Here is a 44,255-nt window from a genome sequence, read left to right as displayed (position 1 = left end):
CGCACACGGCGAACCCCATAATCAGGACACTTTCCGTATTTTCAACGCTCAACGAGCCACAGTTCTCATCTGAAATACACGCACCCTGTGGCCCATAAAGCCCAGCACCACCAAGCAAGCAAACGCTCCAAGCCACGCGCTCCGGGCCTCACAGGAGTCCCTCGATGTCGATCCTGGAATTTAGCTCCCTGGAAACCTCCTAGTAGCAAATCTGTCGCACAGCTCATCGGGGTTATGCCGAGATAAGGCAAAAATTAGGACATTCGTTCTGCAAGATATTGAACTAAAAGGAAATTTATTGAGTTCTTGATTGCTGGTCATCCCCCGCCTGACTAGCCGTCTATGCTGATGTTTTGCCTTACTTGGGGGATGAACTCAATGGCTTCGGTGGAAAGGACAGCCTACCCGCTCTTGCCCAGTCAGTTGCCAGCTAAGGAGCTGCATCGATGCTATTCCCTGTCTGATTCAGAGATCGAATGGGTCAATAACACCGCTAAGAGTCCAGCGCTATCGATTGGGCTGGCAATCCAACTAAAGGTGTTTCAGCAGCTACACTATTTTGTTCCGTTCGAGGAGCTTCCTCAGGAGCTCATCAGTCATGTCCGACAATGCCTTCGCTACGGCGCACGAATAGCTCCGCGCTACAGCAACCCCCGCACCCTTTACCGACACCAAGCGGCGGTTCGGCAGTACCTGCAGGTTACACCCTTCTATAGCAGCGACGGGCTAGCGATCACTGAGGAAATCGCACGTGACTGCGCTGTAGTGCTTGAGCAGCGAGTCGATCTCATTAATGCCATGCTTGATGAGCTGATTCAGCGTGGCTATGAGCTTCCGGCTTATTCGACGCTCAACAACATCGCAGAAACCGCTTTGGCGAGTGCTCAGGAAGTTACCTTCAACCTGATCGTGCTCCGAGCGCCAATCGAGGTGATCTACAAGCTAAAGGAGCTGCTCGACACGGATTTCGGGCGTCGGCAGAGTGACTTCAACGCACTCAAGCAGGCACCCAAGAAGCCTTCCCGCAAGCACCTGGAGGTGTTGATCGACCACCTGGCGTGGTTAGAGAGCTTCGGAGATCTGGATGCCATTCTTGAGGGGGTCGTCGATGCTAAGATCCGCCACTTCGCCACCCAAGCCGCCGCGTCGGACGTCGCCGAGCTGAAGGACTGCTCGCTGCCGAAACGCTACACACTGATGCTGGCCTTGATCTATCGGATGCGGGTGCGAACTCGGGATCACCTGGCCGAGATGTTCATCCGACGGATTTCGACGATCCACAAACGCGCCAAGGAGGAGTTGGAGCAAATCCAGGCGCGGCAACGCCAGAAGCTGGAGCAACTGGCGGCCACCCTGGATGGCGTGGTGCAGATTCTTGTTCAGGAACCGGATGACCAGGAGGCTGGCAGTCTGATCCGGGAATTCCTCTCTCCCGATGGCAACCTGGATCGGTTGCGCGAGACTTGCGCCGAAGTCCAGGCTACGGGCGGTAACAACTACCTGCCGCTGATCTGGAAGCACTTCAAGTCCCATCGCTCGCTGTTGTTCCGTCTGAGCCACCTTCTTCAACTGGAACCCACGACTCAGGATCGCTCACTTATCCAGGCGCTTCAGCTCATCCAGGACAGCGAAAATCTACACCGCGAGTGGATCGACGAGCATGTCGACTTGTCGTTTGCGTCGGAGCGCTGGGTTAAGGTCGTGCGTCGTCCTGCCAGTGAAGGGCCACCTACCAACCGGCGCTATCTGGAAGTCTGCGTGTTCTCTTACCTGGCCAGTGAGCTGCGCTCGGGTGATATGTGCGTGCTGGGGTCGGAATCTTTCGCCGACTACCGTAAGCAGTTGCTGCCCTGGGAAGAATGTTTCCATCGTCTACCGGCCTACTGCGAAAAGGTGGGGCTGCCTGGCACGGCGAAGGAGTTTGTCGCCTCCCTCAAGATTCAGCTGGAGGAAACCGCGCAGCATCTGGATGAAAAATTCCCTTCTTGCCGAGGTGACGTATCGATCAATGAAGCCGGCGAACCGGTGCTACGCCGAGTGATAGCGCGGGACATCCCGCCTTCGGCCATCTCGCTACAGACGGCGCTTATGCAGCGCATGCCGGCCAGGCACGTGCTCGACATCATGGCCAACATTGAGCATTGGATTCAGTTCACTCGGCATTTCGGGCCGATGTCCGGCAACGAGCCAAAGCTCAAAGAACCGGCCGAGCGCTACCTGATGACGATCTTCGCCATGGGCTGCAACCTTGGCCCCAACCAGGCCGCACGGCATCTGGCCGGTAATGTCACGCCGCACATGCTGTCCTATACGAATCGCCGCCATCTCTCGCTTGAGAAGTTAGACAAGGCTAACCGCGAGCTGGTGGAACTCTATCTGCAACTTGACCTGCCCAAGCTCTGGGGCGATGGCAAGGCGGTGGCCGCGGACGGTACGCAGTTCGACTTCTATGACGACAATCTGCTGGCCGGCTACCACTTCCGCTATCGCAAGATGGGGGCCGTGGCGTACCGACACGTGGCCAATAACTACATCGCGGTGTTCCAGCACTTCATCCCGCCTGGTATCTGGGAGGCAATCTATGTGATTGAGGGGTTGCTCAAGGTCGACCTCAGCGTCGAACCCGATACGGTGTACTCTGACACCCAGGGCCAGTCGGCCACGGTGTTCGCCTTCACTCATCTGCTGGGCATCAATCTGATGCCGCGTATCCGCAACTGGCGCGACCTGGTGATGTGCCGGCCAGATCGCGGCGTTTCGTATAAACACATCAACCGTCTGTTCACCGACACCGCCGACTGGCACCTGATCGAAACCCACTGGCAGGATCTGATGCAGGTCGCGTTGTCAATCCAGGCCGGCAAGATTTCCTCACCTATGCTGCTGCGCAAACTTGGCTCCTACAGTCGGCGCAACAAGCTCTATCATGCCGCGCAAGCGCTGGGCAGTGTGATCCGGACGATCTTCCTACTCAACTGGATCGGCAGCCGCGAGTTGCGCCAGGAAGTCACCGCCAACACCAATAAGATCGAGTCCTACAACGGCTTCTCTAAGTGGCTGTCCTTTGGCGGTGACGTGATCGCCGAAAACGATCCGGACGAGCAACAGAAACGCCTGCGCTACAACGACATGGTGGCCTCGTCGGTGATCCTGCAGAACACCGTGGACATGATGCGCATCCTGCAGAAGCTCGCCCGTGATGGCTGGCAGTTCACTGACGACGACGTATCGTTTCTCAGCCCCTACCTAACCAGCAATGTCAAACGTTTTGGGGAGTTCAACCTGAAACTCAAACGCCCACCGGAACCCTGGATCAAGGATTCCATTTTCCAGCAGGCTGCGGGATCAATGCGTGCGAAACAGATGTCTGACAGCAACGTTGAGGTGACGAACTGATGCATATCCCGCCAGCTTCGTTCCGCGTGACACCTTATGGGGACGTCGATACCAAGGTACTCGACTCTCTGCGTGCAAGCTACGACACCGCTCAGTTGCTCAACTTGGTCGACCGGCTGGATGCCTGCCTTGCTGAAATCGGAGGGGTCGGCAGCATTCGAGAAGACTTCCTACGCCTGCATGGCATGGCCATGACGGTACTGGAAGGTTTCCCCCTCACTGTGGCTACCAGTGATGTCGACAGTATTTGGGCGCAGGCGATGGCCCTTCAAGAGGATATTTCTGCTTTATGTTCATGCTTGCAGGCGGGTTCTAAACACGTTGCTCCTTTGGCAGCGCTTGCTCCTGACTATCAGGACTAGACTATTCGTGCAAATGGGCTGCCGGCAGACTGAATACAATGGAGGTGCAGAGTAAAACTGATGCTGCAGGACTGACGAGTAACTCTATAGCATCGCTGTACTGTGGGGTGAATTTGACTCTGGGTAGCCGGTTTTGACGCCCTGTAGGCACGCTGCCATCCTCCCGGGCATCGGCCTAGATAAAACTACTGACGAAGCCTTCGGGCTTACATTAGCCACGAGCGGACTTGCATTAAATCTCAATGGACTCACGCTTTCTAAAAAAAACCAGAGCCACTTTCCAGAGGCAAAGATTAGTCGTCGTGACGGGTACTGACCTCTGGTGTGCAGGGGTGATTGTAGTGGTCAACTAATCCCGGACACGACGTTAAGTTTTTTCTCGGCCTGAGCCGGCGTTAGCCCGCCATTAAATTGATGAGGCCGTATCCAGTTGTAGCGATGCATCAAATAATGACTGATGTCTCGTTGTGCCTGCTGAACCGACATATAACCCACTGAAGGTATCCACTCGGTTTTCAAGCTGCGAAATACTCGCTCCATCGGCGAGTTGTCGTAGCAATTGCCCCGGCGACTCATGCTCTGGCTGATGCGGTACCGCCACAGACGCTGACGGAAGTGGCGACTTCCATATTGCGATCCCTGATCCGAATGAAACAGCAGCCCTTGAGGCTTCCCGCGTTGCTCATAGGCCATATCCAGTGCTTTGGTGACCAAGTCAGCATCCGGGTTTCCTGATAACGCCCAGCCCACTATCCGGCGAGCATAGAGATCCATAACCACGGCCAGGTAGTGCCATTTCCCTTGCGCCCAGATGTAGGTGATGTCACCGCACCAAACCTTGTTTGGCTCGGGAACATCGAATTTACGATTCAGTGTATTTGGAATGTCAGGCCGCTCGACCGTTGCTTTTTTGTAGGCATGCGAGCCAGGCTGCTTGCTGATCAACCCCAGTTCCCGCATCAAGCCTCGCACCTTGAAACGCCCGATCTGCTCGCCATCATCCTGCATCATCGACACGATACTTCGGCTGCCAGCAGCGTTTCGGCTCTGGGTGAACAGTTCGTTGACTCGACTGCGTAATCGAATTCTCTCAACGCCCGGAGAACGCCGCCTGAGGTGATGGGCGTAGTAAGTCGAACGGGTGATTTCGAACACCTCGCACAAGCAGTCAACAGGTTCATGGGCGCTTAGCTGATGGATCAGTGCGAACGCTCGAGATCTTCCGACATCAAGAGCGCGGTAGCCTTTTTTAATATCGATTTCTCTCGTTCAAGACGGGCGATTCGGGCTTCCAGTTCCTGGATCTTTTGCTGCTCTGGGGTGAGCGCCTTGCTCTGCGGGGTGACGCCTGTGCGTTCCTGCAGAAGCTGACTGACCCAACGGCGCAGGGCCGACTCGCCAATGCCGAGTGAACGACTGGCTTCGATGCAGCTGTAATTTTGTTTGAGTACGAGGTCAGCAGCCTCGCGTTTGAATTCAGCGGAAAAGACACGACGTTGCTTGGTCATCTGACACCTCGATATGGCGAGCATTCTCGCCTAAATGAGTGTCCGGTTTCATTAGACCACTACAGATCAGGCTCGGATGCCGCTCTCTTATCCGCGCGCGATATGAAGCGCTGATAGCATTCAAGGCCACAGAAGTGCACGACGTACTCGGTACCTTCCGGCGTCAGTGCGGCGTCAAGGGAAATTTCCTTGCAACATTCGCAGCAACTGATAGTGGGGGTGTCGTTTGCGTTCATGATGGGGTTTCTCCATCGTCCAAGAAAACCTAGTAACTCTTCCACACCTGCGATCGAACCTGCGCGCAGATCGACCTGCGGCTGGCAGTGCAGCAACAATTCCCAACGCTCCCAAGCCTGCCGCAACTCGGCAGCGGAGACCGCGCCGTGCTCCGAGCGGGTCACGCCCGCTTCCGAAAGGCCCGTAGAGCCGCTCTCAGGAAGAGGACGAAGAGAACCGTCAGCACGAGCGTCGCGAGGCTCCAATGCTCGCTGACGAAGGCCCCGGCCGCAGTCCCCGAGAGCAGTAATGCCAGCACCGGCAGATGGCAGGGGCAAGTGAGCGCGGCGAGCACACCCCACGTGTAGGCGTGCCAGCGGGGCATCTTGATTGATTCGGATTGGTTGGTATTACGCATGGGTGTGACCTTCGATGGCACGATGAGTCAGCCCGGCCAACTCCGTTTTCACTGCGTCTAAAGCTGCCAGCCGGGTCGCGATTTGCCCAAGCAAGCGGTCGATACACCCGATCACATCGGTACTATCGTCTGCATCGAGCGCTCGACAGAGCCGCGCCAATTCGTCGAGCCCGATACCGGACTCAAAGGCGGCACGTACGAAGCACAGCCGCGCCAGGGACCGCTCATCGAAAATGCCGTAACCGCTTTCCGTGCGCCGCGCGGGGTGCAGCAAGCCGCGCAGCATATAATCTCGGACTATATGGACACTGACGCCCGCGTCCTCGGCCAATCTGGATATGGAGTAGGCATTCATCGCCGACACTCCCGACCTTCACCGCAAACTGGGGCGCTCAGATATTTCCTTCCGGCTAGGCGCTCAGGTAGCCAGATGAGCAACGGTGCAGCTCCCAGAGCCAGTAGCAGCCACAACCTGGAGAGATGCTCGCCGTTTTGGTCAAACACATAAGCCAATAGCGCACCAACTGCGAGCAACAGGAAGTGAGGCCCCGTTATGTAGCAGTGAAGGCGGCGACAACGCGTGGCGTTGACCAGGCAGGCGCCGCCCATCACGGCCAGCGCGGCGCCTGCTGCCAGGAACAACGCGGGGCGTCGATTAGACAGAACAATCGCTATCGTCGCCACGACGGCAGGCAGGCCCCAGAAGCTGACCAACTGCCATGTCTTGCGTAGGCTGTCGCACCTACCGAGATCGTCTGCCGTGTTGCTCATGTTTCAACCTCCCTCTCTCATTACCCTGCGCAGCAGGACAATTGTTTGACGTCTTTGTTAAAGGTCTGTGCGGCGAGTTTCAGTCCCTCGACCATCGTCAGGTAGGGGAACAACTGGTCAGCCAATTCCTGCACGGTCATACGGTTGCGGATGGCGAGTACCGCCGTCTGGATCAGTTCTCCTGCTTCCGGGGCCACAGCCTGCACTCCCAGCAGTCGGCCGGAGCCCGCTTCGGCAACCAACTTGATGAAACCCCGCGTGTCGAAGTTGGCCAACGCGCGCGGCACGTTGTCCAGGGTCAAGGTGCGGCTGTCGGTTTCGATCCCGGCGTGCTGCGCTTCGGCTTCGCTGTAGCCGACGGTGGCCACTTGCGGATCGGTGAACACCACGGCCGGCATGACGTCGAGATTGAGCTTGGCCTCGCCGCCGGTCATGTTGATTGCCGCGCGGGTGCCAGCCGCTGCCGCGACGTAGACGAACTGCGGTTGGTCGGTGCAGTCGCCGGCCGCATAGATATCCGCTGCGCTGGTGCGCATGCGCTCGTCGATCTGGATGCCGCCGCGCTCGTCCAGCTGCACGTCGGCCGCTTCCAGGTTCAGGCCCTGGGTATTGGGCGTGCGGCCGGTGGCGACGAGCAGTTGGTCGGCACGTAACTCACCATGGTTGGTGGCCAGTACGAACTCGCCGTTGGCGTGGGACACCTGGCTGGCTTGCGTTTGCTCCAGCACTTCGATGCCCTCCATACGGAAGGCCTCCGTCACCGCCGCGCCGATGGCCGGGTCTTCGTGGAAGAACATCGCACTGCGTGCCAGGATCGTGACCTCGCTACCCAGCCGGGCGAAGGCCTGCGCCAGTTCCACTGCCACTACGGAGGCGCCGATCACGGCGAGCCGCTTAGGGATTGTATCGCTCGCCAGTGCCTGGTCTGAGGTCCAGTACGGCGTGTCTTTCAGTCCTGGAATCGGTGGAACGGCCGCGCTTGCGCCGGTGGCGACCAGGCAGCGGTCGAAGGCTACGATGTGCTCGCCACCCTCGGCCAGTTTCACGCTGAGCGTGTGGCCGTCCTGGAAACGGGCGGTGCCGCGCAGCACGCTGATCGCCGGCGTGCTCTCCAGGATGCTTTCGTACTTGGCGTGGCGCAGTTCGGCGACACGGTCTTGTTGCTGCGCGAGCAGACGTTCGCGTAGGACGGTCGGCGTCATGGCGGAAAGCCCGGCGTCGAACGGGCTCTCGCGGCGCAGATGGGCCACATGCGCGGCACGAATCATGATCTTGGAGGGCACGCAGCCCACGTTGACGCAGGTGCCGCCGATGATGCCGCGCTCGATCAGGGTGACGCGGGCACCGCCTTCCACCGCCTTGAGCGCGGCCGCCATGGCGGCGCCACCACTGCCGATGACCGCGACGTGGAGCTTGTCGCCCTCTTTCCCGGCGTCAGTGCTGCTCAACCAACCCCGTGCCTTATCGAGCAGGCCAGGACGGGCTTGTACCATGGCGTCTTCGAACGCCGCTCGATACCCCAGGGCCTCGACAGCGGCCTGCATCTGCTCACGGCTTGCGCCCTCGTCGACCTTCAGTTCGGCCTTCCCGCTGGCGTAGGAAACATCCGCCCGATGCACGCCCGGAATCTTCTCCAAGGCCTCTTTCACATGCACGACACAGGAGGCGCAGGTCATACCAATGATTTTCAGTTCGGTCATTTCGTTACTCATTAGATCGTCTCTTGTCAGGTTCACTGGTTTGGCGGCGTCGGACAGGCATCCGGCCCACAACGGCGATGAGCGGGCGACACGAGATCCCATATCGACACCCCAAACATGAGGGCCAGGCCGATATAGAGCAGCCAACCGCTCCGCCAGCCATAAGCCCGCATAAAAAATACCGCTGCCAGTACCAGGGTAGGACCGATCAGGCCGAGCGCAGTCCGTCGCCACTGCCGATGATTGAGCCAGCCGAGGGCATTGACGAGCAGAGCCAGTCCAGCAAACAGAGGCAGCAGCGTGGTGATGAACAGGCCTTCCCACTGGCTCAAAAAGCCCAGACCGAACGCGGCCCCCAGACTAGCAAGGGCGGGAAAGCACATGGCGCAGCCTATGGCAGAAATCAGCACGCCGACGGAGCCGGCTTTGTCACCGATCCGCGTGAACAGATTGAGAGGATTTGCCATCGGAAGTCCCTCCTATTGCTTGACGCTGGACGGATAGCCAGCGTCCTCGGTCGCCTTAGTCAGCGCCAGGGCATTGGTCTTGGTATCGTCGAAGGTGACGATGGCCTCGCGGTTCTCGAAACTCACCTCAGCCTTGGTCACGCCATCGACCTTGGTCAACGCCGTCTTCACCGTAATCGGGCAGGCGGCGCAGGTCATGCCCGGCACCGCCAGGGTGACGGTCTGCGTGGCCGCCCAGACGGGTGTGGCGACCAGGCTGGCGAGGGCTAAGGATGCGAGCAGTTTTCTCATGGTGAACTCCTGATCAGTAGAACAAGGGAAGGATGTAGGGGAAGCCGAGCGCGACCAGCACCAAGGCCGCCACCAGCCAGTACAGCAGCTTGTAGGAGGTACGTACCTGAGGGATGGCGCAGACCTCGCCCGGTGCGCAGGCTTGAGCGGGGCGGAAAATGCGCCGGTAGGCGAAGAACAGCGCCACCAGTGCCGCGCCGATGAAGAGCGGGCGGTACGGTTCCAGCACGGTCAGGTTACCGATCCAGGCCCCGCTGAATCCCAGTGCGATCAGAATCAGCGGCCCGAGACAGCAAGCCGAGGCGAGAATCGCCGCAAGCCCCCCGGCGACAAGAGGGGCGCGCCCGTTTGATGGTTCAGACATGCATTTCTCCTTTCGAGCATTTGATCGATGGTTTAAGGTTAGTCCCGTAGTCATGTACGGAATCAAGCGGTATGAAAAACAATTTGGAAAGCCTGACCATTGGCGCTTTCGCCAAGGCGGCCGGGGTCAACGTGGAAACCATCCGGTTCTATCAACGCAAGGCGCTGTTACCCGAACCGGACAAGCCCTACGGCAGCATTCGCCGTTACGGTGAGGCGGATGTCGCCCGGGTGAAATTCGTTAAATCCGCGCAACGGCTGGGCTTTAGCCTCGATGAAGTGGCCGGGCTGTTGAGGCTGGATGACGGTGCTCACTGCGATGAAGCGCGTGTGCTCGCCGAGCAGAAGCTTGGGGATGTGCGTGGCAAGCTCGCGGATCTGCGACGGATCGAGTCAGTTTTGGAGCAACTGGTTCACGACTGTTGTGCGAGCCACGGGACTGTTTCCTGTCCGCTGATCGTTTCGCTGCATGGGGACAACTCGGGCGTTAACGGGGTTTGAGAGCCAATGGAACGAAAACGTACGCTAAGAAGTTAATTCATTGTTTAAATTGAAATTTAGTTCTCTCAGTTCCCCCTTCAAAATATCCTCCGGTAGCGTAAACGTATAATGCCCCAGCATATTGATATGCCCGTGCATCAGTGGGGACAACCGGGCGATATCTTCAACCCCGATTTCTTCTCCATTACTGCGTATCCAGCTCAGGGCTTCCTGCATATAAAGTGTGTTCCACAGTACCACTGCGTTAGTGACCAGGCCCAGTGCCCCCAGCTGATCTTCCTGACCTTCACGATAGCGCTTTCTGATCTCACCGCGCTGCCCGTAGCAGATCGCCCTCGCCACAGCATGGCGGCCTTCCCCCCGGTTTAGCTGCGTCAGGATCCGCCGACGATAATCCTCATCATCAATATAATTAAGAAGGTACAGCGTCTTGTTGACGCGCCCCACTTCCATGATCGCCTGTGCCAGCCCTGATGGGCGCGAGCTTTTCAGCAAAGAGCGAATGAGTTCTGAAGCATGAATGGTGCCCAGTTTCAGCGAACCGGCGGTTCGCATCATCTCATCCCACTGATCCTCGGCTTTCGACAGATCGGCACAACCACGTGCCAGTTCGTCCAGTGCACCGTAATTTGCCGATTTATCCACTCGCCAGAATACCGCTTCACCGGCATCGGCAAGCCGGGGGGAAAACTGGTATCCCAGCAGCCAGAAGAGGCCAAAAATAATGTCGCTGGTACCGGCTGTGTCTGTCATGATCTCAACCGGATTCAGCCCTGTCTGCTGCTCCAGAAGGCCTTCCAGCACAAAAATGGAATCTCGTAATGTGCCGGGGACAACGATGCCGTGGAATCCAGAGTACTGATCAGAGACGAAGTTGTACCAGGTGATGCCACGTCCGGAACCAAAATATTTTCTGTTAGGTCCTGAATTGACGGTTTTCACCGGCGTGACAAAGCGCATGCCATCAGCTGAAGCCACTTCGCCACCACCCCAGCGGCCAGCAAGCTCCAGTGTGGACTGAAAATCAACCAGGCGGGCATTGGCGCTGACCAGCGTTTCTGCCCGGAGGTAATTCTGTTTTACCCAGCTAAGCCGGTGGCGCGTCAGCGCCGGTATATTGTGCTTTATCAGCGGTTCCAGCCCGATATTGCAGGCCTCTGCCATCAGGACCGCGCACAGGCTGATGTGCAGATCCTGTGCCCGGGCCCCGGATTCACTGACATGCGTAAACTCACGTGTAAATCCCGTTCTGGCATCTATTTCAAGCAACAGTTCCGTCAAATCTACTGGCGGGAGTAGCAGCCTTACCCGACTGTTGAGACGATGCAACGATGTTGGCTCCTCCAGTTTCTCCAGGCTGCTGATAGTCAGGGAAGGATGTTTACCGTCATGGCAAATATGAACCTCCGCATTTCCTTCAAAGCGGGATGCGACGGTTTTCCAGGTTTCATCTAGCTGGACCGCCAACTGTTGCACGCCTTTATGTCCATCAGTGGGATGTCCCAGCGCCCGGCAAACGGGGACCCGCTGAGCCTGCCATTCTTCCCCCTGCAACAGCTTCTCGCGGGGATTTCCCCAGCGATCGCTGTTTTCGAGCCAGATGTCCCTTCGACGTAGTGCATCCTGAAGGCGCTCCAGCAGACAAAGCGAGTAACCGGCACGCTGTATCCGGCCCTCCGCATCGTATACCAGGCGTTTCCAGGGGCCGGTAATAATATGTTCAGGCGCATTGTCCAGGATGCGCTTTTTCGAGCAGTTCAGTTCGGTCAGATAATGAATGGCGGACAACGTATGTTCTCCGGCTGGCGCTGCCTGGAAATGCAGGTCGCGCAATACCGCCGGAAGAAAGCGCTTTACCCGCCCGTACTGCTCCACCATTTCGTCATGGAAATTGTTGTTCTGAGGCCGGGCCAGCTCATTTACCTTGCAGACGGATTCTGCCAGCCTGCTTTTCGGTATGCTGTTGAATATGGTCTCCCTCAGTTCAGCATCGTCAGCCTGTTCATCCAGCAACAATGAACATGCCCGCGCCAATATTAGCGCAGCACGATCAAGATCTTTAAGCGTCCTGAGCCGTTTTTTCTGCCCCGTTTTCTTCGCCGCACGAGTGATATCCAGTATCAGCATATCGAGCACATCAACGGCCTCATCCAGCGCCGCAGTCTCCTGCGCTTTAACGAATGCTGTGAGTACGGCCAGTTTTCTCTGCTGTGGCATTCGCGCGATATATTTTACCGACGCCATGCCTGCGTAACGGGCCAAATTACGCAGTTGTATAGCAGGCAGACCGGTAAAATTCAGTCGGGAAAATTCCAGGTTTCGCAGCCGGATATACCGCTCCAGCGCTTCGGTAAATGCCGGGCCGCTGACGGTGACCGGTCCCTTTTTCAGTTGCTCCAGCGGTGAAGTACGCTGCCCCTCAGGAATGTCCAGAAGCTCCGTCACGCGGGCGGTCTGCCAGCTGTCCGGCAACGCGGCCAGTTTCTTCCACAGCCGCTGATTTGCCCGTTCGCGTATTTCACTGACGAGACGTACAAGTGTGGTTGCTCCGGGCAGCAGGACCTTATTCTGAAGCAGCCACGCGGTGGCAAAATCAAACATAAGGCCGGGTCGCTCATTACTGAGCCATGCGCGGGTGTACAGCAGGCGCTTCAGGCGGAAAGACCAGGGGAAATCGCCAAATTCATGGTAACCGTAATATTCCTTAATCAGCGCAGTATGCTCTCTGAGGGTGGTAACCCGTTCTGCGTAGCGGGTAAGGACTTCTGGACGGCGAATATTAAGCTGCACCGCGACAAATTGCTGAACACCTGGCAGAACCCGGGTTAAGTCTGTCAGAAAGGTGCCCAGAAAACGGGCGGTGGTGAGCTGAAGCGCAATTCCCAGCCGGTTATGCCTTCCCCGCCGCTGGTTAATGAAGGCAAGATCCCGCTCATCAAGATGAAAATAGCGCGCCAGCTGCACGTCATTGGGTTCTGCAACATAGCGACCATAATTCAGTTCCTGCTCAGTGGTCAGAAAATCGACGGGCATACCGGCCTCCCTGCCTGATGGTCATGAATTAACAATTTCGCAACCGTCCGAAATATTATAAATTATCGGACATCGTAAAACTGTTACATTAATATGTCTATTAAATCGTAAATTTGTAATAATAGACATGAGTTGTCCGATATTCGATTTAAGGTACATTTTTATGCGACTTTTTGGTTACGCTCGGGTCTCAACCAGTCAGCAGTCTCTTGATCTTCAGGTCAGAGCACTCAAAGACGCAGGTGTGAAAGCAAACCGTATATTTACCGATAAGGCATCCGGCAGTTCAACAGACCGGGAAGGGCTGGATTTGCTGAGGATGAAGGTGGAGGAAGGTGATGTCATTCTGGTTAAGAAGCTCGACCGTCTTGGCCGCGACACTGCCGATATGATCCAACTGATAAAGGAATTTGACGCTCAGGGCGTGGCAGTCCGGTTCATTGATGACGGGATCAGTACCGACGGTGATATGGGGCAAATGGTGGTCACCATCCTGTCGGCTGTGGCACAGGCTGAACGCCGGAGGATCCTAGAACGCACGAATGAGGGCCGACAGGAAGCAAAGCTGAAAGGAATCAAATTTGGCCGCAGGCGTACCGTGGACAGGAACGTCGTGCTGACGCTTCATCAGAAGGGCACTGGTGCAACGGAAATTGCTCATCAGCTCAGTATTGCCCGCTCCACGGTTTATAAAATTCTTGAAGACGAAAGGGCCTCGTGATACGCTTATTTTTATAGGTTAATGTCATGATAATAATGGTTTCTTAGACGTCAGGTGGCACTTTTCGGGGAAATGTGCGCGGAACCCCTATTTGTTTATTTTTCTAAATACATTCAAATATGTATCCGCTCATGAGACAATAACCCTGGTAAATGCTTCAATAATATTGAAAAAGGAAGAGTATGAGTATTCAACATTTTCGTGTCGCCCTTATTCCCTTTTTTGCGGCATTTTGCCTTCCTGTTTTTGCTCACCCAGAAACGCTGGTGAAAGTAAAAGATGCTGAAGATCAGTTGGGTGCACGAGTGGGTTACATCGAACTGGATCTCAACAGCGGTAAGATCCTTGAGAGTTTTCGCCCCGAAGAACGTTTTCCAATGATGAGCACTTTTAAAGTTCTGCTATGTGGTGCGGTATTATCCCGTGTTGACGCCGGGCAAGAGCAACTCGGTCGCCGCATACACTATTCTCAGAATGACTTGGTTGAGTACTCACCAGTCACAGAAAAGCATCTTACGGATGGCATGACAGTAAGAGAATTATGCAGTGCTGCCATAACCATGAGTGATAACACTGCTGCCAACTTACTTCTGACAACGATCGGAGGACCGAAGGAGCTAACCGCTTTTTTGCACAACATGGGGGATCATGTAACTCGCCTTGATCGTTGGGAACCGGAGCTGAATGAAGCCATACCAAACGACGAGCGTGACACCACGATGCCTGCAGCAATGGCAACAACGTTGCGCAAACTATTAACTGGCGAACTACTTACTCTAGCTTCCCGGCAACAATTAATAGACTGGATGGAGGCGGATAAAGTTGCAGGACCACTTCTGCGCTCGGCCCTTCCGGCTGGCTGGTTTATTGCTGATAAATCTGGAGCCGGTGAGCGTGGGTCTCGCGGTATCATTGCAGCACTGGGGCCAGATGGTAAGCCCTCCCGTATCGTAGTTATCTACACGACGGGGAGTCAGGCAACTATGGATGAACGAAATAGACAGATCGCTGAGATAGGTGCCTCACTGATTAAGCATTGGTAACTGTCAGACCAAGTTTACTCATATATACTTTAGATTGATTTAAAACTTCATTTTTAATTTAAAAGGATCTAGGTGAAGATCCTTTTTGATAATCTCATGACCAAAATCCCTTAACGTGAGTTTTCGTTCCACTGAGCGTCAGACCCCTAATCCGGGCAGCGTAGCGGAACGTTCATCAGAGAAAAAATGGAATCAATAAAGCCCTGCGCAGCGCGCAGGGTCAGCCTGAATACGCGTTTAATGACCAGCACAGTCGTGATGGCAAGGTCAGAATAGCGCTGAGGTCTGCCTCGTGAAGAAGGTGTTGCTGACTCATACCAGGCCTGAATAGCTTCATCATCCAGCCAGAAAGTTATGGAGCCACGGTTGATGAGGGCTTTATTGTAGGTGGGCCAGTTGGTGATTTTGAACTTTTGCTTTGCCACGGAACGGTCTGCGTTGTCGGGAAGATGCGTGATCTGATCCTTCAACTCAGCAAAAGTTCGATTTATTCAACAAAGCCCGTTGTGTCTCAAAATCTCTGATGTTACATTGAACAAGATAAAAGTATATCATCATGAACAATAAAACTGTCTGCTTACATAAACAGTAATACAAGGAGCGTTATGAGCCATATTCAACGGGAGACGTCTTGCTCGAGGCCGCGATTAAATTCCAACCTGGATGCTGATTTATATGGGTATAGATGGGCTCGCGATAATGTCGGGCAATCAGGTGCGACAATCTATCGATTGTATGGGAAGCCCGATGCGCCAGAGTTGTTTCTGAAACATGGCAAAGGTAGCGTTGCCAATGATGTTACAGATGAGATGGTCAGACTAAACTGGCTGACGGCATTTATGCCTCTTCCGACCATCAAGCATTTTATCCGTACTCCTGATGATGCATGGTTACTCACCACTGCGATCCCCGGGAAAACAGCATTCCAGGTATTAGAAGAATATCCTGATTCAGGTGAAAATATTGTTGATGCGCTGGCAGCGTTCCTGCGCCGGTTGCATTCGATTCCTGTTTGTAATTGTCCTTTTAACAGCGATCGCGTATTTCGTCTCACTCAGGCGCAATCACGAATGAATAACGGTTTGGTTGATGCGAGTGATTTTGATGACGAGCGTAATGGCTGGCCTGTTGAACAAGTCTGGAAAGAAATGCATAAGCTTTTGCCATTCTCACCGGATTCAGTCGTCACTCATGGTGATTTCTCACTTGATAACCTTATTTTTGACGAGGGGAAATTAATAGGTTGTATTGATGTTGGACGAGTCGGAATCGCAGACCGATACCAGGATCTTGCCATCCTATGGAACTGCCTCGGTGAATTTTCACCTTCATTACAGAAACGGTTTTTTTATAAATATGGCATTGATAATCCTGATATGAATAAATTGCAGTTTCATTTGATGCTCGATGAGTTTTTCTGATAGCTAGTCTTTGGTTTCCCTGTCAACAACAACACCAAAATGAGAAACGGCGATGGCCCGAATCGTATAGAGACGCAAACCTGAATATTCCGGACACCGCGCTTCAGGACATCGCTCAAGACGCCGATATCTGGCAGTATCCGGACGGTACTATCGAACGCCGGGCCAACGGTACGGCACTGTTGCAAATAGTCGGTGGTGATAAACTTATCATCCCCTTTTGCTGATGGAGCTGCACATGAACCCATTCAAAGGCCGGCATTTTCAGCGTGACATCATTCTGTGGGCCGTACGCTGGTACTGCAAATACGGCATCAGTTACCGTGAGCTGCAGGAGATGCTGGCTGAACGCGGAGTGAATGTCGATCACTCCACGATTTACCGCTGGGTTCAGCGTTATGCGCCTGAAATGGAAAAACGGCTGCGCTGGTACTGGCGTAACCCTTCCGATCTTTGCCCGTGGCACATGGATGAAACCTACGTGAAGGTCAATGGCCGCTGGGCGTATCTGTACCGGGCCGTCGACAGCCGGGGCCGCACTGTCGATTTTTATCTCTCCTCCCGTCGTAACAGCAAAGCTGCATACCGGTTTCTGGGTAAAATCCTCAACAACGTGAAGAAGTGGCAGATCCCGCGATTCATCAACACGGATAAAGCGCCCGCCTATGGTCGCGCGCTTGCTCTGCTCAAACGCGAAGGCCGGTGCCCGTCTGACGTTGAACACCGACAGATTAAGTACCGGAACAACGTGATTGAATGCGATCATGGCAAACTGAAACGGATAATCGGCGCCACGCTGGGATTTAAATCCATGAAGACGGCTTACGCCACCATCAAAGGTATTGAGGTGATGCGTGCACTACGCAAAGGCCAGGCCTCAGCATTTTATTATGGTGATCCCCTGGGCGAAATGCGCCTGGTAAGCAGAGTTTTTGAAATGTAAGGCCTTTGAATAAGACAAAAGGCTGCCTCATCGCTAACTTTGCAACAGTGCCGCCCAAAGTCCTTTATCTGCCAGCACGTTCAACACACCGGAGAGGTATTCTGTTAGTCCGGCATTACGCAGACCATAGACCACCAGATACATTCCCAGAGAGAATATGACGATCTGCCATGGCGCACCGCGAAGCACTTTGCCAGTGTTAATGGCATGGCCTCGCTTCGCCACCGCAAACAGAATGACAGCCCCTACAGCAGCAATCGCACTGACCGGGATACCCAACGGCTCAAGGACGAAAAAGCCAACCAGAAGAAGGATCAACACTATCCAGCCGGTTCTGAAGGTTGCCAGATCTTTAATCGCTTTTGCCGGTGCTTTCAGGAGAGCCAGGTCGTAAGTTGGCGGAATATCTTTGCGGAAGAACAGATGCAGCATCACCAGCGTGGCGATAATGGCTGCGATATCCACCGGCACCATTACCGACGCATACTCAGTGAAACCCAGCCCAAAGAAGTCTGCAGAAACGATGTTAACCAGGTTGGACACGATAAGCGGCAGACTGGCCGTATCGGCAATAAACCCGGCGGCCATGACAAATGCCAGCGTAGTGCCTTTGCTGAAACCTAATGCAAGCAGCATGGCGATAACAATTGGCGTCAGAATCAATGCCGCACCATCGTTGGCAAACAGTGCCGCCACCGCTGCGCCGAGCAAAACGATATAGGTAAACAGCAAACGCCCGCGACCGTTACCCCAACGTGAAACGTGCAGCGCCGCCCATTCGAAAAAGCCCGATTCATCGAGCAGAAGGCTGATAATAATCACGGCAATAAAGGTCGCCGTCGCATTCCAGACAATATTCCACACTACAGGGATATCACCAAAATGGACTACGCCAGAGATCAGCGCCAGTACCGCGCCCAGCGTCGCACTCCAGCCGATCCCTAATCCCTTCGGTTGCCAGATAACCAAAACGATGGTCAGGACAAAAATAGCGCCTGCCAGTAACATAAATCCTCCAGACAGGACGGCTTTGCCGCCCTGTATATACAAAAAAAATTAAACAACCAGCTCTCTGAGTTTCTCGATGCCAGTGGGCTCTGCAGCCATTACCGGTACTAACGCTATGCGGCTTGCATGCTGGTTTTTCACAACCTCGATTTGAGGACGCTCTTGTAGGGCGCGCTGGCAAAGCAGCGGCGATTGCGTCTGTGCAATCGAAAGGCTGTTATTGATAATCCAGCCCCAGGGATGAATCCCCGCACGTTCAAGATCGGACTGCAGGTTTGCCGCTTCCAGTACAGGTGTGGTTTCAGGCAGAGTGACCAGCAAAACTTTGGTACGTTCCTGGTCCTGAAGCTGCATCATCGGAGTGGTAAAATGACCTTTATCCCCCATCTTCCTGGCAATCTCACGGTGATAAGCCCCGGTAGCATCAAGCAGTAATAGCGTATGCCCGGTAGGTGCCGTATCCATGACCACAAACCGTTTGCCAGCTTCACGAATTACGCGTGAAAACGCCTGGAACACCGCAATCTCTTCTGTGCAAGGAGAACGTAAATCCTCTTCGAGCAGCCGTTTCCCAGCCTCATCCAGATCCCTGCCTTTCGTCTCAAGAACATGCTGACGATAGCGTTCAGTTTCATCGTGAGGGTTGATTCGGCTGACCTGCAGATTTTTGAGGCTGCCATTGAGCGTTGTACTGAGATGTGCAGCAGGATCTGAGGTGGTGAGATGCACATCAAAACCCTTATCCGCCAGACTGACGGCGATAGCCGCAGCCATTGTGGTTTTGCCCACACCACCTTTGCCCATCAGCATAATCAAACCGTGTTCACTGCGGGCGATATCATCAACCAGGACAGACAACGACATATTCTCTGGCTTGTTCTGTGGGCTTTGTTCAGGAAGCGATGTTATCTCAGCGTGTTCGTTGAGCAGGCCTTTCAATGCGGATACACCAACCATGTTCAGCGGCTGCAGGTATAAGTTGTCTGTCGGCAAATCAGATAACCCGGCAGGAAGATTTGCCAGCGCCTCTTGCTCCCGTTGCCATATTGCAGCGGCCAGTGCATCACGTTCTGCTTCGCTCGCAGGCAGGACACCGTTAATGACTAAATACTGATTTTTAAGGCCAATAGCTGATAATTCGTCATGAGTACGAGCGACTTCCTGCAGTGTTGATTTTTGCAATCGCGCGACCAGCACAAGGCGAGTTCGTTCAGGATCGGATAATGCCTCAACCGCATGAGCATATTGCTCGCGTTGTTTTTCCAGCCCAGCCATTGGACCAAGACAGGAAGCACCATCCGGGTTACTTTCGATGAAGCTGCTCCAGGCTCCGGGAAGCTGAAGAAGGCGAATAGTGTGGCCAGTTGGGGCAGTATCAAAAATGATGTGATCAAAGCGGGTCAGCAGAGAAGCGTCAGTCAGTAAGCCAGTAAACTCGTCGAATGCAGCGATCTCTGTCGTACAAGCTCCTGAAAGCTGTTCACTGATGCTGTTAACAACGTCATCAGGCAAAAGACCTTTAATAGGGTCAACGATTCTGGCGCGGTATTGCTGGGCGGCGTCCTGCGGGTCAATCTCCAGAGCCGAAAGACCAGACACAGCAGTCACGGGCTGGATAGTGTTACCGATAGTCTGATCGAATACCTGACCGACATTGGAAGCCGGGTCGGTACTGACAAGCAGAACACGCTTTCCCAGTTCAGCCAGACGTATAGCCGTTGCGCAGGAAATCGAAGTTTTGCCTACACCTCCCTTACCGGTGAAAAACAGGTAAGACGGGATATTCTCTAAGAATTTCATATGTCCTCCTGACATACTCAACAACAGGAAGTTTTACCACCACAGCAACTGGTGGAAGCTAAACCCACCTTTTCCAGCGGTATACCAAACCAGCGAGCCAGTTCAGCGCGTTTTGGGTATCGCCCGGCCATCACCGTTTCACCATCAAGCAACAGCAGCGGAAGCCCTTCAGCTCCAGAAGCCTCAAGGAATGCTTTCGCTTTTTCGTTCTCAACGAAGCTCATAGGCTGCTGCGCCAGGTTATAACGTTCGATCTGAACCCCACGCCCTTTCAGCCATTGCACATCAGCAGAAAAATTGACCAAAACCTGATCGACATCTGAACCACAAACGCCGGTACTGCAGCACATCGCCGGATCAAACACCGTTAACATTTTCATCTTTAACACCTCATATTCGTAAAAACATATATGTACAGGCAAAATTTTTAGATACAAACAGCCTTACCGCTGCCAGAGCAGTTGGCCGATGCCAGCTTACGGGCGATGGCCTGTACGTCGTCCTGTTGACTTAACCAGGCCTGCTCAATCACCAGGGCAGCCCAGGAAGGAATATGCGGGGATAAGCGATAATGAACCCATTTCCCCTGCTTGCGATCCAGCAACAGGCCACTTTCCCGAAGCATCGCCAGATGGCGGGAGGTCTTGGGTTGTGATTGTTCCAGCGCTGTGCAGAGATCGCATACGCACAGCTCCCCCATCTCCCTGAGCAGTAGCACGATACCCAGGCGGGTTTCATCAGATAGTATTTTGAAAAGTTGTAGGGATGCAATTTCTGGCATTATGTACTCCTGCTATGAATGGGTATTGTCTCTCCACCAAAACAAGAAGTCAAAATCATATGTGTTTTCTCGCATGTGAGTGCAGGTGTCACTATGCGGTTGAAAAACGACCTGATGTGCGATCGTTACGTTAGTTGGGTAGGTAAAAAAGTCATTTGAGGCTAAAACATTGCTTAGTGCGGGCTTTCAGTTCATAGAGAAGAATGAATAATATCAATTATAACAATTGGTTATTTCCTTAGCGTACGTTTTCGTTCCATTGGCCCTCAGACCCCTTAACCGAGGATTTCCCGTTGCGTAAGGCGCCCCTGTTGGTCGGCTTGCGCTTAGAAAAAAGCGGCGCTCAATGAGCGCCGCTGAATGGCCAAAGGAGCACTTGCAAAGGGCACAGTTTGGTATTGCTATTTGCCCTCGCGCCTCAGCAGAGTGGGCTCACGTTGCATCTGGTCGAGTAGCACAGGCTCTACTTTGCAGGCGGACAGGCGGGCTGCGCTTCGCTACGGCCTGCCGCCGTGGGGCCCAGTTGCTTAATCTCCTTGACGGTTTCCGCCACCAGGGTCGCTTCAGCCCTCTCGCGTGCAGCAATTCGCTCAATCGCTCGGTCGCTCCCGCCCTCGGCCCATACGGTGGATGACAGCAGAGTCGCACCCACTACCAGCAGCAGTCTTAGGTGTTTCATAACGGCGATCTCCTCTCGGGTTTTCGATCCACGATTCAACTCTACCTCCGTAGTTAAGTACGGAATCAAGGAGAGAGGAGATGAAGGTCCTGGATTATGGCGCTGAGAGGAAATGGCAGGGCTCCGCCATGAAGACGGCGATTGCTTCAGGGCCGTCTAGGGCTGCTGCTGGGTCGTAGTCGTAAATTTTTTCGCTCATTCTGACCTCCACTCGCTGGCGAGTTTTTTAGCCGCTTCAATATCACGGCTTTGGCTGCTTTTGTCGCCGCCGCACAACAGCAAAACGAATTCATCACCTCGCTGCTGGAAATAGGGGTTGGGGGAGCAACGGAACAGAAAGTGCACTTAAGCTCAGTCGCTGCCCCGCAAACCCTTGCAACGTCTGGATAGTTTCGAAAAACGACCGTTTTATGAAACCGTTTCCGCTATCGCGAGGAAAGGTCACCAACACCCGAAAATCAGTGCAATAAACCTTTCTCACGAATCAAAGTTCGTTAATTCGCAGTCGCTGACGAGTAAAACGAACTCTAATTCGGCTTACGTTGGTTTTCAGTTCCATTGCTCCCCAACCCCCGATGTCGCCCGGGTGAAATTCGTAAAGTCCGCGCAACGGCTGGGCTTTAGCCTCGAAGAAGTGGCCGGGCTGTTGAGGCTCGATGACGGCGCTCACTGTGATGAAGCGCGCGTGCTCGCCGAGCAGAAGCTTGGGGATGTGCGTGGCAAGCTCGCGGATCTGCGACGGATCGAGTCTGTTTTGGTGCAACTGGTTCACGACTGTTGTGCGAGCCACGGGACCGTTTCCTGTCCGCTAATCGTTTCGCTGCATGGATAAAACGCTCTGCGTTGGCCAGTGGTTGTGAAGGGAACCAGCGGACAAGGTCTACGGCTGCCGCGGCTGTGAAGCCGCACCGGTCACCGCCGACAAACCGGCTCAACTGATCGAAAAGAGCATGGCCAGTCCTAGCGTCCTGGCGATGCTGTTGATCACCAAATACGTCGATGGTCTGCCGCTGCACCGCTTCAAAAAAATCCTCGGTCGTCACGGCGTCGATATCCCCCGCCAAACCCTGGCGCGCTGGGTGATCCAGTGCGGCGAGCACCTGCAACCGCTGCTGAATCTGTCTACGAAAACAGCCCGGCGTGCCGCGTCGGCACGAAGGCCGTATTGCGGTGCAAACCAGCGATACGCGTTGGTGCTCGGACGGCTTTGAGTTCCGCTGCGAGGACGGAGCCAAATTGAGCGTAACCTTCGCCCTGGACTGCTGTGATCGCGAGGCCATCGGCTAGGTCGCGAGCCCGACCGGGTACAGCGGCGATGATATCCGCGACTTGATGCTGGAAAGCGTGGAGAGGCGCTTCGGTGATCAACTGCCCGCCACGCCGGTGCAATGGCTAAGCGATAACGGCTCGGCGTACACCGCCGACCAGACGTGCCTGTTTGCTCGACAGATCGGCTTGCAGCCGGTGACCCCCCAGTTCGCAGCCCGCAGAGCAACGGCATGGCCGAGAGCTTCGTGAAGACGATCAAGCGTGATTACGTGGCGCACATACCTAAGCCGGATCGAGAAACGGCACTACGTAACTTGGCCAATCCCTGTGATCCTGCGTGGTCGTCTTACTTTGCCCAACGTCGAGCTGCGATAGACGTGGATTGATTGCCCGGTACTAGACCATGGTGCTGACGAAAGACTTGAGCCGGATGAGGCGCGACTCTCATGCCCGGTTCTTTGGGGGCGGTGGCGCAGTAATGCGCTGCTGTTACCCGACGAAAGTGTACTTAAGCCCTACCATCTTATCTCGGCGCCATAAACCAGGACCTTCATCTCCTCCCTCCTTGATTCCGTACTTAACTACGGAGGTAGAGTTGAATCGTGGATCGAAAACCCGAGAGGAGATCGCCGTTATGAAACACCTAAGACTGCTGCTGATAGTGAGTGCGACTCTGCTGTCATCCACCGTATGGGCCGATGGCAGTTCCGATCGCCTGTACGGTAAGATGATCCAGGCCAACGAGCAATCCATGCGCGAATACGCTAGCGCCCAAGGCAAGAACCCGCCAGAAGTCACTCACTACCGCTATGGCATGAAGCTCGACATCGCCAAGGTCATTCACGTCACGTCGACCAATGGCAACTGCGATGTGATGCCTGCGCAAATGACCTACGAGGATTCGAGCGGAAACCTGCATATTCTGGAGTACCGCGTATCAGGAACGGACTGCAGGAGCCAGCACTGAGCATTGTTGACGTGTTGCTGACGGAAAAGTAATTTTCACGTCACCCTGACGTTATTTTGCATGTGGAAGTATGTAAGAAGCGCACCCGGCTATGCCCGGCGCGCTTCGGCATATACACAACCGCACAATGAAAAATCTGCCAAAACATCAAGAGCGTTTATGAACAACAAGGCCCTGTTGGGACTTTCTCAGATCGTCTTGAGCATCAGCGCTGCGCAGGCTGCAATGGCCGCCGAGGAAAAAGGCGAGGGATTCATCGAAGGCAGCAGCCTGAGCATCCTCAATCGAAATTTCTACTTCAACCGTGATTTTCGCAAAGGCCAGTCCAGCAGTACAGGAAATGGCTACTCGGAAGAATGGGCCCACGGAGTCATAGGCCGATTCGAGTCGGGCTCGGCCAGGCCGAGGACAATTACTCCAAGCTCGGCGGCGCCGTAAAGACCCGTTTCCTGGACACTGAAATCAAAGTAGGCGATGTCTTCCCTGTCACGCCTGTCGTGCAGTACGGCGATTCGCGACTGCTTCCGGAAAGCTTCCGCGGCGTCACCGCATACAACACCAGTGTCGAGGGCTTGGTGCTACAGGGCGGACGCCTGCACGCGATGAGCCAACCCAGCTCCAGCAGCATGCGGGATGATTTTGCAACCTTCTACGCAGGCGAAGTCGGCTCTCCGTGGATAGTCGGCGGTGATTACACACCCAACGACAACCTTGGCTTCAGCCTTTACACCAGTTGTCTCAAGGATGCCTGAAACCAATACTATACCGGCACTACCTGGAGCTACCCGCTTGCAGATGATGTCGCCTTGGTCGGTGGTTTGAATTACTACAAGGCCGTCGATGAGGGGAAGCAGCTCCTCGGCAGTTTTGAGAACGATATCTGGAGCGGCAAGGTCGGCCTCCGTGTCGGGGCGCACACCGGCGAGGGACGGAGACGGCCGACGTGAACCAGATCGCTATTGTGCCTTGCTATCGCCCTTCGGGGACTCCATTCCAATGTGTTGGTTCATGTTCTCCATCATTGTATTGCAGTTTTTCATCATCTTGGACATTTCCTGCATGTCCATCATCGGCATATGGTTGCCGTCCATCATGTGCATGTCCTCACCCTTATTTGTCTCGGCACTGCTTTGGGCGGGGGCTTTGGCCTGTTCGGCAAATCCCGTGGCAACAGTTCCAAGGGCTATGAAGGTAGCAAGGACGGTGTAGGTAATGGCGTTACGCATGGCGACTCTCCTCATCTACGACCTTGGTTTCCAGCCAGGCTGTGTATTGAAGAGTTGATTGCTCCACTGTCCTCCTGTTTGGCTCCTTTGGTTTGGAGGATGGTTTCAGGCGCCTGAGGTAGGCGCCTTTTTCGGTCAACAAGTCTTCGGCTTCATCGCTCTGGACTCTGCGAGCTGGCTTGACAGCACCGCGTTGTCTTGCACGAGAAGCTGCTTTTCTGTGGCCAACTGGCTCAATTGGCTTTCAGTTTGGCTTAAGCGTTCCGCCAGCAGGCTTCGCTCCCGTTCATTGACGGCCAGGTAAGTCCGCGTCTCAGCCAAACGCTGCTCACCTTGGCCATGGCGCTGCTCCAGTGCCTGATGCGACTGTTGCAAGTCGGTGAATTGAAGTAAGACGTGTTCATGCGCAATCTGACTCTGCGCGAGCGTCGCTTGCGTCGTGAGCAGGGTGCTCTCTAGACGATCATGGTCCTGCACCAGGCGTTGTTCCTGCGCCTGCAGTTCGCCCAGGCGGGTTTGCTGCGCGAGCAGACGCTGCCGGAGCGCTGCCAATTCGTGTTCCAGGCGCTGCTGGCGTTGCTCAGTGGCCTGGCGCTCGTCGCTGCGTTGTTGCGCGACCGATGCCTGGTAGTGCTCAAACTGCTCCCGCGCTTGTTGCAGTTGCCGGGTCAGTGCGGCCGCCTCGGCGGCGCGGTCAGCCAGACGTTGTTCGAGCCCGGTCTTTTCACTGCCCAGGCTGGCCAGGGCGATCTCCTGACGCTGCAGGGTGTCAGCCAGCCCCTGGCTGCGCGTAGTGGCTACGGCAAGTGCCTGGGCCTGCTGCTCCTGAACGCTGAGTTGCGCGTCGCGCTCGACGAATGCCTGCTGCAACTGTTCCTGCAACGCGTCGGCCTCTGCCTGGTGAGCCGCTACGGCCTGCTGGAGTTGGACGGCCGCCTCCGCCTGAACTTTTTCGTACAGTCCTTTCAGCGCCAGGACCAGCTCCGCGGGCAATCCCAGTTCGGCCTGGGCCAGCGTGCCGGGATGCGCGGCTTTCCAACGCTTTAACAACGGAGCAATCGTGCTTTTGCTGCCCGTCCCACCCAGGGCGACGCGGATGCTGTCAATGGTGGGGTTGTGGCCCGCAGCCACCAGTTGGGTGGCCGCCTGGGCAACATGCAGGTAGAGGACGCCGGAACGGGCCATGAACACCTCGGATTTTTTCGTACCGTATTATGGAAAACGTAATACCTCGATTTAAGTACAGAATAGTTCAGCCGACTGAGACCGTCAGTTGACCCACGATAAGCGCGGTTATCGTGAGTTAAGTCATCGCGATCGAGGGTTGTGTCTATAATCTGCGGTACACATGGCCTAAACAGGCGCTTCGTGATGACAGCCGGCAATAATGACGAAAACCTCCCCACCAGGCGGCACGAAGAGCCGACAGTACTTGCGCGTACCCCCGGTACGCTCACCACCCCCGAACAATTGGCTGAGCAACATCAGCGTTTTCTCGCCGCCGCGACAACCGACAACACCCGGCGCACCTACCGCTCGGCCATTCGCCACTTTCTCGCCTGGGGCGGCGTGCTGCCGTGCGATGAAGCCGCGCTGATTCGTTATCTATTGTCTTTTGCGGAAGTATTGAACCCGCGCACCCTGGCCCTGCGCCTCACGGCGCTGTCGCAATGGCACCGTTATCAGGGTTTTCCTGACCCTACCGCCAGCGCCACCGTGGGCAAAACCTTGCGCGGTATTGAGCGGGTGAACGGGCGGCCTCGACAAAAAGCCAAGGCCCTGGTCCTAGAGGATCTCGAACGCATCGTGGTGCACCTGAACACGCTCGACGGACTGGCGACACTGCGGGACAGTGCACTGCTCCAGGTCGGGTATTTTGGTGCGTTCCGGCGCAGCGAATTGGTCACGCTGGAGATGCAATACCTCGAGTGGGAGCAGGAAGGTCTACGGATCACGCTGCCCCGTTCCAAGACCGATCAGGAGGGCGAGGGACTCGACAAGGCGATCCCATACGGCGACAGCATCTGCTGCCCCGCGACAGCGCTACGCCGGTGGTTGGACGCGGCTCAGATCGTTCAGGGGCCACTGTTCCGGCGCATCAGCCGCTGGGGCGTACTCGGCGAGGTGGCACTGCACGAGGGCAGCGTGAATACCATCCTGACGGCACGTGCCGAAGCCGCAGGGCTGTTGTATGTGCCCGAACTGAGCAGCCACAGTCTGCGTCGGGGACTGGCTACCAGTGCGCATCGGGCTGGGGCGGATTTCCTTGAGATCAAACGACAGGGTGGCTGGCGGCACGATGGCACCGTACACGGCTATATCGAGGAAGCTGGAGCTTTCGAGGAGAATGCGGCTGGCTCGTTATTACGACGCAAACCGTAGCCAAGGTTTGTAAGCAGGGCTGGTTAGAATCCCAAGTGGCCACCCTCTATTCTCGACCGTCCTTCCGCAGCACATGAGCAGTTCCCTTAAAAACAGTTACTTACAGAACGAATGTCCTAATTTTTGGCTTATCTCGGCACGCCCCCTCATCCACGAACGACGCTCCGGGCCGTTTTCCTGCGAACGCGACGATAATGCGGACACTTTCCAAAGCCCGCCCTGAGCAACCACTAGGCGGAATCCCCATTTCTGCTGTCTTCGGTGTTATGTGCAGTCAATGCGGACACTTTCCGAAATCGACCTGCACGACAATAATGCGGACACTTTCGAATGAATAAGCTTTAAATGTGGACACTTTCGGGAGCCAAATGGACATTGGGTGAGGAAGCGTATTTATGCTTATATTGCCACTTCACGCCAGTGACTAAAGAGCCTTAAATAGGCTTCCTCATCCTACAAATAATATAAAGGGAATTCGCATAGCTCCTAGGCCCGCCCCTCAAGGTGGCGACTGAAGCGAAAATAACAATATTCTTATAAACCGAAATTTATCTGGGCGACAAGGAATTACCAATGCCTGACGCTGCCAGATGCGAATTGGTCATATATGACGCAGCCAGGCAGATCCACAATCCGAATGTCGCTTAATTCGTTTCTTGCCATATGTCAAGCAAGCATGATAGTCACTGACGGATGGAGTGGATGGGCGAAAAATTTGCCGAGGTTGCGGCCGGCCAAACTTGGCGCTACTATCCGGCAATTCCCATTAACTATGGCCAGTCGATTGAAGTGAGTAATTGAAGCGGGCGGTGCAGGAGGTAAAAACTTCCTAAAACAGCCAGATTAGGAAGTTTCAATTGCTGACGTCGACCGCCCTTATACGGTATGTAAGATGACCTGCAATCCCCGGCCCATATTTGAATCTCACAGTGATTTCGTTGATCAATATTTCACTGTAGGCCGGCCATCGATCGCCAGCGTAGCGCGATTTTTGGAAGGCTTTGCTCCCGAACTCAAGGCCATTCCAGGGTTTCTGGCCATCAGGGGCTATCTGAGGTGTTATGCCGACAACGCGCTTACATACAGCACGTACCGAGGCCACGTTGAGCGGCTATTTCTCTGGGCGCTGATCGTCCGCCAGAAGCCTGTGCACGAGTTGAAACGGCTTGATGCCGAAGCGTATCTTGAGTTTTGCAAGCACCCGCCAGCCACTTGGGTTGGGCCAGTCATTCGTAATCGGTTCATTTCAGAAGATGCTTTAAGTAGTGCTGATCAGCCACCGGGCCTGGAATTAGCGGCCAACCCAAAATGGAAGCCTTTCACACTGCGCGCCCCGAAACAAAATCGCAGCCTAAGTGAAAGTTTTGTGGATAATTCGTCGACCGACTATCACTCATCAACCGGTAGCATGAGCAATGTATTTAAGATTGCAAACGGCTTTTATGAGTATCTAGTGGAAGAAGAAATCGCCAGTTCGAATCCGTTTCGCAAGGTTACTAAAAAGGGGCAGTACAGTTCATCTCTGCTAGAATCCAGCACTTCTCGGGCGTTAACCCCTTTGCAATGGGATTATGTGATTGATACTGCAGAATCCATGGCCGCTGCTGACCCAAGGAAACATGAGCGCACCCTATTCGTGCTCGTTACGATGTTTAGCATGTATTTGCGCATATCGGACATCGTAGGGCGTACAAACTGGCAGCCCACCATGGGGGACTTTCGTCTAGATGCTGATGGGAACTGGTGGTTCCATGTTGTGGGTAAGGGCAACAAGTCCGGAAAAATCGCAGTGCGTGATGAGTATGTAACGAAGTATCTCACAAGGTACCGTACTTTCATTGGACTGAGTCCATTGCCTACTTATCAGGAGAAAACTCCACTCCTGAAAACGCTGAGCGGTCGCCCAGGCCTCTCGGATCGACAGGTGCGCGCCCTCCTCCAAACCGTTTTTGATCAAGCGCTCGTCAGAATGCGTGAAGAAGGACGTGAGCCTTATGAAATGGACAGCCTGCGCGTAGCATCATCGCACTGGCTACGTCATACCTCGGCGACCTTTGATGCGCCGTTCAGAAACGCGAAGGATCTCCAGTACGACCTGAGGCATTCCAACCTGGCGACTACCCAGAACACTTACTACCACTCACATGATCAAGAGCGAGCGCGGTCGGTCAAGCACTTAGGAACGCGAGACAGAGGCTGATGCTGCGCTGCCCTGCTCTTGCGTCACCATCTTGATACTGCTAATCACAGCGTCAACAGTAGTGCCCGGGCGTCTCCCTGCGTGAGCTTCAGCGTACCGGTAGCCGGGGCGGCGGAAAACGGCCTGAGCGCTGATACCTACCCTTGATGTCCGCCAAGCCCTGGCCCGCGATAGCATCGTGGGCAAAAGGGCCAATTCGAGATCACTATCGCGGTGAAACCAGTCGCAGGAACTCCTGTGGGCTGGGCACTGCCTGCGGCATGGCTGTCGTGAACCAAGCCCCGACTGCGTCTGGTCTTGGCCCTCCGGGCTTCCATCCTCGTGCTTGCGCGCTCCGCTTGCCTTCAGGAGTGCCCGGACAGACATCATGCGACTTGTTGCGGCGACGCTGTCTCCATGGGCATCATGAAATAAAATAACAACAATAAAGGCAGCACCTATGACCTCCCCGATCGCCACCGTTTTCGCCTTCATCCCGCAGCAGACTCATGCCTCAAACGCTCCGCAATCTAGTAAGAAGCTGGACAGCCAGGTGGAATCAATTTTCCAGGCAATTGGCATTTCCTATTCGATCCTAGACAGGATGATTGCCCACGACCCCGGCTGCGCGCATGCAGCTGCTGAGTTCTTCGTGACAACGCTTATGAAGGACGGTTGGTCACGGAACACATCGCATCGGTTAGTGAATGAGACCGACTGGCAGCACCGGATGTATCGAGCATGGAGCTTTTTGAACGCCGAGAACCGCGGGATCGCAGCGGCGCTCGACTATGAGGTGTACCAAAACTATTGGCCAAATCTGGAATTTTGCGCGGATGGGTTTGAAGGGAAGATGGAGCGTTGGATCGCCGGGGCTTGAATCGACCATTGGCGACGGTTGCGTTGCGCTAGTCTGCAGCATCCTGCCGTTCCGAGGGCCTAGTACTGGCATGCTTCGGGTCGGCAGTGTTCTGAACTGCACGACTCAGCGCCAACTGCTCTTGCATCCATTGGCCTGCCAATTTGAACTCCTGCATCATGTCCGTGAACTCTTTTTCAGTCAGAGCTCTGGGAATATCTGGCCTCAAGGCGCCCCCTCCAAGCAACGAACCGATTGGGAGCAGGATACTTGATTTTCAGACCGGCATCGCATCCGCTGTGGCACATCGCCTTGGTGCAGTCGGCGGGAAAACTAAGCTATAGCTTAGATTCTCTAGCCAATCGTGACAAAAACCGCAAAAATTAAAGTAAACCTTAGATTTTAGATCCCGACCTTAGGCTGTGGGCTGCCCAACAGAATGCGTACGAGGCCCCAGAGCTCAACATTCGCTCGGTCTCGAGGAGCCCTTCAAGACCGCAGTTGAAGCCCCAGGCCCAAACGACATGTACCCACCTACCCTCGCTTGCGAAGGATGCGCTTCGCCGCTGGCTCATTTCTGACGATGAGCAGCTCGGAGTCCAGGACTGTGCGCGAAATAAATGCGAGCGTGCGTAGCGTGGGCTGGCCATCGATTGCCCGCGCGACTTCATCTGGATTGACCGACTTGTGCCCGATGAGGCGCCGGCTTCTGCTTTTACGAAGCGCGTCGACGATCAATTGGCCAAGTTGGCGAATCCCGCCCTCATCCAGATCCCGGATGGCTCGTTGATCCCGGGAGGTACCGAGAAGATCACCCATCATGTGGGTTTTGACTTGCGATGGGTCATCCGAGCATCGGTAGGCCACAGGGCGGCTATTGAACACAACGTAGTGCTCATCGTCGTCAGGCAGCACACCGATATCATTGGGGCGGAACCCGAACGAGTTGTCGACGATCTGCTTCGACAGGTAATGCGTATTGAGCTCGGCGCTTAGATGAAACGCAGGGGCCACGTAGTAGACTTCACTGCCCAGGCTTTCGAGCTCAAGTAGCAAATCATGCTGCGCGGAATGCCGTAACGCATGCAGGTGCCAACGGTAGTAGGCGCCCCCCATCAGCGTGTATTCCTTGCAGTTTGTGCGCTCCAAGCGATGGCTCAGCTTGAACTGCAGGAACAGTGGCGATCCGAAAGGAATCTTGACGTCGTAGCCACCACCCGGCTTTCCCTCCTTCTGCAGTGAAGGAAACTCGGGAGCAGCCACCACATGAGCACCGGGCGCTGTAATCAGCTCGTTGGTGAAGGCGAAGCCGTAGGAGAATTCTGACATCTCGGGTTTCATTGTTGCGGCGTCCTTGCTGTTGGTCGTTCATGGCAAAGCATCGGGTTTTACTGTTCGCATACTGGAGATCGGTGACTAAGGGGCAGGTGCTGACGCTGCAAGCTCCAGATTCGACCAGCCAGCTTTCTAAAGAGCAGCTCTGTGCTTAACACTTGTAGCGCCCTCCCCCAATGAACTCTGGCGTATGGCCAAGCACAGCATGTGCGACGGACGGGTCATCCCGACGTACATCAGCATCATGTCTTTCTTCGCTGTTTCCTGAGGCCTCTTGGTAGCTGCTTTTTTGCCCTCAAGACATGGCATGAGTTTCTGGATGAAGTGACTGCCCCTGAAGGTTTCCAAGATTATCGTCGCTGCGTGTGTCTTGCCCTTTTCCGAGTGAATGGATGACATCCGGATATCGACGCCGGCGGAGATATCCTGGAAACGGTAGGTGTTTACAAGGGATCCCCTAGTCTCTCCGGCTTCGGTGACAACCGGAGCAGGCTCATAGGCAAGGTATTGGCGGCCCAGAAGTTCAGCTGCAATACCCTCAGAATCATAGAGCGCGGCAGCCAGCACCATGAGCTTCGGTGCGATGACCTTGACCCAGTCCTGCTGCGCGATTTCGGATGGCACAAACAGCATCTGCTGGAGGCACTCGCGGTACCGAGTGAAGGCTTCGGGCTTGGTCGTGAATTTCTCATGTACAGCGGGTTGGTGCCGACGTCGCATCTGAACCAGGCTACGAGGGAAAGCCACCTCACCGCGGTTGATCAGGCACGAGGCCAGTACCTCAACGGCCGCATTGGCCGTGGCTCCTTCAAAGATTTCTTGGTTTGGGCCGCCAACGCGGGCCCAGCCGGGAAAGCTAGCTATGGGTTCTCGCCTCTCGCACGTCGAATTCCGCCTATAGAAACGGTTTCATGTCCGAACCCCTAGGCGTGCCAAGTATCACGTTGAAGCAGAATCCGCTATGGCATCGGTTTACGTAAACCCGGTTCCTTGGGCGAAGCCGTCTCGCTATTATATGGCCAACTGCCAGTGGTGTCCGATGCACCGAGCGCTTGAAGGGATTCTCAATGATAAAAAGGTTCCGGCTTGAGCAAAAAGGCCGCTACGAAAAGCTGGTAATTGCTCGGCGTCTATCCGATATGTTGGACAAGTACCTGGACGGGCGTCCTGCCCCGATGTTCATAGGTGCCGAACAGGGCGGAATCCCTCAGTGGGACGACGTAGTCGTTCAGCACACTGAGGAGCACTGGGAACACTTACAAATCAAGAGGCAGACCACTTGCTTCAGCGATAAACACGTCGACAAAGACGCCTTCCTGACGTCCCGCAAGAAAAATGCAAAGGGCGATAAGGCTGGTAAGGGCGCCAAGCCGTCTAATCCAGTTGTTGATGCCGAGGAGGCTGTCGATACCGAGGCAGCCAAGGAGCCTGCTGACGACGACTTCGATTCGGAGCTCGAAAAGGTAATGAAGAGCCTAGCGTCCTGGCAGGCGCCAGCGAGCGGCACAAAACCTTCGAAACGTACCTTCACGCTGCACCTCCCCGGCCTTGATGTAGCGATCAAAGGGCATAGCAAGGCACATATCACTACCATAAATCATCTGCGTGAGTTTTGGGACTCATGCAACAAAGACGGGCTCAGCGTCGGCGATTTATCCCAGCGTGATGACAATCCAACCCAGAGGGTTTACACCTGGCTTACGACCTGGTGCGGATTCAGGGACTGGTTGCACGTCGTTGAAAAAATGCAGATTCTCAGCATCGAATCTCTGGGGGATGAGACCGAGCTGGAAAGGGATGCGCTTGCTTCTCTTGACAGACATTTTCTAGATTCGCGCACGACTCTAAGCCTTCTTATCGACTACATCTCTGATAACACCACTGACACTAACGTGATCAGCTGCTACTCAGCTGCAAAGCAGCTACAGAAAATGCTTCGTCCCAGCTTCCAAACCTGGACTCAATACCTACTTGACCCTCTCGGTCAAGATTGGACAGTCACGGGCACGCATGACCTCAACGGCCCTGTTATAGGTAGCTCTGTAAATCCTGCCAGCCAGGTAGTGGGTCATCATTGGAAGGAGGGTGCATTCAACAGGCAGTTTCGGGTGCACGCCAGCTACTGCTCTCCCTCCCCCGGGGTCAACGCCCTACCCTCCGCCATCCTTCGGTTGGCTCTGCACCTAAAAGCCGGCAGCCACGGTCTGCTGCTCGGCGAGCCTGTATGGCGTCAGGGCGTAGATCAAGAGCTAGGCAGCACACTCGGAATCGGGGAAACCGACCTCGATGACCTACCGTGGCTCCAAAATACTGAGTCACTCTCCTGCGGTCTAGGTCGGCCCATTACATCGCAACTAGACAATCGCCGAGAATCAGCGGCACTCCATGACGCGATGAACGAAGTGGTTTGGCAGCAGTTGCAGAACCGTGTCGATCAGAAAATGGCCAAGATCGTTGACCTGGATTTACTCGCTGCCATGGAAGCCATGTGGCGGGAATGGAAGGTCGAGCTATCGGCAGACCAAACGGCCCGGCAATCCCTTTTCGAGCAACTGATGTATCCACAAACAGAGGGGTTGGATGCAAAGCATGCATTGCGCATCGGCCCTCGTACGCTGGAACTCCTTGAAATCGCAATCCTGATGCTGATGCTGACATGCGTGGGGCTTGGTGGCGCTGATGCGCACTGGCGCGCTATTCCACCAATAGGAGAAATTCTTAGCATCGCTTTGCGCCATTGGTCTGGCGGCGCTACAGATCGAGGCGGCCCGAGACTATTGAGTGAGGACAGTCTGCGGGTAGTGCTAGGTCAGTCGCCCGCTCCCGTGGTCATTTTGTCTGGAGTTGAGGCCTCTGCTACCTGTTTACGTGATTCAGGAATGGCTGACGATAGAGCAGCAGAAAATAGTATGGCAGCGGAGCGTCAGCCCCGCCTACTGATTACGCGTTTCCAGGTCTATAGCCAACTGCAAAGAGGCACGCTGACGTCGTTGCAAGACTATTTCAAAAAACAATGGAATGAATGGCGTATTGAGCGCGATGCGGCAGTTAACGCTTGTGGGAAGGGGCAGTGATTATGATGACGCTTGAAGATTTAACGACGGCAATAAGCCAGCGCGCGCAGAACAGATACCAGGTGCAGGTTGCTGACGCATTCGAACTGCCGGCGGCCGACTATCCTTCAACCATTTTACGGCTCAAACGCCAACGGAGTACGAATGCCGGCTGGCGTACCGTTTTGTTGATTGAATTACCTTCAAGCTCTCTTCAAGCGGCCTACCAATGGTCTGCTGATGTCCGGGATGTTTTACCAGAGCCTGAGACATCTGATCTTTATATGTTCATGTTGATCGGAGACATCTCTGATAACGAGGCAGCTCGCATTGAGACCGATGATCGTTTCTGTCGCAAAGTCGTGCCGCGTCAGTCAGAGATTGCTCCGGATTTCCTTGATCGCACTTTCTTGGCCGCGCTAGATCCGCCTGGCAATGTAGAAACCTTGAGTGATCCTCTGGTTTCAGCATTCAAGGCAATGGTCAAATCCCACCCTTGGACAGGTCGGCACATGGTTGCTTGGAAGGCAGAACTGCTGTCTACAGCCAGCGGCGGTGATGTGGTGCAAATCATGAGCGATTCGGTGATCACCAGCGAGAACCCGCAATGAGCAAACTTGAATCCATCACCCTAACGAACCTGCGCAAATTTGGCCCTAATGTCACCATCGAATTGAGTCCTGGAGCGACCATTTTGCTCGCCCCCAATGGCACCGGAAAAACCACCGTTTTCGAAGCTATAGAACTCGGGCTCACTGGCAACATTTCTCGACTGGGAGACAATTTTCTCCATGCCGTGCGTGATAGCGAGTCGTGTGCCGAGGTTAGCTTGAATTTCGCTGGGCTGACGGTGAGTTCTCGTATCAGTGAGTCGGGTGAGGTCAGCCAAGATGGTGATCTCAGCACCATATTTCCTAACATCCCGCCTACTGATATACCTTTTCTCCTCCGACTAACTCACCTGCTAGACCAGCGAGAAAACGGTTGGATTGTACAGGCAGAGGAGAAGGAAGCAGGCTCGCAGCTGGCTCGTCTGCCACTTGGCCGGGACGGTGCAATGGCTCGCACCTCCCTTCCGGCGGTGCGTCGGTCACTGACAGAGCAGAAAAACCGTGAAGAGGAGAACCTGCGTCTTTTTGAACAAAAGCTGATCGAATGGAATGGCGTTATCCATGCGCGTGATGTAGCCACGGTTGGCGCAGTGGGCGCCTTACGGCCTCGCGATGATCTGGCAAGAGTCATTGCTCAAGCGGTGGAAAAGACTGAAAGTCATGATCAGCTCCCCTCAGGTTTACTAGTCCTGCCGGCGAATCAGGATAATTTGGCAGTCGCTCACTCTGCGCTCATCGAGGTTCTGCGTCAAAAGGTAGAGCGTACACAAGGACAGATCGCCGGCTTAGCAGAGACTGGTAATCTGGTCGAAAACTTTGGCTTGATGCAAGCTCGCTTGGCAGCACTCAATGAAGAGCTCAAATCCTCCGAGCTGGCCTTGGAGGGACACTCTAAACTCCGCTCTGATAATGCCATTCTTCTCCAAGAGCATCAGGCTGGCATGCTGGTTGCGCAGCAGGAGCGAATCAGAGTTGACCAAGCTCTGGAGCGCCTGGTCAATGAAGCAAGCGCACGCCAACAGATAGAGCATCGCAATGAAGCGTTGACCCAGGCCGGTAATGCCGTAGCTGCGGCGGAACTGCAATGTCGGACATTGCGTGAGCGCCACGAAAGCAACCAAATGGTTCGCAACCAACATAGCCAATTCGATAGCCAGCTTGTATCGCTCGATCAGGCAGAGCGACGCCTCCGTGACGGTGAGCGACTTGTTGTCGAGTGGGAGCTGTCGGAGCAGTGTTTGAGGGCAAATCGCAACGAGGCAGACCAAGTAGAAGAAGACTTGGAGCGTCTGGGCACAGAGCTGGCTGAGAAACGAGCTGCGCTGGAAGAGTTCAAGGCAATAGAGTTGACCGCCAGGGCGCAGTATCAAGCCTTGAGCTCTTCTGCCGACGCGATTCGTCAGGCAGTGGCCTCGATTGCCCAGCATCTGCCTCCCGACCTAGAAGATTGTCCGCTTTGCTTGGAGCATCATGGGGCCGCGAAGCTGCAAGATCAGGTTGCCAAGGCGTTGAAGGCTATCGATCCTAGTCTGAAGGTCGCAGAACAGAAGTTACGAGCCGCCGCGCAGGATGTAAATTCCAACGAATCCGTGGTAACAACTGCGCTTGAGGCATTTCAGGCCTGTCAAGCTGCACTTGCCCACCTGGAAGAAAGCCGCCAAGAGTTTGAGAGGGAAATCCAAGCGTTCCGTATTGATCCGATTCTCGCCAGCGATTCGATTCCCTTGGCCAAAGAGTCTTTGAGGGTGCAGTTGGAAGGTGTCGCTGCGAGTCGACGTAGCCTCGTGGGGCGCCGCGCTGACCTTGCGCTTTTGATCCCGCAAGAAGAGTTTGACCGGGCTCGCGCCGAATTCGAAGGTTCAGTCCATGCGCTTGATCAAGCACGCATCCAGTACAGCGACGCTCTGACCCGACGCGATCAGGCAGTCGCCACGCTTTCTAATTTGACAGCAGGTGCTCCTCTCGTTCGTACGCTAGAAGAGCTCACCGTTGAAAAAAACGAGCTAGATCTCCGTGTTAGCGATCTCAACGGCAAAGCGGGCACACTTCAATCGATACTCGAGACCCAGCAAAACCAAGTGCTTGAATTAAGTAGCGTGGTTCGACTGACTGAGGAAGCCATACGGCAAGTCCAGAGTCAGCTCACGTCGGTTCGCGCCAGCTGGCAAGCGCTGGCACTTGAAGGCGATCCCCTGATTGAGGCAGCTCAAGCTAAGGGGGACAGATTGCGATCCGCGATCAGTGAGCTTCACGGTCACATCGCCGAGCTGGAAATTGTCGGCATTGAAATCGCATCATGGGCCAAATTAAATGACTCGCAGATCGCGCAGCGTTTTATTGATCGCCTACGCCTGGATCGTACGGAGGAGGCATACGAGGCCTATCTCAAAGGGGCTATTGAAAATGCTCAGAGAGCCTTCAACCGGTTGTCCGAGCTCGCAGACGCCATGGATACCCTTGATGGGGCTCTGAAGAAAGAAATCGCCAATGTGCAAAAGCATGTCAGGAAAGTCGAACCAAGATGGCGGGCCCTGCTTAAGCGTGTCGTTCGTGAGTCAAGATTCCATGACGCGAGCCTGAAATTCGTCAACACCTATAACCGAGATCGAGCTGGCGTATCGGTGCCATTGGGTAAGACCTCGGCGCCAGTACCTAACATTGCAAGCGAAGCTCAGCTTACGGATCTCCAACTGACGTTCCTGCTTTCGATGGCCATGAGTCATCAATGGTCGCCATGGAAAGCACTATTGCTCGATGACCCAACACAGCATCACGACTTGGTGCATGCGTCCGCAGTCTTCGACCTATTGCGTGATTATATTGTTGACCACGGTTTCCAAGTCGTCATTGCGACCCACGACGCTTTGCAAGCTCGGTACTTCCTGCGCAAGCTCCAGAACGACGGGATCGAAGCAAAGATCTGGTCGCTCGTGCCTACGGACAACGGCGTGATTGCTGAGGAGGGACAGCGCAGGCAGTCAGTGGGCGTAGCTCCACCTACGGCGGGTTAACTCGTGTCAGCTGGTCAAAACCAAGCCCTCGGCCTAGTTGCGGACTGACCACGAGAGCGTCACTTATTGCATTCATCGCTGGTAAAGGCCACTCCCAGCCAATGGAAGTACAGACATTGTCGCCCCCGCGCCGGCCACCGGCGAGTGGGCGGCTATTGCATGGCTAGCTAGTAACTCACCCTCTCACCGCCTGCCGTTCAAGCCTACGTTTGTTTTTTTGCAACGATGAGGTACTCGAAGTAGTAAATGGACTTAATGAGGTGATGCAAATAATGCATCTCTCGGAATAGCACCAAGATCATCCGCATGAAGGCCAAGAATGAGAGCTCGACACCCTCCTCACGCTTTAGCCCTTCTTTATTGGGGTAGCAGGTGATGATTTGGGTGGTTTCATCATACTCGAAGGAGTAATGGGCGATTGCATTACGTACGCCGGCGTTCAATACACTTGAATCGATCTTATACCAGCAGTCGTCCAGGTACTTGAGCTTGTCCGAGAGGTTTTTGTCAGTGAATTTGGCAAGACTAGAGAGGGCGCCCCCGTCATTCGCCAAAAACGCATTATGGCCACCTCGGTGCATCAGGTTATTGATACCGGCGACCAGTGAGAGCTGTCGACCAAAAACCTCTGCCAGATCCTTATAGATGTCCTTACAGTTATCAAAACCCAGACGTGAGATCTTTGCCGAGGTCTTAAGATGTTCCTGGCCCGTGCAAAAATCCAGAAAAATGGCTGGACGGATGTAGAGCTCAAGCTCGAAGATTTTGCCGTACAGGCCCAAGCAATCTTTTTGCAGGTTGTACAGGAACCCCGAGTCGCAAATTTCGCCGTGAAAACTGGCGTAGGCGGCCCAATCCTTCTGGGCAAGCCCCATGATGATCTCGGGATAGCCACGCACGATTTGGAGCACCGTATCGTCTTCCAGAAAAGCTGCCGTTACAGTGGACAACACTTGGTAGAGGAGTACGTTCAGGTTTTCCGGTCTGAGAGACGGACTGTGTTCTCCTCCGAGAAACTCGGATGCTCTGCGACGGAACAGTTCCTTGTTGGCCCTCGGATACAGTTTCAGCAGCTGTTTCACCTCCTCGAAGCGCTTGCCATAATGATTGAGAACATCCAGACGATCTCTAAAGAGCGCGCCTGCATGAGCACCGCTTGTCATGAGTTTGTCCCGATCCACCATTCCCATGGCAGTCATGAACGGCGTGTTGCCAGCCACATATTCTTTGCTCCAGATTGGAAAATCCAAATGCAAATCCTGAAATAGGTAGCCGCCTGTGAAGGCTTTCTCGCGATCCAGCGCTCCCTCTGTGGCATTGGTCAGCTCAATTGAATGACCTCCTCCCAAGACAATGCTGATTTCACTGGTACAGCTTGGGCAGAGAAACGAAAGTGGTTGTACGTCTCGGTTCGACATGCCTATGCGACAATGAACCTCTACCCCACAGGTGTCACACATCAGTAGCATATTGTGGTTCATTCGATGTCCGTTCCGTGGTGCGAGGGTCATAGGGGGAGCCGCGAACAGTAGCCGTTTTCGGGCTGTCCTTCCATCAGATAGCACCCTTGATCAGTAGCCCTCGAGATGGAGCGAACCGCGACGCTTTACGCCACGATGGTTCCTCTTTCTGAGCGGATATCGGGATATCCTGAGGTCGACGTAAACGAGCAACGTTATGATGGGCATTCCGACTAGGGCAATTGAGGCTACATGTGCCCTTCTCCACCATGACAAAGCCTTGACCGCATACTGATTTTCAGCGGCACCGTCTGCCCCAGCGCGTGGGCATCATTTAAACTTCGAAAGCGCATCGCTTTTTTCTTCTCAATTTTCTACCAGTTATACTTGAAGTGTATCGCTGATACTCCGCTGCTATGGTTGCCTGGCGTCGAGTCCGGTCGTCCTCCTCGCGCCGACGGTATTTGCCGTCCAGGGATGGTATTCGACCGTTCTCGACAGCTCAGCGCTAGGTCTTGTTGCTCTATCGACGCTCAAGCGCCAGCTTGAATCTACACATTGAAGGCATGTAACCCAGCACCTATACTGGACTCACTACATACAGGAGTGTCAAATGTCCAGGCTCGCAGAATTCCGTGCCCTTGAGCAACAACTAGCTGCTCAGCTCGCCGAACTTGAGTCCCTCAAAAACGATGATGGTCTGAAGCGCGAAATCGAGTTTGAAAAAAAGCTTCGTGATCTCCTCAATCAGTATGGTTACAGCCTGCGCAATATCCTGGCCATTCTTGACCCACAAGCTGCTACCCGACGTGCTCCAGCCGTTGCATCTGAAAAGAGCAGCCGCAAGCCGCGCCAGCTCAAGGTTTACAAAAACCCTCATTCGGGAGAACTCGTGGAAACCAAGGGTGGTAACCATAAGACCCTAAAAGAGTGGAAAAGCCAGTATGGTGCCGAGGAAGTCGAGAGCTGGTTGGCTCAGTAAAACCTCCTGATTCAAAGAAACGGGGCCCTTTTGAGGGCCCTTTTTTATGGATTTGAGATGATCGATGGACGCCCCAAGCGCTTGTCAAACCATCGACACGAACCGTACCAAAGCCCCGCCCGCTCTAAGGCCAGAGCACCAACTCCAGCTCCTTAATCCGGATGGCCATGGCCGAATCCGAGACGCCGAATTGCTGAGCCAGTGAAACCAGGTTCTGGTTGTTGAACCGGGTGCACCGCGCCAGCGCCAGCTCGCGCTCACCGGAGTCTTTGGACGCGTAAAGCAGCCGATCAGGATTGATAGGATCGAGGTGATACGCGATCACGTCGCTGAAGCGCAATTGCCCCCTGCAGCAGAACATGAACTCGAACCGTTCCCTCACAAGCTTCTGAGGCATGAGGAAGCAGGCCGCAAAGCGATCTGCTTGCCGCTCTGCTGGTGCACGTGGTGTTTGCAGCGGGCTGCCATCAAACGCGCGGTCGCGATGCATGACGGTGTCCTCATGCAGCACGAGGTGACCGATTTCATGGGCACCAGTGAACAATTGGACTTTGTCACCAAATTCGGTCGCGACCGCGATCTTATTCGATTGACGATCAATCAAGCCCGCGATGCGAGTGCCTGTGTTATGCCGGTTGAACTGGGTATCTCCCAGTGTGTGATGCTCATGATAGTCGTAGCCACAAACCATGGCAGCGATCCGGGGGCTGCGCATCATCATCGGCGGAATATCTTGATCTGGCCACAGGTACCGGCGATCACGGTAAATCTGCATGAGCAGATCGGTCGCTGCTTTCTCGATATGGGCTTCATTCATGGCAAAACACCACATGTAGGCTCTCAAGCACAATCTAGCCCAATATGTAGTGGTTTCAATATGTGCTTAACCCAACATATAGGCTTTGCCGACGAACGGTACGGCTGTAACGGTTGCCCAAACCCAAATGGGCTTAGAGATCTGAAACAGGATCTGCTCTCTCTCGTTAGATAGCAGCCACGCTATCGAAACCCATGGTATTTCCTGTCCTTCGACCAAGGAACATAGTGGACTGGGTCGGTCTCGGTGCTGAAGCGGACTCCCTGGATTTTGTGAATCACAATGCCGTCTCGAGCTAGACGCAGGCTCGGCTCCGGCGGAGGTACCAGAGGGACGTACTGGGAGAACTGATCTGAGTCTTTAGGTTCCGCTTCCCAGAACTCTGGGTAATACACCAACCTATCCTCATCCGGCTCCCAGAGACTCACATACTCAGCCTTTTGCGTTTCCTCCAACCTTTCTACTCCACTGGCCTTGTGGAAAAGAATGACGTTCTGCCCTGGTGACGTATCCTGTTGCACCTGCGCAGAGGGGAATAAGATACCGTCGAGATTCAACTTTTCATGGGTTGCTAGGAAATCGGCAATAGCTTGCGTGATCAGATACCCACTTTCCGCCGAGTCCGGCATCACGGGCATGGTCAGTTGGCGCTGCAAGTCTTTCAAAAACGCGCAGCGTTCGGTGAGGCTCCTGCGAATTGGATTGAAGTAGCTCAACCCCCGGTGCGGACGCATTGAAGCCAGGTCGTTCAGGTTGAGAAGCCTCAGAGGCCGAATTACGTCGAAACGCGCGGTGACCACCACGCTGCCAACGGGAGGGCGCACCTCCGCAATTGCGGTCTGGTCATCTGTTGCGCCGTAAAAAACTGAAATTCCCTTGGCGTTCATTCGGCCAGGAGATCCCTTGCCTCCTGGTACCGGGCCGAGATGCTTTTCAGGGTGACTCAGCGCTTCCTCCATGCTCTGCTCATCCTGGAACACCCTACCCCGCTGGAATGAAGAGATTTGATAACCTTGGCCTGCGATCACAATGGGTGACCGGTCGTCCTTCGAGCGCAAATCTTCTATGCCGTCGAAGACCATAGTCAGGATTGACCCCACCAAGGGATTTGCCAACCGGGATTCAAACTGCAGGCTGTGCTCCATTTTTCGCCAGCCTACAGTCAGCTCCGACGATGCCTCTGTTTCCTCTTCGAAATAAGGATCGTCATCATCTGGAAGGCTCCAAGAGTCGAGCAAGCGCTCATGGATGTCAGAAAGAAGGGTCTCATCGGAACCCAGCATGCGCTCCAGAACGTCATACAGACTTTCACCGATCGGTGGGTAACCGTGATGAATCACTGAGCCAGGTTGTTGGATAGGCCGGAACGAGGCATGGATTGCTGTTTCGCAAAGCTCTACCAGCTCTTCCATGTCCATGACAGGGAGCTCTCGGTCGCAGTAGTCACATTCGCTGATGTCGTTGTCCGAAGCGTGATGCTGCAGGAAGGTTTCGGAAAGGCAATCGGTACACACCACTTGACGCATCACTTGCTCCTTGGCTGCATTACACTGCACTTGTCTACGGCCAGGCGAAGGCCTCTCGCTAATTTAAGCTTTTACCCATCGGGTGCCGCCCTTGCCAATGGTTAGGAGCTGCTATCTCGACTGAACCTCAGCTCCTCAACGGCCCCAAGTCAATCGCCAGGCAGCGAAGGTCAGTAACCTGTGCAACCATGGTGTCGCTGGCCTCGTGATAGGTGAAGGTACCCAGGAAATAGAACGTGAAGTACCTTACTAGACGTGCCTGATCGAGAAGCTCATTCACATAGCGCCTCGATCGGTGCTGCGTCATCACTTCATCTGAGACGTGGAGGAAGGCGTCCTTATCCGCGACCTTGTCAAAGAAACTGAATACGAAACCAGCTCCTTCTCTCCGCTCAATGCGTCCTCCACCGTTGTAGACGTACCCTGCAGTATCAGGCCTGGCCCAAACCACCTTTTTGAAGTACGAACGCAGCGGAATCACGCCACGCCCTGCTACGTTGATGGTCACCTCGGGGAAGAGGTCTTTCAGGGTGTCGCGGCTCTCCTGGTAGTAATCCACTAGCTCTCGAAGATCGCGGGTACGGTGCTTCCGATCGGTACGGGTGCCTTCTGTGCCACCACCGTCCCGTCGATGATCGGGGCCTGCCTCGTCGTTGCCTGGAGCGACTCGAGGTGGACGTGCTACTGGTTCTTCTGGCTGCGTAGGAGGAACAAAGATATCGATGACTGAGGTGAGATGGCGTTTAGCCAAACGGGTGCGGGTCTGCAACTCCGTTTCTCCTGGCAATGGTGCATCGCTCCCCTCGTCCTCATCGGGCAGCACCCACTCGCACTCCGCATGGTGGGCGTAGTGCTCGTTGTCCTTGTAGTGCGGAGATTTGACACGCGCTTTTTCGGTCGGGTGGATGTCGTAATTGACGCCTGTGATTTTAGGCACCACCTTGAGAGCCCTGCATTCGGGCGATGAGCACTGGAACAGAAAGCGGCTGCGTGGCTGGTTTTGATTGAAATAGGCCTGGCGTGCACCGCCAATGGTTAACTCCTCGCCCAACTCCACACAGTATGCCCGGGTGATCCTTCGCTTCGTTCGCATCGGCAGTCTCAACCAAAAAACTTGAGACTAACGCGCTGGGCCTCAAGCGCCAAGGCCCGAGCT

The 44,255-nt window shown here is 54.7% G+C and carries 36 protein-coding genes and 8 pseudogenes; 19 read left to right on the top strand and 25 right to left on the bottom strand.

What is annotated here, in order from left to right:
• Positions 1-378 precede the first annotated feature (378 nt).
• Both APH25_RS23545 and tnpC read left to right on the top strand, forming a co-directional pair.
• Positions 379-3,396, top strand: coding sequence for a Tn3 family transposase (locus APH25_RS23545; protein ID WP_026140367.1), 3,018 nt, complete (start codon positions 379-381; stop codon positions 3,394-3,396).
• The gene (gene tnpC, locus APH25_RS23540; protein WP_017849612.1) at positions 3,396-3,758 is read left to right on the top strand and encodes a Tn3 family transposase post-transcriptional regulator TnpC; all 363 of its coding nucleotides are present in this window, start codon (positions 3,396-3,398) and stop codon (positions 3,756-3,758) included. The genes APH25_RS23545 and tnpC overlap by 1 nt, the downstream gene beginning before the upstream one ends.
• A 345-nt stretch (positions 3,759-4,103) precedes the next feature.
• On the opposite strand, the gene APH25_RS25320 is transcribed toward tnpC, so the two are convergent.
• From APH25_RS25320 to merT, 9 genes and pseudogenes are all read right to left on the bottom strand, one after another.
• Positions 4,104-5,266, bottom strand: a protein-coding gene (locus tag APH25_RS25320) for an IS3 family transposase (protein WP_087148787.1) whose coding sequence is annotated in 2 segments (ribosomal slippage) — positions 4,104-5,011 and positions 5,011-5,266 — 1,164 coding nt in all. Because the reading frame shifts where the segments join, the coding sequence is not laid out codon by codon here.
• 59 nt (positions 5,267-5,325) lie between these two features.
• Positions 5,326-5,529 (bottom strand): annotated as a pseudogene (locus tag APH25_RS26355) (DUF3330 domain-containing protein); the annotation flags it as partial.
• 134 nt (positions 5,530-5,663) lie between these two features.
• The gene (gene merE, locus APH25_RS23520) at positions 5,664-5,900 is read right to left on the bottom strand and encodes a broad-spectrum mercury transporter MerE (protein WP_017849613.1); all 237 of its coding nucleotides are present in this window, start codon (positions 5,898-5,900) and stop codon (positions 5,664-5,666) included.
• Complete coding sequence (merD, locus tag APH25_RS23515; RefSeq protein ID WP_017849614.1) at positions 5,893-6,255, bottom strand: mercuric resistance transcriptional repressor MerD; 363 nt, start codon at positions 6,253-6,255, stop codon at positions 5,893-5,895. Before merD ends, merE begins: the two co-directional genes overlap by 8 nt.
• Positions 6,252-6,671, bottom strand: a complete 420-nt coding sequence (locus APH25_RS23510; protein WP_017849615.1) for a hypothetical protein — start codon at positions 6,669-6,671, stop codon at positions 6,252-6,254. The genes merD and APH25_RS23510 overlap by 4 nt, the downstream gene beginning before the upstream one ends.
• Positions 6,672-6,691: 20 nt before the next feature.
• Positions 6,692-8,371, bottom strand: a complete 1,680-nt coding sequence (gene merA / locus APH25_RS23505; protein WP_031633059.1) for a mercury(II) reductase — start codon at positions 8,369-8,371, stop codon at positions 6,692-6,694.
• A gap of 32 nt (positions 8,372-8,403) precedes the next feature.
• On the bottom strand, positions 8,404-8,838 hold the full coding sequence (merC, locus tag APH25_RS23500) for an organomercurial transporter MerC (protein ID WP_003131881.1): 435 nt from the start codon (positions 8,836-8,838) through the stop codon (positions 8,404-8,406).
• A 12-nt stretch (positions 8,839-8,850) separates the two neighbouring features.
• Positions 8,851-9,129 carry a mercury resistance system periplasmic binding protein MerP gene (gene merP, locus APH25_RS23495; RefSeq protein ID WP_003131880.1) on the bottom strand — a complete coding sequence of 93 codons (279 nt, stop codon included), beginning with the start codon at positions 9,127-9,129 and terminating at the stop codon, positions 8,851-8,853.
• 13 nt (positions 9,130-9,142) lie between these two features.
• Complete coding sequence (gene merT, locus APH25_RS23490) at positions 9,143-9,493, bottom strand: mercuric ion transporter MerT (protein ID WP_017849617.1); 351 nt, start codon at positions 9,491-9,493, stop codon at positions 9,143-9,145.
• Between the two features lie 71 nt (positions 9,494-9,564).
• Between merT and merR the strand changes: the two genes are divergently transcribed.
• Positions 9,565-9,993, top strand: a complete 429-nt coding sequence (merR, locus tag APH25_RS23485) for an Hg(II)-responsive transcriptional regulator (RefSeq protein WP_060483560.1) — start codon at positions 9,565-9,567, stop codon at positions 9,991-9,993.
• 24 nt (positions 9,994-10,017) lie between these two features.
• Here merR and APH25_RS23480 read toward each other — a convergent pair whose 3' ends face one another.
• Entirely contained in the window at positions 10,018-13,026 is a 3,009-nt protein-coding gene (locus tag APH25_RS23480; RefSeq protein WP_012817690.1) for a Tn3 family transposase, read from the bottom strand.
• A 163-nt stretch (positions 13,027-13,189) separates the two neighbouring features.
• Here APH25_RS23480 and APH25_RS23475 point away from each other — a divergent pair, with 163 nt between their 5' ends.
• Both APH25_RS23475 and APH25_RS23470 read left to right on the top strand, forming a co-directional pair.
• Positions 13,190-13,747 carry a recombinase family protein gene (locus APH25_RS23475; RefSeq protein WP_001235713.1) on the top strand — a complete coding sequence of 186 codons (558 nt, stop codon included), beginning with the start codon at positions 13,190-13,192 and terminating at the stop codon, positions 13,745-13,747.
• A 182-nt stretch (positions 13,748-13,929) separates the two neighbouring features.
• Positions 13,930-14,790: a broad-spectrum class A beta-lactamase TEM-1 gene (locus tag APH25_RS23470; protein WP_000027057.1), complete on the top strand. Its 861-nt coding sequence runs from the start codon at positions 13,930-13,932 to the stop codon at positions 14,788-14,790.
• A gap of 149 nt (positions 14,791-14,939) precedes the next feature.
• On the opposite strand, the pseudogene APH25_RS25310 reads toward APH25_RS23470, so the two are convergent.
• Positions 14,940-15,215 (bottom strand): annotated as a pseudogene (locus APH25_RS25310) (IS5/IS1182 family transposase); the annotation flags it as partial.
• Positions 15,216-15,395: 180 nt separating this feature from the next.
• On the opposite strand from APH25_RS25310, the gene APH25_RS23465 reads away from it, so the two are divergent.
• Positions 15,396-16,211: an aminoglycoside O-phosphotransferase APH(3')-Ia gene (locus APH25_RS23465; protein WP_011039766.1), complete on the top strand. Its 816-nt coding sequence runs from the start codon at positions 15,396-15,398 to the stop codon at positions 16,209-16,211.
• Positions 16,212-16,449: 238 nt separating this feature from the next.
• On the top strand, positions 16,450-17,154 hold the full coding sequence (locus tag APH25_RS23460) for an IS6-like element IS26 family transposase (protein WP_001067855.1): 705 nt from the start codon (positions 16,450-16,452) through the stop codon (positions 17,152-17,154).
• Between the two features lie 42 nt (positions 17,155-17,196).
• Here the strand turns inward: APH25_RS23460 and arsB are convergent.
• The 6 genes and pseudogenes from arsB to APH25_RS26060 all read right to left on the bottom strand — a co-directional run.
• Positions 17,197-18,162, bottom strand: a pseudogene (arsB, locus tag APH25_RS23455) (arsenite efflux transporter membrane subunit ArsB); the annotation flags it as partial.
• A 48-nt stretch (positions 18,163-18,210) separates the two neighbouring features.
• Positions 18,211-19,962 carry an arsenite efflux transporter ATPase subunit ArsA gene (gene arsA, locus APH25_RS23450; RefSeq protein ID WP_001556710.1) on the bottom strand — a complete coding sequence of 584 codons (1,752 nt, stop codon included), beginning with the start codon at positions 19,960-19,962 and terminating at the stop codon, positions 18,211-18,213.
• A 17-nt stretch (positions 19,963-19,979) separates the two neighbouring features.
• On the bottom strand, positions 19,980-20,342 hold the full coding sequence (gene arsD / locus APH25_RS25295; RefSeq protein WP_000783215.1) for an arsenite efflux transporter metallochaperone ArsD: 363 nt from the start codon (positions 20,340-20,342) through the stop codon (positions 19,980-19,982).
• A 47-nt stretch (positions 20,343-20,389) separates the two neighbouring features.
• Entirely contained in the window at positions 20,390-20,743 is a 354-nt protein-coding gene (gene arsR, locus APH25_RS23445; protein WP_001114073.1) for an As(III)-sensing metalloregulatory transcriptional repressor ArsR, read from the bottom strand.
• Positions 20,744-21,206: 463 nt separating this feature from the next.
• Positions 21,207-21,422, bottom strand: coding sequence for a co-regulatory protein PtrA N-terminal domain-containing protein (locus APH25_RS26135; RefSeq protein ID WP_017849619.1), 216 nt, complete (start codon positions 21,420-21,422; stop codon positions 21,207-21,209).
• A gap of 195 nt (positions 21,423-21,617) precedes the next feature.
• A pseudogene (locus APH25_RS26060) lies at positions 21,618-21,734 on the bottom strand (type II toxin-antitoxin system RelE/ParE family toxin); the annotation flags it as partial.
• Between the two features lie 262 nt (positions 21,735-21,996).
• Here APH25_RS26060 and APH25_RS25280 point away from each other — a divergent pair.
• The 5 genes and pseudogenes from APH25_RS25280 to APH25_RS23420 form a co-directional block, all read left to right on the top strand.
• Positions 21,997-22,254 (top strand): annotated as a pseudogene (locus APH25_RS25280) (MerR family DNA-binding protein); the annotation flags it as partial.
• Between the two features lie 43 nt (positions 22,255-22,297).
• Positions 22,298-22,543, top strand: a pseudogene (locus tag APH25_RS25275) (transposase); the annotation flags it as partial.
• A 13-nt stretch (positions 22,544-22,556) separates the two neighbouring features.
• Positions 22,557-23,011: pseudogene (locus APH25_RS26055) on the top strand (DDE-type integrase/transposase/recombinase); the annotation flags it as partial.
• Between the two features lie 314 nt (positions 23,012-23,325).
• Positions 23,326-23,658, top strand: a complete 333-nt coding sequence (locus APH25_RS23425; protein WP_033979951.1) for a DUF2790 domain-containing protein — start codon at positions 23,326-23,328, stop codon at positions 23,656-23,658.
• Positions 23,659-23,817: 159 nt separating this feature from the next.
• Positions 23,818-24,578: pseudogene (locus APH25_RS23420) on the top strand (OprD family outer membrane porin); the annotation flags it as partial.
• A 36-nt stretch (positions 24,579-24,614) separates the two neighbouring features.
• Here the strand turns inward: APH25_RS23420 and APH25_RS23415 are convergent.
• Both APH25_RS23415 and APH25_RS25270 read right to left on the bottom strand, forming a co-directional pair.
• Complete coding sequence (locus APH25_RS23415) at positions 24,615-24,884, bottom strand: hypothetical protein (protein WP_033979952.1); 270 nt, start codon at positions 24,882-24,884, stop codon at positions 24,615-24,617.
• Positions 24,885-25,019: 135 nt separating this feature from the next.
• The gene (locus APH25_RS25270; RefSeq protein WP_011154388.1) at positions 25,020-26,069 is read right to left on the bottom strand and encodes a DNA-binding protein; all 1,050 of its coding nucleotides are present in this window, start codon (positions 26,067-26,069) and stop codon (positions 25,020-25,022) included.
• 186 nt (positions 26,070-26,255) lie between these two features.
• Between APH25_RS25270 and APH25_RS23400 the strand changes: the two genes are divergently transcribed.
• The 3 genes from APH25_RS23400 (at position 26,256) to APH25_RS23390 (ending at position 30,325) form a co-directional block, all read left to right on the top strand.
• Entirely contained in the window at positions 26,256-27,266 is a 1,011-nt protein-coding gene (locus tag APH25_RS23400) for a tyrosine-type recombinase/integrase (RefSeq protein ID WP_077747747.1), read from the top strand.
• A gap of 892 nt (positions 27,267-28,158) precedes the next feature.
• Positions 28,159-29,466, top strand: a complete 1,308-nt coding sequence (locus APH25_RS23395) for a site-specific integrase (RefSeq protein WP_060483559.1) — start codon at positions 28,159-28,161, stop codon at positions 29,464-29,466.
• A 439-nt stretch (positions 29,467-29,905) separates the two neighbouring features.
• The gene (locus APH25_RS23390) at positions 29,906-30,325 is read left to right on the top strand and encodes a hypothetical protein (protein ID WP_060483558.1); all 420 of its coding nucleotides are present in this window, start codon (positions 29,906-29,908) and stop codon (positions 30,323-30,325) included.
• Between the two features lie 513 nt (positions 30,326-30,838).
• Here the strand turns inward: APH25_RS23390 and APH25_RS23385 are convergent.
• Both APH25_RS23385 and APH25_RS23380 read right to left on the bottom strand, forming a co-directional pair.
• On the bottom strand, positions 30,839-31,645 hold the full coding sequence (locus APH25_RS23385) for a hypothetical protein (protein WP_060483557.1): 807 nt from the start codon (positions 31,643-31,645) through the stop codon (positions 30,839-30,841).
• Positions 31,646-31,771: 126 nt separating this feature from the next.
• Complete coding sequence (locus tag APH25_RS23380; RefSeq protein WP_256217611.1) at positions 31,772-32,272, bottom strand: hypothetical protein; 501 nt, start codon at positions 32,270-32,272, stop codon at positions 31,772-31,774.
• Between the two features lie 434 nt (positions 32,273-32,706).
• On the opposite strand from APH25_RS23380, the gene APH25_RS23375 reads away from it, so the two are divergent.
• Genes APH25_RS23375 through APH25_RS23365 form a run of 3 tightly spaced genes read left to right on the top strand, consistent with a single transcriptional unit; the run spans position 32,707 to position 38,314 of the window.
• Positions 32,707-34,713 carry an ABC-three component system protein gene (locus APH25_RS23375; RefSeq protein WP_060483556.1) on the top strand — a complete coding sequence of 669 codons (2,007 nt, stop codon included), beginning with the start codon at positions 32,707-32,709 and terminating at the stop codon, positions 34,711-34,713.
• A gap of 2 nt (positions 34,714-34,715) precedes the next feature.
• A complete protein-coding gene (locus APH25_RS23370) occupies positions 34,716-35,303 on the top strand; it encodes an ABC-three component system middle component 1 (RefSeq protein WP_060483555.1) in 588 nt (195 codons plus the stop codon).
• On the top strand, positions 35,300-38,314 hold the full coding sequence (locus APH25_RS23365; RefSeq protein WP_060483554.1) for an AAA family ATPase: 3,015 nt from the start codon (positions 35,300-35,302) through the stop codon (positions 38,312-38,314). The genes APH25_RS23370 and APH25_RS23365 overlap by 4 nt, the downstream gene beginning before the upstream one ends.
• 203 nt (positions 38,315-38,517) lie before the next feature.
• Here the strand turns inward: APH25_RS23365 and APH25_RS23360 are convergent, their stop codons facing one another.
• The gene (locus tag APH25_RS23360; RefSeq protein ID WP_156333270.1) at positions 38,518-39,795 is read right to left on the bottom strand and encodes a hypothetical protein; all 1,278 of its coding nucleotides are present in this window, start codon (positions 39,793-39,795) and stop codon (positions 38,518-38,520) included.
• Positions 39,796-40,387: 592 nt separating this feature from the next.
• Here APH25_RS23360 and APH25_RS25265 point away from each other — a divergent pair.
• A complete protein-coding gene (locus tag APH25_RS25265; protein ID WP_082428423.1) occupies positions 40,388-40,756 on the top strand; it encodes a histone-like nucleoid-structuring protein, MvaT/MvaU family in 369 nt (122 codons plus the stop codon).
• 124 nt (positions 40,757-40,880) lie between these two features.
• On the opposite strand, the gene APH25_RS23350 is transcribed toward APH25_RS25265, so the two are convergent.
• The 3 genes from APH25_RS23350 to APH25_RS23340 all read right to left on the bottom strand — a co-directional run bounded on the left by APH25_RS23350 (position 40,881) and on the right by APH25_RS23340 (position 44,192).
• Positions 40,881-41,573: an ImmA/IrrE family metallo-endopeptidase gene (locus tag APH25_RS23350; RefSeq protein WP_060483562.1), complete on the bottom strand. Its 693-nt coding sequence runs from the start codon at positions 41,571-41,573 to the stop codon at positions 40,881-40,883.
• Between the two features lie 182 nt (positions 41,574-41,755).
• The gene (locus APH25_RS23345; protein ID WP_060483551.1) at positions 41,756-43,099 is read right to left on the bottom strand and encodes an RES family NAD+ phosphorylase; all 1,344 of its coding nucleotides are present in this window, start codon (positions 43,097-43,099) and stop codon (positions 41,756-41,758) included.
• A gap of 127 nt (positions 43,100-43,226) precedes the next feature.
• Positions 43,227-44,192: a hypothetical protein gene (locus APH25_RS23340; protein ID WP_060483550.1), complete on the bottom strand. Its 966-nt coding sequence runs from the start codon at positions 44,190-44,192 to the stop codon at positions 43,227-43,229.
• Between the last annotated feature and the right edge of the window lie 63 nt (positions 44,193-44,255).

Origin of the sequence: Pseudomonas sp. NBRC 111119, from assembly GCF_001320125.1 — a bacterium.
Taxonomy (GTDB): domain Bacteria; phylum Pseudomonadota; class Gammaproteobacteria; order Pseudomonadales; family Pseudomonadaceae; genus Aquipseudomonas; species Aquipseudomonas parafulva.
This window is presented reverse-complemented; position numbering and strand designations above follow the sequence as displayed.

Excerpts from the sequence above, each read along its gene's own strand:
- APH25_RS23545 (WP_026140367.1), top strand. The coding sequence starts at position 379 with ATGGCTTCGGTGGAAAGGACAGCCTACCCGCTCTTGCCCAGTCAGTTG.
- tnpC (WP_017849612.1), top strand. The coding sequence starts at position 3,396 with ATGCATATCCCGCCAGCTTCGTTCCGCGTGACACCTTATGGGGACGTC.
- merE (WP_017849613.1), bottom strand. The coding sequence starts at position 5,900 with ATGCGTAATACCAACCAATCCGAATCAATCAAGATGCCCCGCTGGCAC.
- merD (WP_017849614.1), bottom strand. The coding sequence starts at position 6,255 with ATGAATGCCTACTCCATATCCAGATTGGCCGAGGACGCGGGCGTCAGT.
- APH25_RS23510 (WP_017849615.1), bottom strand. The coding sequence starts at position 6,671 with ATGAGCAACACGGCAGACGATCTCGGTAGGTGCGACAGCCTACGCAAG.
- merA (WP_031633059.1), bottom strand. The coding sequence starts at position 8,371 with ATGACCGAACTGAAAATCATTGGTATGACCTGCGCCTCCTGTGTCGTG.
- merC (WP_003131881.1), bottom strand. The coding sequence starts at position 8,838 with ATGGCAAATCCTCTCAATCTGTTCACGCGGATCGGTGACAAAGCCGGC.
- merP (WP_003131880.1), bottom strand. The coding sequence starts at position 9,129 with ATGAGAAAACTGCTCGCATCCTTAGCCCTCGCCAGCCTGGTCGCCACA.
- merT (WP_017849617.1), bottom strand. The coding sequence starts at position 9,493 with ATGTCTGAACCATCAAACGGGCGCGCCCCTCTTGTCGCCGGGGGGCTT.
- merR (WP_060483560.1), top strand. The coding sequence starts at position 9,565 with ATGAAAAACAATTTGGAAAGCCTGACCATTGGCGCTTTCGCCAAGGCG.
- APH25_RS23480 (WP_012817690.1), bottom strand. The coding sequence starts at position 13,026 with ATGCCCGTCGATTTTCTGACCACTGAGCAGGAACTGAATTATGGTCGC.
- APH25_RS23475 (WP_001235713.1), top strand. The coding sequence starts at position 13,190 with ATGCGACTTTTTGGTTACGCTCGGGTCTCAACCAGTCAGCAGTCTCTT.
- APH25_RS23470 (WP_000027057.1), top strand. The coding sequence starts at position 13,930 with ATGAGTATTCAACATTTTCGTGTCGCCCTTATTCCCTTTTTTGCGGCA.
- APH25_RS23465 (WP_011039766.1), top strand. The coding sequence starts at position 15,396 with ATGAGCCATATTCAACGGGAGACGTCTTGCTCGAGGCCGCGATTAAAT.
- APH25_RS23460 (WP_001067855.1), top strand. The coding sequence starts at position 16,450 with ATGAACCCATTCAAAGGCCGGCATTTTCAGCGTGACATCATTCTGTGG.
- arsA (WP_001556710.1), bottom strand. The coding sequence starts at position 19,962 with ATGAAATTCTTAGAGAATATCCCGTCTTACCTGTTTTTCACCGGTAAG.
- arsD (WP_000783215.1), bottom strand. The coding sequence starts at position 20,342 with ATGAAAATGTTAACGGTGTTTGATCCGGCGATGTGCTGCAGTACCGGC.
- arsR (WP_001114073.1), bottom strand. The coding sequence starts at position 20,743 with ATGCCAGAAATTGCATCCCTACAACTTTTCAAAATACTATCTGATGAA.
- APH25_RS26135 (WP_017849619.1), bottom strand. The coding sequence starts at position 21,422 with ATGAAACACCTAAGACTGCTGCTGGTAGTGGGTGCGACTCTGCTGTCA.
- APH25_RS23425 (WP_033979951.1), top strand. The coding sequence starts at position 23,326 with ATGAAACACCTAAGACTGCTGCTGATAGTGAGTGCGACTCTGCTGTCA.
- APH25_RS23415 (WP_033979952.1), bottom strand. The coding sequence starts at position 24,884 with ATGCGTAACGCCATTACCTACACCGTCCTTGCTACCTTCATAGCCCTT.
- APH25_RS25270 (WP_011154388.1), bottom strand. The coding sequence starts at position 26,069 with ATGGCCCGTTCCGGCGTCCTCTACCTGCATGTTGCCCAGGCGGCCACC.
- APH25_RS23400 (WP_077747747.1), top strand. The coding sequence starts at position 26,256 with ATGACAGCCGGCAATAATGACGAAAACCTCCCCACCAGGCGGCACGAA.
- APH25_RS23395 (WP_060483559.1), top strand. The coding sequence starts at position 28,159 with ATGACCTGCAATCCCCGGCCCATATTTGAATCTCACAGTGATTTCGTT.
- APH25_RS23390 (WP_060483558.1), top strand. The coding sequence starts at position 29,906 with ATGACCTCCCCGATCGCCACCGTTTTCGCCTTCATCCCGCAGCAGACT.
- APH25_RS23385 (WP_060483557.1), bottom strand. The coding sequence starts at position 31,645 with ATGAAACCCGAGATGTCAGAATTCTCCTACGGCTTCGCCTTCACCAAC.
- APH25_RS23380 (WP_256217611.1), bottom strand. The coding sequence starts at position 32,272 with ATGCTGTTTGTGCCATCCGAAATCGCGCAGCAGGACTGGGTCAAGGTC.
- APH25_RS23375 (WP_060483556.1), top strand. The coding sequence starts at position 32,707 with ATGATAAAAAGGTTCCGGCTTGAGCAAAAAGGCCGCTACGAAAAGCTG.
- APH25_RS23370 (WP_060483555.1), top strand. The coding sequence starts at position 34,716 with ATGATGACGCTTGAAGATTTAACGACGGCAATAAGCCAGCGCGCGCAG.
- APH25_RS23365 (WP_060483554.1), top strand. The coding sequence starts at position 35,300 with ATGAGCAAACTTGAATCCATCACCCTAACGAACCTGCGCAAATTTGGC.
- APH25_RS23360 (WP_156333270.1), bottom strand. The coding sequence starts at position 39,795 with ATGAACCACAATATGCTACTGATGTGTGACACCTGTGGGGTAGAGGTT.
- APH25_RS25265 (WP_082428423.1), top strand. The coding sequence starts at position 40,388 with ATGTCCAGGCTCGCAGAATTCCGTGCCCTTGAGCAACAACTAGCTGCT.
- APH25_RS23350 (WP_060483562.1), bottom strand. The coding sequence starts at position 41,573 with ATGAATGAAGCCCATATCGAGAAAGCAGCGACCGATCTGCTCATGCAG.
- APH25_RS23345 (WP_060483551.1), bottom strand. The coding sequence starts at position 43,099 with ATGCGTCAAGTGGTGTGTACCGATTGCCTTTCCGAAACCTTCCTGCAG.
- APH25_RS23340 (WP_060483550.1), bottom strand. The coding sequence starts at position 44,192 with ATGCGAACGAAGCGAAGGATCACCCGGGCATACTGTGTGGAGTTGGGC.